The 56,093-nt window shown below is 66.3% G+C and carries 52 protein-coding genes and 1 pseudogene; 26 read left to right on the top strand and 27 right to left on the bottom strand.

Features of this window, described 5'->3' with window-relative positions; all coding sequences use genetic code 11:
* Positions 1-5: 5 nt before the first annotated feature.
* Both dapD and dapC read right to left on the bottom strand, forming a co-directional pair.
* A complete protein-coding gene (gene dapD, locus ACK4S9_RS09235) occupies positions 6-833 on the bottom strand; it encodes a 2,3,4,5-tetrahydropyridine-2,6-dicarboxylate N-succinyltransferase (RefSeq protein ID WP_409724535.1) in 828 nt (275 codons plus the stop codon).
* Between the two features lie 37 nt (positions 834-870).
* Positions 871-2,079: a succinyldiaminopimelate transaminase gene (gene dapC, locus ACK4S9_RS09230; RefSeq protein WP_409724532.1), complete on the bottom strand. Its 1,209-nt coding sequence runs from the start codon at positions 2,077-2,079 to the stop codon at positions 871-873.
* 153 nt (positions 2,080-2,232) lie between these two features.
* Between dapC and ACK4S9_RS09225 the strand changes: the two genes are divergently transcribed.
* The 4 genes and pseudogenes from ACK4S9_RS09225 (at position 2,233) to ACK4S9_RS09210 (ending at position 6,798) form a co-directional block, all read left to right on the top strand.
* Positions 2,233-3,906 (top strand): mechanosensitive ion channel family protein, encoded by a 1,674-nt coding sequence (locus ACK4S9_RS09225; protein ID WP_409724529.1) that lies wholly within the window; start codon positions 2,233-2,235, stop codon positions 3,904-3,906.
* A gap of 92 nt (positions 3,907-3,998) precedes the next feature.
* Positions 3,999-5,849, top strand: a complete 1,851-nt coding sequence (locus tag ACK4S9_RS09220; RefSeq protein ID WP_409724526.1) for an ABC transporter ATP-binding protein/permease — start codon at positions 3,999-4,001, stop codon at positions 5,847-5,849.
* A 24-nt stretch (positions 5,850-5,873) separates the two neighbouring features.
* Positions 5,874-6,473: pseudogene (locus ACK4S9_RS09215) on the top strand (ergothioneine biosynthesis protein EgtB); the annotation flags it as partial.
* Between the two features lie 64 nt (positions 6,474-6,537).
* The gene (locus tag ACK4S9_RS09210) at positions 6,538-6,798 is read left to right on the top strand and encodes an SUMF1/EgtB/PvdO family nonheme iron enzyme (protein WP_409724653.1); all 261 of its coding nucleotides are present in this window, start codon (positions 6,538-6,540) and stop codon (positions 6,796-6,798) included.
* 7 nt (positions 6,799-6,805) lie between these two features.
* Here the strand turns inward: ACK4S9_RS09210 and ACK4S9_RS09205 are convergent, their stop codons facing one another.
* The 13 genes from ACK4S9_RS09205 to ACK4S9_RS09145 form a co-directional block, all read right to left on the bottom strand.
* The gene (locus ACK4S9_RS09205; protein ID WP_409724523.1) at positions 6,806-8,170 is read right to left on the bottom strand and encodes a diguanylate cyclase; all 1,365 of its coding nucleotides are present in this window, start codon (positions 8,168-8,170) and stop codon (positions 6,806-6,808) included.
* Between the two features lie 187 nt (positions 8,171-8,357).
* Positions 8,358-9,551: a PLP-dependent aminotransferase family protein gene (locus ACK4S9_RS09200; RefSeq protein ID WP_409724520.1), complete on the bottom strand. Its 1,194-nt coding sequence runs from the start codon at positions 9,549-9,551 to the stop codon at positions 8,358-8,360.
* 180 nt (positions 9,552-9,731) lie between these two features.
* On the bottom strand, positions 9,732-10,193 hold the full coding sequence (locus ACK4S9_RS09195; protein ID WP_409724517.1) for a RidA family protein: 462 nt from the start codon (positions 10,191-10,193) through the stop codon (positions 9,732-9,734).
* A 95-nt stretch (positions 10,194-10,288) separates the two neighbouring features.
* Positions 10,289-10,774, bottom strand: a complete 486-nt coding sequence (locus ACK4S9_RS09190; RefSeq protein ID WP_409724514.1) for a VOC family protein — start codon at positions 10,772-10,774, stop codon at positions 10,289-10,291.
* An 84-nt stretch (positions 10,775-10,858) separates the two neighbouring features.
* Positions 10,859-12,058: a Gfo/Idh/MocA family protein gene (locus ACK4S9_RS09185; protein ID WP_409724511.1), complete on the bottom strand. Its 1,200-nt coding sequence runs from the start codon at positions 12,056-12,058 to the stop codon at positions 10,859-10,861.
* Positions 12,055-13,110: a sugar phosphate isomerase/epimerase family protein gene (locus ACK4S9_RS09180; protein WP_409724508.1), complete on the bottom strand. Its 1,056-nt coding sequence runs from the start codon at positions 13,108-13,110 to the stop codon at positions 12,055-12,057. The genes ACK4S9_RS09185 and ACK4S9_RS09180 overlap by 4 nt, the downstream gene beginning before the upstream one ends.
* A gap of 17 nt (positions 13,111-13,127) precedes the next feature.
* Positions 13,128-14,090: a substrate-binding domain-containing protein gene (locus tag ACK4S9_RS09175; RefSeq protein WP_409724505.1), complete on the bottom strand. Its 963-nt coding sequence runs from the start codon at positions 14,088-14,090 to the stop codon at positions 13,128-13,130.
* Between the two features lie 29 nt (positions 14,091-14,119).
* Entirely contained in the window at positions 14,120-15,127 is a 1,008-nt protein-coding gene (locus tag ACK4S9_RS09170) for an ABC transporter permease (RefSeq protein ID WP_409724503.1), read from the bottom strand.
* The gene (locus ACK4S9_RS09165; RefSeq protein ID WP_409724500.1) at positions 15,096-16,595 is read right to left on the bottom strand and encodes a sugar ABC transporter ATP-binding protein; all 1,500 of its coding nucleotides are present in this window, start codon (positions 16,593-16,595) and stop codon (positions 15,096-15,098) included. The genes ACK4S9_RS09170 and ACK4S9_RS09165 overlap by 32 nt, the downstream gene beginning before the upstream one ends.
* On the bottom strand, positions 16,592-17,446 hold the full coding sequence (locus tag ACK4S9_RS09160) for a sugar phosphate isomerase/epimerase family protein (protein WP_409724497.1): 855 nt from the start codon (positions 17,444-17,446) through the stop codon (positions 16,592-16,594). The genes ACK4S9_RS09165 and ACK4S9_RS09160 overlap by 4 nt, the downstream gene beginning before the upstream one ends.
* A gap of 16 nt (positions 17,447-17,462) precedes the next feature.
* Positions 17,463-19,202: a GMC oxidoreductase gene (locus ACK4S9_RS09155; RefSeq protein ID WP_409724494.1), complete on the bottom strand. Its 1,740-nt coding sequence runs from the start codon at positions 19,200-19,202 to the stop codon at positions 17,463-17,465.
* Positions 19,203-19,220: 18 nt separating this feature from the next.
* The gene (locus tag ACK4S9_RS09150) at positions 19,221-19,823 is read right to left on the bottom strand and encodes a gluconate 2-dehydrogenase subunit 3 family protein (RefSeq protein WP_409724491.1); all 603 of its coding nucleotides are present in this window, start codon (positions 19,821-19,823) and stop codon (positions 19,221-19,223) included.
* 35 nt (positions 19,824-19,858) lie between these two features.
* Complete coding sequence (locus ACK4S9_RS09145) at positions 19,859-20,758, bottom strand: AraC family transcriptional regulator (RefSeq protein ID WP_409724488.1); 900 nt, start codon at positions 20,756-20,758, stop codon at positions 19,859-19,861.
* Between the two features lie 265 nt (positions 20,759-21,023).
* On the opposite strand from ACK4S9_RS09145, the gene ACK4S9_RS09140 reads away from it, so the two are divergent.
* On the top strand, positions 21,024-21,869 hold the full coding sequence (locus ACK4S9_RS09140; protein ID WP_409724485.1) for a DUF1080 domain-containing protein: 846 nt from the start codon (positions 21,024-21,026) through the stop codon (positions 21,867-21,869).
* A gap of 139 nt (positions 21,870-22,008) precedes the next feature.
* Positions 22,009-23,928, top strand: a complete 1,920-nt coding sequence (gene htpG, locus ACK4S9_RS09135; RefSeq protein ID WP_409724482.1) for a molecular chaperone HtpG — start codon at positions 22,009-22,011, stop codon at positions 23,926-23,928.
* 257 nt (positions 23,929-24,185) lie between these two features.
* On the opposite strand, the gene ACK4S9_RS09130 is transcribed toward htpG, so the two are convergent.
* The 6 genes from ACK4S9_RS09130 to kynB all read right to left on the bottom strand — a co-directional run bounded on the left by ACK4S9_RS09130 (position 24,186) and on the right by kynB (position 29,278).
* Positions 24,186-24,713 carry a GNAT family N-acetyltransferase gene (locus ACK4S9_RS09130; RefSeq protein ID WP_409724479.1) on the bottom strand — a complete coding sequence of 176 codons (528 nt, stop codon included), beginning with the start codon at positions 24,711-24,713 and terminating at the stop codon, positions 24,186-24,188.
* Positions 24,710-25,261 carry an RBBP9/YdeN family alpha/beta hydrolase gene (locus tag ACK4S9_RS09125; RefSeq protein ID WP_409724477.1) on the bottom strand — a complete coding sequence of 184 codons (552 nt, stop codon included), beginning with the start codon at positions 25,259-25,261 and terminating at the stop codon, positions 24,710-24,712. Before ACK4S9_RS09125 ends, ACK4S9_RS09130 begins: the two co-directional genes overlap by 4 nt.
* A 74-nt stretch (positions 25,262-25,335) precedes the next feature.
* The gene (locus tag ACK4S9_RS09120) at positions 25,336-26,457 is read right to left on the bottom strand and encodes an acyltransferase family protein (protein WP_409724475.1); all 1,122 of its coding nucleotides are present in this window, start codon (positions 26,455-26,457) and stop codon (positions 25,336-25,338) included.
* A 55-nt stretch (positions 26,458-26,512) separates the two neighbouring features.
* Positions 26,513-27,358 (bottom strand): tryptophan 2,3-dioxygenase, encoded by an 846-nt coding sequence (gene kynA, locus ACK4S9_RS09115; protein WP_409724472.1) that lies wholly within the window; start codon positions 27,356-27,358, stop codon positions 26,513-26,515.
* Between the two features lie 16 nt (positions 27,359-27,374).
* Positions 27,375-28,631: a kynureninase gene (gene kynU / locus ACK4S9_RS09110; protein ID WP_409724469.1), complete on the bottom strand. Its 1,257-nt coding sequence runs from the start codon at positions 28,629-28,631 to the stop codon at positions 27,375-27,377.
* Entirely contained in the window at positions 28,628-29,278 is a 651-nt protein-coding gene (gene kynB / locus ACK4S9_RS09105) for an arylformamidase (RefSeq protein ID WP_409724466.1), read from the bottom strand. The genes kynU and kynB overlap by 4 nt, the downstream gene beginning before the upstream one ends.
* A 581-nt stretch (positions 29,279-29,859) precedes the next feature.
* On the opposite strand from kynB, the gene flhD reads away from it, so the two are divergent.
* The 16 genes from flhD (at position 29,860) to ACK4S9_RS09025 (ending at position 42,617) form a co-directional block, all read left to right on the top strand.
* A complete protein-coding gene (gene flhD, locus ACK4S9_RS09100; protein ID WP_027863769.1) occupies positions 29,860-30,177 on the top strand; it encodes a flagellar transcriptional regulator FlhD in 318 nt (105 codons plus the stop codon).
* A gap of 59 nt (positions 30,178-30,236) precedes the next feature.
* Positions 30,237-30,803: a flagellar transcriptional regulator FlhC gene (gene flhC, locus ACK4S9_RS09095; RefSeq protein WP_292045335.1), complete on the top strand. Its 567-nt coding sequence runs from the start codon at positions 30,237-30,239 to the stop codon at positions 30,801-30,803.
* Positions 30,803-30,931, top strand: a complete 129-nt coding sequence (locus ACK4S9_RS09090; protein WP_409724462.1) for a hypothetical protein — start codon at positions 30,803-30,805, stop codon at positions 30,929-30,931. Before flhC ends, ACK4S9_RS09090 begins: the two co-directional genes overlap by 1 nt.
* Positions 30,928-31,671, top strand: a complete 744-nt coding sequence (locus ACK4S9_RS09085) for a class I SAM-dependent methyltransferase (RefSeq protein ID WP_409724459.1) — start codon at positions 30,928-30,930, stop codon at positions 31,669-31,671. Before ACK4S9_RS09090 ends, ACK4S9_RS09085 begins: the two co-directional genes overlap by 4 nt.
* 137 nt (positions 31,672-31,808) lie before the next feature.
* Entirely contained in the window at positions 31,809-32,663 is an 855-nt protein-coding gene (motA, locus tag ACK4S9_RS09080) for a flagellar motor stator protein MotA (protein WP_409724456.1), read from the top strand.
* Positions 32,664-32,730: 67 nt separating this feature from the next.
* Positions 32,731-33,663: a flagellar motor protein MotB gene (gene motB, locus ACK4S9_RS09075; protein WP_409724453.1), complete on the top strand. Its 933-nt coding sequence runs from the start codon at positions 32,731-32,733 to the stop codon at positions 33,661-33,663.
* Between the two features lie 17 nt (positions 33,664-33,680).
* Positions 33,681-34,229, top strand: coding sequence for a chemotaxis protein (locus ACK4S9_RS09070; protein ID WP_409724450.1), 549 nt, complete (start codon positions 33,681-33,683; stop codon positions 34,227-34,229).
* A gap of 86 nt (positions 34,230-34,315) precedes the next feature.
* Positions 34,316-34,681 (top strand): response regulator, encoded by a 366-nt coding sequence (locus ACK4S9_RS09065; RefSeq protein ID WP_027863763.1) that lies wholly within the window; start codon positions 34,316-34,318, stop codon positions 34,679-34,681.
* A 36-nt stretch (positions 34,682-34,717) separates the two neighbouring features.
* Positions 34,718-36,886, top strand: a complete 2,169-nt coding sequence (gene cheA, locus ACK4S9_RS09060) for a chemotaxis protein CheA (RefSeq protein WP_409724448.1) — start codon at positions 34,718-34,720, stop codon at positions 36,884-36,886.
* 38 nt (positions 36,887-36,924) lie between these two features.
* Entirely contained in the window at positions 36,925-37,425 is a 501-nt protein-coding gene (locus ACK4S9_RS09055; protein ID WP_209586083.1) for a chemotaxis protein CheW, read from the top strand.
* A gap of 164 nt (positions 37,426-37,589) precedes the next feature.
* Positions 37,590-38,447, top strand: coding sequence for a CheR family methyltransferase (locus ACK4S9_RS09050; RefSeq protein ID WP_409724445.1), 858 nt, complete (start codon positions 37,590-37,592; stop codon positions 38,445-38,447).
* A 7-nt stretch (positions 38,448-38,454) separates the two neighbouring features.
* Complete coding sequence (cheD, locus tag ACK4S9_RS09045; RefSeq protein ID WP_409724442.1) at positions 38,455-39,048, top strand: chemoreceptor glutamine deamidase CheD; 594 nt, start codon at positions 38,455-38,457, stop codon at positions 39,046-39,048.
* Positions 39,049-39,089: 41 nt separating this feature from the next.
* Positions 39,090-40,151: a chemotaxis response regulator protein-glutamate methylesterase gene (locus ACK4S9_RS09040; protein WP_409724440.1), complete on the top strand. Its 1,062-nt coding sequence runs from the start codon at positions 39,090-39,092 to the stop codon at positions 40,149-40,151.
* Positions 40,152-40,317: 166 nt separating this feature from the next.
* Positions 40,318-40,713 (top strand): chemotaxis response regulator CheY, encoded by a 396-nt coding sequence (cheY, locus tag ACK4S9_RS09035; RefSeq protein ID WP_036207318.1) that lies wholly within the window; start codon positions 40,318-40,320, stop codon positions 40,711-40,713.
* A 1-nt stretch (position 40,714) separates the two neighbouring features.
* On the top strand, positions 40,715-41,353 hold the full coding sequence (gene cheZ / locus ACK4S9_RS09030) for a protein phosphatase CheZ (RefSeq protein WP_409724437.1): 639 nt from the start codon (positions 40,715-40,717) through the stop codon (positions 41,351-41,353).
* Between the two features lie 58 nt (positions 41,354-41,411).
* On the top strand, positions 41,412-42,617 hold the full coding sequence (locus ACK4S9_RS09025) for an EAL and HDOD domain-containing protein (RefSeq protein WP_409724434.1): 1,206 nt from the start codon (positions 41,412-41,414) through the stop codon (positions 42,615-42,617).
* A 149-nt stretch (positions 42,618-42,766) separates the two neighbouring features.
* On the opposite strand, the gene ACK4S9_RS09020 is transcribed toward ACK4S9_RS09025, so the two are convergent.
* The 6 genes from ACK4S9_RS09020 to metG all read right to left on the bottom strand — a co-directional run bounded on the left by ACK4S9_RS09020 (position 42,767) and on the right by metG (position 49,450).
* The gene (locus ACK4S9_RS09020; RefSeq protein ID WP_409724432.1) at positions 42,767-43,540 is read right to left on the bottom strand and encodes a flagellar brake protein; all 774 of its coding nucleotides are present in this window, start codon (positions 43,538-43,540) and stop codon (positions 42,767-42,769) included.
* A 127-nt stretch (positions 43,541-43,667) separates the two neighbouring features.
* Positions 43,668-44,507, bottom strand: a complete 840-nt coding sequence (gene panC, locus ACK4S9_RS09015; protein ID WP_409724429.1) for a pantoate--beta-alanine ligase — start codon at positions 44,505-44,507, stop codon at positions 43,668-43,670.
* A gap of 35 nt (positions 44,508-44,542) precedes the next feature.
* Complete coding sequence (locus tag ACK4S9_RS09010; RefSeq protein ID WP_409724427.1) at positions 44,543-45,427, bottom strand: segregation and condensation protein A; 885 nt, start codon at positions 45,425-45,427, stop codon at positions 44,543-44,545.
* 18 nt (positions 45,428-45,445) lie between these two features.
* Positions 45,446-45,655, bottom strand: a complete 210-nt coding sequence (locus tag ACK4S9_RS09005) for a DUF3460 family protein (protein ID WP_409724425.1) — start codon at positions 45,653-45,655, stop codon at positions 45,446-45,448.
* Positions 45,656-45,721: 66 nt separating this feature from the next.
* Positions 45,722-47,038: an enoyl-acyl carrier protein reductase FabMG gene (locus tag ACK4S9_RS09000; RefSeq protein ID WP_409724422.1), complete on the bottom strand. Its 1,317-nt coding sequence runs from the start codon at positions 47,036-47,038 to the stop codon at positions 45,722-45,724.
* Between the two features lie 264 nt (positions 47,039-47,302).
* Positions 47,303-49,450, bottom strand: a complete 2,148-nt coding sequence (metG, locus tag ACK4S9_RS08995) for a methionine--tRNA ligase (RefSeq protein ID WP_409724420.1) — start codon at positions 49,448-49,450, stop codon at positions 47,303-47,305.
* Positions 49,451-49,595: 145 nt separating this feature from the next.
* On the opposite strand from metG, the gene apbC reads away from it, so the two are divergent.
* The 4 genes from apbC to ACK4S9_RS08975 all read left to right on the top strand — a co-directional run bounded on the left by apbC (position 49,596) and on the right by ACK4S9_RS08975 (position 56,061).
* Positions 49,596-50,684: an iron-sulfur cluster carrier protein ApbC gene (apbC, locus tag ACK4S9_RS08990; protein ID WP_409724417.1), complete on the top strand. Its 1,089-nt coding sequence runs from the start codon at positions 49,596-49,598 to the stop codon at positions 50,682-50,684.
* A 24-nt stretch (positions 50,685-50,708) separates the two neighbouring features.
* The gene (locus tag ACK4S9_RS08985; RefSeq protein WP_409724415.1) at positions 50,709-51,728 is read left to right on the top strand and encodes an RNA methyltransferase; all 1,020 of its coding nucleotides are present in this window, start codon (positions 50,709-50,711) and stop codon (positions 51,726-51,728) included.
* A 339-nt stretch (positions 51,729-52,067) separates the two neighbouring features.
* Positions 52,068-54,656 (top strand): putative bifunctional diguanylate cyclase/phosphodiesterase, encoded by a 2,589-nt coding sequence (locus tag ACK4S9_RS08980; protein WP_409724412.1) that lies wholly within the window; start codon positions 52,068-52,070, stop codon positions 54,654-54,656.
* A gap of 49 nt (positions 54,657-54,705) precedes the next feature.
* On the top strand, positions 54,706-56,061 hold the full coding sequence (locus ACK4S9_RS08975) for an aminotransferase class I/II-fold pyridoxal phosphate-dependent enzyme (RefSeq protein WP_409724410.1): 1,356 nt from the start codon (positions 54,706-54,708) through the stop codon (positions 56,059-56,061).
* The last annotated feature ends 32 nt before the right edge of the window (positions 56,062-56,093 follow it).

The raw sequence follows: 56,093 nt of genomic DNA, 5'->3' as shown, positions 1-56,093 counted from the left end.
GCGCATCAGTCGCCGCGCAGCAGCTCGTTGATGCCGGTCTTGGCGCGGGTCTTGGCGTCCACGCGCTTGACGATCACGGCGCAGTACAGGCTGTACTTGCCGTCGCTCGAGGGCAGGCTGCCAGACACCACCACCGAGCCGCTAGGTACGCGGCCGTAAGTGACTTCGCCGGTCTCGCGGTTGTAGATCTTGGTCGACTGGCCGATGTACACGCCCATCGAGATCACCGAGTTCTCTTCGACGATCACGCCTTCGACGATCTCCGAGCGGGCGCCGATGAAGCAGTTGTCTTCGATGATGGTCGGGTTGGCCTGCATCGGTTCGAGCACGCCGCCGATGCCGACGCCGCCCGACAGGTGCACGTTCTTGCCGATCTGGGCGCAGGAGCCGACGGTGGCCCAGGTGTCGACCATCGCGCCTTCGTCGACGTAGGCGCCGATGTTGACGTAGGACGGCATCAAGACCACGTTCTTGCCGATGAAGCTGCCGCGGCGGGCGACCGCCGGCGGCACCACGCGGAAGCCGCCCTTGGCGAAATCGTCAAGGGTGTAGTCGGCGAACTTGGTCGGCACCTTGTCGTAGAACTGCATGCCGCCGCCACCGGCCACCGGAACGTTGTTCTCGAGGCGGAAGGACAGCAGGACGGCCTTCTTGATCCACTGGTTCACGACCCAGTCGCCGCTGCTTTTCTCCGCCACGCGCAGGCTGCCGTTGTCGAGGCCGGCGAGCACGTGGGCGACCGCGTCGCGTACTTCCGCGCTGGCGCTCGAGGGGCTGATCTCCGCGCGCTGTTCCCACGCGGTGTCGATGATGTTCTGGAGTTGTTGGGTCATGGTGATTCTCTTTTAAGGTATGGGTTGGTGCCGGCGCTCACAGGCCCTTGCAGAACTCGTTGATGCGGTTGGCGGCTTCGAGTCCTTCGTCGACGCTGGCTACCAGCGCCATGCGGATGCGGTTGCGGCCCGGGTTGAGGCCGTGCGCTTCGCGTGCAAGATAACTGCCTGGCAAAACCGTCACATTATATTCGGCGTACAGGCGGCGTGCGAAGTCGGTGTCCGAAAGCCCGGTGCGGCGCACGTCGGCCCACAGGTAGAAACCGGCGTCGGGCAGTTCGACGTCCATCACCTCCCGCAGGAGCGGGGTGATCAGCCTGAACTTCTCGCGGTACAGCGCGCGGTTTTCCTGCACGTGGTGCTCGTCGTTCCAGGCGGCGATCGAGGCCGCCTGGATCGGCGGCGACATGGCGCCGCCGCTGTAGGTGCGATAGAGCAGGAATTTCTTCAGGAGCTGCGGGTCGCCGGCGACGAATCCCGAGCGCATGCCCGGCACGTTCGAGCGCTTCGACAGGCTGGAGAACACGACCAGGTTGGCGTAGGGACGCGCGCCGCCGCTGCGGCCCAGCTGGTGGGCCGCTTCGAGGGCGCCCAGCGGCGGCGTCGCGCCGAAGTAGATCTCGGAATAGCATTCGTCCGCCGCGATCACGAAACCATGGCGCTCGGACAGTTCGAACAGCTGGCGCCAGTCCTCGAGGGTGAGCACGGCGCCGGTCGGGTTGCCCGGCGAGCAGACGTAGAGCAGCTGCACGCGCGCCCAGACGTCGATCGGCACGCTGGCGTAGTCGGGCGCGAAGTTGCGGCCGGGTTCCGAGTTGACATAGTAGGGCGTGGCGCCGCTCAGGTAGGCCGCGCCTTCGTAGATCTGGTAGAAGGGGTTCGGGCTCATCACCAGCGCGCCCGGGGCGCCGTCCACGACGGCCTGGGCAAAGGCGAACAGCGCCTCGCGCGAACCGTTCACCGGCAGCACCATCGTGGCCGGGTCGACCGCCGGGATGCCGTAGCGGCGCTCCAGCCAGAACGCGATCGCCGCGCGCAGCGGCTCGGTGCCGTGGGTCGAGGGGTAGACGGCCAGGCCGGCCATGGCATGCGTCAAGGCCTTCTCGATGAAGGCCGGCGTCGGGTGTTTCGGCTCGCCGATGCCGAGGCTGATCGGGCTGTGAGCGGGGTTCGGGGTCACGCCGGCGAAGAGCTGGCGCAGCTGTTCGAAGGGGTAGGGATGGAGCTGGTCGAGATGTGGATTCACGTCGGTTACCGTCAATGCGCGGTCTGGGTACGTTGGCTATTCGGACAATTATAGCCCTTGCCCGAGGATGCGATGGCGAGGACGGCAGTTCGTGCCGGGCGGGACGGATGCTAGACTGCGCCTTGCCCTTGAGCGAAGGAGTTGTTTTTGAGAATGCATCTTTCCGTCCTGATTTCTATCCTGAAATTTTTGCTTCCCCTGGCCTTCGGCTGGTTCTTGCTCGCGTCCATACAGCCGGCCACGGCGGCCGGTCCCTTGTTCGCCTCCGAGCCCGAGTCCGCGGCCGCGCCCACCCAGGCCGACCTGCTCGGCCGCGAAACGCCGCGCTCGGCGGTCTCCGGGCTGATCCGTGCCCTGGCCGAGCAGGACCATGACCGCGCCGCCCAGTATTTCGACCTGCCCGCGAATACCAGCCGGCAGCGCGCGGCGGCCGCCGCCAGGGCGCGCGAATTCCAGGCCTTGCTCGACAGCGGCGGCTCGCTGCAACCGTATGCGGCCTTGTCGAACGACGGCCCCGGCAGGATCGGCGACGAGCTGCCCGTGGACCAGGAGCGCGTCGGTGAAATCCGGGCCAAGGGCAGGACCATCCCGGTCCTGCTCAGCCGCGGCGAAGAAGAGGGCCTGCAGATCTGGCGCATCTCGCGCGAGACCGCGACGGCCATCGCCGCCGTGGCCGAGAAATCGCCCGCCGCCTCCGGGTCGCAGCGCCCGCAGTTCACCGTGGCCGGCGCGCCGCTGGAGGACTGGGGAATGCTGGTGGGCCTGGGCGCGCTGGTCTTCGGCGGGTTGTGGATCGTCGCCACGATCCTGGTCGCCATCATGCGCCGCCTGGTGGCGGACCCCGCCGCCAACGGGGCCTACCGCTTCTTCGAGGCGGCGCTGCCGCCGCTCAGCCTCTTGATCGCCGTGTTCGTGTTCTTCGAGTGGGCCGAGCGGCTGCCGGTCGCCATCGTGGCGCGCCAGACCCTGCTGCGCTACACCGGCATCCTGCTCTTGATCGCCTTCGTCTGGTTCGGCCTGCGCATGCTCGACGCCGTCGCCCAGCTCGCCATCACGCGGATGCAGCGGCGCGGACGGCGCCAGGTGGTCTCGGTCATCGTTCTGGCGCGGCGCACGGCCAAGGTCGTGCTGCTGCTGTTCTTCGCGATCGGCCTGCTCGACACCTTCGGCATCGACGTCACCACCGGCATCGCGGCGCTCGGCATCGGCGGCATCGCGCTGGCCCTGGGCGCACAGAAGACCGTGGAAAACCTGGTCGGCAGCGTCACCGTGATCGCCGACCGTCCGGCCCAGGTGGGCGACTTCGTCAAGGTCGGCGACGTGATCGGCACGGTGGAAGACATCGGGATCCGCTCCACCCGCATCCGCACCCTCGACCGCACCCTGGTGACCATCCCCAACGGCGACTTTTCGGCGCGCCAGATCGAGAACTACGCCGCGCGCGACCGCTTCCTGTTCAATCCGGTGATCGCGCTCGATTACCGCACCCCGGCCGCCAGGCTGGCGGAAGCCGCCGCCATCGTCCGCCAGGTCCTGCTCGAGCACGAACAGGTCGGCGAAGGATCGCGCGCGCACCTGGGCCGGATCGGCGATCGCTCCTTCGACATCGAAGTGTTCGCCTACATGGAGGTGCCCGATTTCGAGGCCAGCGTGCGCATGCGCGAAGCGCTGCTGCTGGCGATCGTCGAGCGGCTCGAGGCGGCCGGGATCGCGCTCGGCTTCCAGGCCCAGACGGTGGTGTTCGCGCCCGAGCAGCTGGCCCTCATGCAGTCCGGCGCCGTGGGCGAACGATGTCCTGACCCTGTCCCGGGCTCGTCGAAGATGTAACAGCCCGGCACGGACTATGTCCGTTTTCGCACGGAACCGGGCTGTGGGCGGCAGTATGCTGGTACCAGGACATCAACCGCAGGCTACCGAGCATGAACACGCCGACCACCGCAGCCCGGGTTCCCGCAGCGCAGGATGCGCCGGCGGGAGCCGACGACGGGCGCCGCGCCGCGCCCCTGTCGCTGGCGGCATGGAAGCAATTCGTCGGCGTGGCCAAGCCCTACTGGCTGGGCGAGAAGCGCAGGCAGGCCTGGACCCTGCTGTCGCTGCTGGTCCTCCTGATGCTGGTCGAGACCAAGCTGGCCGTGATGCTCAACGAGCAGGCAGGCGAGATGACCTCGGCCCTGGCGGGCAAGGATGGCGCACGCTTCTGGGCCGCCGTGCGGGCCTGCCTGATGACGCTGGCGGTGGCGGTGCCGGTGTATGCCTTCTATTACTACATGCGCGACCGCTTCGCCAACCAGTGGCGGCGCTGGCTCACCGGGCGCTTCCTCGACGGCTACCTGAAGGATCGCAAGTACTACCGCCTGGATGCCGGCAGCGGGATCGACAACCCCGACCAGCGCATCAGCGAGGACATCAACAGCTTCACGGGCAGGTCGATCCATTTCCTGCTCATCTTCCTGGGCTCGATCATGCAGCTGGTGGCCTTCAGCACGGTGCTGTGGTCGATCTCGCAGTTGCTGGTCGTGGTGCTGGCCGTGTACGCGCTGGCCGGCACCGTGCTCGCCCTGTACGTGTTCGGGGCTCCGCTGATCCACCTGAATTTCTGGCAGCTGCGGCGCGAAGCGGATTTCCGCTTCAGCCTGATGCGCCTGCGCGAGAACGCCGAGTCGATCGCCTTCTACCGCGGCGAAGCCCAGGAGCGGGCCCACATCGAGGCCAGGTTCCAGGGAGTGATCGAGAATTTCGCGCGCCTGATCCGCAAGCAGTGCTCGCTCAACCTGTTCCAGCGCACCTTCAGCCAGCTCACCCTGGTGCTGCCCTTCATGATCCTGGCCCAGGGCGTGTTGTCCGGCGAGCTCGAAGTGGGGCGGGCGGTGCAGGCGGCGGGCGCCTTCACCGCGGTGCTCGCGGCGGTCGGCGTCATCGTCGACAACTTCGAGAGCCTGAGCCGCTTCGTGGCCGGTATCGGCCGCCTGCAGGCGCTCTCCGGCCTGGTGCTGCCGGAAGCGCGCGCTCAAGCCCCCGTGGCCGGGCAAGGTTCGCGCATCCAGACCCGCCCGGACCGGCAGCTGGTGCTGGAATCGCTGACACTGCATCCGCCGCGCTCGGAGCGGGTGCTCATCAAGGAATTGTCGCTGGCCCTGGCGCCCGGCGACGCCCTGCTCATCACCGGCGAGAGCGGCTGCGGCAAGAGTTCCCTGCTGCGCGCCATCGCGGGCCTGTGGCACGAGGGCTGCGGCGTGATCCGGCGCCCGGCCCTGGACCAGTTCTTCTTCCTGCCGCAGCAGCCCTACCTGCAGGCGGGCAGCCTGCGCAGCCAGTTGATCTACCCGAGCTCGCACACCGAACTGAGCGACGCGCAGCTGCTCGACGTCCTGCGCGAGGTCCAGCTGCCGCGCCTGGCCGAACGGGTGGGCGGCCTGGACGCGGCGCAGGACTGGGAAAAGCTGCTGTCGGTGGGCGAGCAGCAGCGCCTGGCCTTTGCCCGGGTGCTGGTGCACCGGCCGCAGATCGTCATCCTTGACGAGGCCACCAGCGCCCTCGACGCCGGCAACGAAGCTGTCCTGTACGCGCGCCTGCGCAGCAGCGGCGCGACCCTGATCAGCATCGCCCACCGCGCCGCGGTGCTGCGTCACCACACCCATGTGCTGTGCCTGAAAGGAGAAGGCGCGTGGGAACTGCAGCAGGCCGCGGGCTACCGGCTCGACGGGCAAGGCCAGTCGCAAGGCGGCGCTGCGCGCGCCGAGCCGGCGCCGCAGCTGGCCGGCGCCGGGTAGGTGCAAACGCCGTGGAATGCCGGCATGACGGAACCGCATGCACTGTTTCGCACCATGGGGCCGTGCAGCCTGGACGGCGCCTGGCAGGATGCGCGCCAACGCACGCTTGCCCTGTTCGACGCGCTGGCCGGCGCCGGCCATGACGACAGCGCGCGGGTGCCGCGCCTTGCCATCGTCAATCCCCCGCTGTGGGAGCTGGGCCACCTTGCCTGGTTCGCCGAATGGTTCGTGCTGCGCCAGGCGTGCGGCAGCCGGCCCGGCGAGGCCCAGGGCGAATCGCTGCTGGCGCGCGCCGATGCCTGGCTCGATTCGAACACCATGCTGCACGCGGCGCGCTGGCCGCTCGACCTGCCGGCCCCGGCCCGGCTCGAGCATTATTGCCTGGCCATGGAGTCCGGGCCGGCATGCGCGCCCGGCGAGATCGCCTTCGCCGGCGGCGAGTTGCTGCTGGGCGGGCCGCAGTCGCGCGGCTTCGTGTTCGACAACGAAAAGCAGGCCTTTCCGTGCCCGGTCGCGCCGTTCGAGATCGACGCCGGCCTGGTGTCGAACGCGGACTATCTCGCGTTCGTGTGCGATGGCGGCTACCGGCGCGCCGCCTGCTGGAGCCAGGCCGGATGGGACTGGCTGGCCGCGCAGCGGCGCCATGTGAGCCTGCACGAAGCCGAGGCCTATTGCCGCTGGAGCAGGAATGGGAGTTCGCGGCGGCGTCACGCCACCCGGCCTTCGACTGGGGTGCTTGTGGGAGTGGACGGCCTCGCCCTTCCTGCCGTATCCCGGCTTCGGCGCGGATCGCTACCGGGAGTATTCGGCGCCGTATTTCGGCAGCCGCCAGGTCTTGCGCGGCGCATCGTTCGCGACGCCGCCACGCCTGCGCTCCCCGCATTTCCGCAATTTCTACCAGCCGGAACGCGACGACATCTTCGCCGGCTTCCGTACCTGCGCGGCTTGAAGCCGGTTCAGCGCGCCAGCGCCTTCTGCATGGCTTCCCAGGCATAGCCGCCATCGACCGCGACCACCCGGTTGCGTCCGCCCGCCTTGGCGTCGTACATGGCGCGGTCGGCGGCCAGGAACAGCGCGCGCATGTCGTCGAACTTGGTCGGCACGAAGGTGGCGGCGCCGACGCTGACGGTGACGAAGTCGGCGGTGCCGGAGCGCGGGTTGGGCACGCGCAGGCGCTCGACGTCGGCGCGGATCGATTCGGCCAGCCTGGCCGCGCCGCCGTGGGGCGTGTCGGGCAGCAGCAGCACGAATTCCTCGCCGCCGTAGCGCGCCGCCAGGTCGGTGGCGCGCAGCGCATGGGCCTGCACGGTGCTGGCCACCGCCTGCAGGCACTGGTCGCCGGCGGCGTGGCCGAGCAGGTCGTTGTAGAGCTTGAAATGGTCGACGTCGAGCACCAGCAGCGACAGCGGGCGGGCAGCGCGGATGGCGCGCTGCCATTCGCGCTCGAGGCAGGCGTCGAACTGGCGCCGGTTGGCGATGCCGGTGAGCGGGTCGGCCATGGCGGCGCGCTGCAGCGCCGTTGCGGACTGCTTGTGGTGGGTGATGTCGTGCAGCAGGGCGATGTAGAGCTGCTCGCCGGATGCCATCGGCGACAGGCTCAGGTCCATCGCGCGCAGGCTGCCGTCGGGCTGCTGCAGCAGCACTTCGCGGGTGCCGCGGCAGCGCGCGAGGATGCCCGCGTCATCGCGCTCGCGGCGCGCGAAATAGGCCGCGTAGTCGTTCGCCGCCGGTTCGGCCAGCAGCGCAGCCAGCGGGCGGCCGGCCAGTTCGGTCTCGCTGTAGCCCAGGCAGCGCTCGCTGGCCGGATTGGCGTACTGGATGCGGCCGTCCTGGCCGAGCAGCATCAGGCCTTCGTCCATGCCCTCGACGATCAGGCGCAGGCGCCTGGCCTGCCGGGTGCTGGACTGGCTGGCGGAACGGGCGTTGAGTTGGGCGCGCACGCGCGCGACGACTTCCGGCAGGCGCAGCGGCTTGGCGATGTAGTCGGCGGCGCCCTGGTCGAAACCGGCCACGATGTCCTCGGTGTTCGAGCAGGCGCTCACGAAAATCACGGGGATGTCGCAGGTGGCCGGGTTGGCCTTCAGGCGGCGGCAGGTTTCCAGGCCATCCAGGCCTGGCAGCATGACGTCGAGCAGGATCAGGTCGGGCTGGACTCGCTGGGCGAGATCGAGCGCACGCTCGCCGGAAATGGCGACGAAGGTGCGGTAACCCTGGCTACGCAGCATGTCCTGCAGCAGGCTCAGGCTGGCGGGCGCGTCGTCGACGATCAGGATCGCGGCCTGGCGCGCGGGCACTGCAGGCTCGAAAGCAGCTTGGTTCATACGGTTACCGGGTGATGCGGAATAGTGTCCGCAGAAATCATACCCCGATTGCCATCGCTTGCGGCAACATTCGTTGCCATAAAAACACAAACGCTGCGGGAATTTGTCCCGGTGTTGTACCGCTACGACCAGTTGTGCAACCGCCAAGTCATACTGGCGGTTGCGCTTGACGCATACCTGATGGTGTTTACAGCATGTCCTTGATCAGCTTGCCAAGGATGGCGATGCCTTCGCGGATGCGTTCCGGCGGCACGGTTACGAACGACAGGCGCAGGGTGTTGGTGGCCGGTTCATTGGCGTAGAACGGCGCGCCCGGCACGAAGGCCACGCGGGCGGCCAGCGACTGGTCGAGCAGTTTCATCGCGTCGATGCTCTGCGGCAGGGTCACCCAGATGAACATGCCGCCCTCGGGCTTGGTCCAGGTCACGCTTGCCGGGAAGTGCTCGGCCATCGCGTCCAGCATCACCTGGCACTGGTCGCCGTACAGCTTGCGGATGGTCGGGATGTGCTGGTCCAGGAAGCCGTCCTTGACCACTTCGTGCACCACCATCTGGGTCAGCTGGGCGGTGTGCAGGTCGGCGGCCTGCTTGGCCAGCTCGAGGCGGCGCACCAGCGGCAGCGGGGCGCACACGTAGCCCAGGCGGATGCCCGGGGTCAGCACCTTCGAGAAGGAACCCATGTAGATGACGCCGTCCGGGTTCATCGCGACCATCTTCGGCGACGGCTCGCCGCGGTAGGAAAGGGTGCCGTACGGGTCGTCCTCGATCAGCGGCAGGCCGAGGCGGGCGCAGGTTTCCACCAGCTCCTGGCGGCGTTCGACCGACAGACTGCGACCGGTCGGGTTCTGGAAGTTCGGCAGGGCGTACAGCAGGCGCGCGCCTTGCGCGATCGCGTCGATCGACGAGGGCACCAGGCCGTGTTCGTCGGTCTCGACGGATTTGAATTCGGGACGGTAGACCGAGAAGGCCTGCAGGGCGCCCAGGTAGCTCGGGGTCTCTACCAGCACGCGGCTGCCTTCGTCGATCAGGACCTTGCCCAGCAGGTCGAGCGCCTGCTGCGAGCCCGAGGTCATCAGGATCTGTTCAGGCAGGATGCGGCTGCCTTCCGTGGAGAGCGAATTGGCGATCCATTCCCGCAGCGGGCCATAGCCATCGGTCGGACCGTACTGCAGCGCGACCTTGCCGGCGTCAAGCAGGACCTTGTCGTACGCTTCTTTCATGCGCTCGACCGGGAAGGTGGCTGGCGACGGCAGGCCACCGGCGAAGGAGATGATCTCCGGACGCTGGGTGATCTTCAGGATTTCGCGGATGAACGAGCTTTGCAGCTGCTGCGCGCGTTCCGAAAACTGCCACTGGATGGGGTTTGGATTCTCGATTTTCATGCTGTTCTCACAGGACTCTCAGGAAGGGACCGCACGGGTAGTGCCGGACCATTATAAGGCACGCGGATAGGCGGCCTCGGGATGGACCGGGCCGGGTAGGCCCAGCCCGCGATCGGTACTTTTAAACAAATGCAATATCGCTTAAACAAATGTTTAAGCGGCAAGGTTTAGGCAACCGGATTATGCAACTTCGGCGATCATCTCGATCTCGACGCAGGTGCCGCGCGGCAGCGAGGCGACGCCGAAGGCCGAACGGGCGTGCTTGCCGGCTTCGCCGAAGATCTCGCCGATCAGTTCCGAACAGCCGTTGGTGACCAGGTGCTGCTCATTGTATTCCGGGGTCGAGGCAACCAGGCTCATCACCTTGACGATGCGCTTGACGCGGTTCAGGTCGCCGCCGACGGCTTCCTGCAGGGTGCCGATCAGGTCGATGGCGACCGAGCGCGCGGCGGCCTGGCCGTCCGCAGTGGTCTTGTCGCGGCCGAGGATGCCCGCGTTCGGCGAGCCGTCGGCGTTCTTGGCGATGTGGCCCGAGATGAACACGAGGTTGCCGGTCTGCACGTACATGACATAGGCGGCGGCCGGGGTGGCCGGCGCGGCCAGGGTGATGTTCAGTTCTTTGAGTTTATCGTAGACGGACATGGTTTTTGTGACGTTGCAGTGAAAGAAGCCGGTATTGTACGTCCAACCGGCCTCACGGCAGCATTCTTGCTGCGCGATTCACTGCTGGCCTGGCGTCATCCGGCGCTCGCGCTCGCGGCCGGGATCTGCCTGGCCATCTCGGCCTCGATTTCCTGCGGCGTCATGTCGCGCAGGTGGGTGGCGATGGCCCAGCGGTGGCCGAAGGGATCGACCAGTTGGCCGTAGCGGTCGCCCCAGAACGCATCGCCCAGCGGCATGATGGGCTTGGCGCCGGCGGCCAGCGCCCGTTCCCAGACGGCGTCGGCATCCGGCACGTACAAGTGGATGGAGACCGCCGAACCCGGCGCGGGCATCTGCCCGGCCGTGCAAAACTCGGGAAATTCGTCGCACAGCATGAGGATCGAATCGCCGATCCGGACGCTGGCGTGCAGCAGCCTGCCGCCCGGGCCAGGCATGCGGTCGAGTTCGACCGCGCCGAAGGCTTGCCGGTAGAACGCGATCGCGTCGATCGCGCCCTTGCAGACCAGGTGCGGGGTGAGGCTATGAAAACCTTCGGGAATGGGACGTGCTGCCTGATGCATGATGGACCTCCTGTACTGGTTGTGGGGTGTTGCTGCCACGACGACGAACGGGAAGGCCGGGAATCGACACGCACGCCCAATACATTACATCTTTCCCAATTGCACCCAGCGCGAGCCCGCATCATGGCTGGCCAGCACGGCCTCGATGAAGCGCAGGCCGTCCACGCCATCCTCGACCGTGGGCAGGCTGGCGCTCGCCGCCGGCAAGGGCTGGCCGGCCTCGAGCGCATGGATCTGCGCCGCCGCGTCCCGGTACAGCTGCGCGAACGCTTCCAGGTAGCCTTCCGGGTGGCCGCAGGGAACGCGGGTGGCGTGCCCGGCAGCCAGGCCGCCCACGCGGCCGCGCGTGAGCCGCTGCGCACAGCCGCCCTGCGGCGTGAGAACAAGTTCGTTCGGGCTCTCCTGGTCGAAAGCGAGGCTGGCCTTGCTGCCGAACACGCGCAGCTTGAGTGCATTCTCGCAGCCGGTCGCCATCTGGCTCGACCACAGCATGCCGCGCGCGCCGTTCGGGTAGCGCAGCATCACCTGCACGTGGTCGTCCAGGATGCGCTCCGGCGTGAACGAATGCAGCTCGGCCAGCAGCTCGCTCGGCTGGATGCCGGTAACGAAAGCGGCGAGGTGGAAGGCATGGGTGCCGATGTCGCCGGTGCAGCCGGTGGGGCCGGCGCGGCGCGGATCGTTGTGCCAATTGGTGGCCTGGAATTCGGGAGACTGGTTGGCGGCTTCGGCCATCCAGTCCTGGGCGTATTCGACGTGCACCAGGCGCACGTCGCCGATCGCGCCCGAGGCCACCAGTTCGCGCGCGTGGCGCACCATCGGATAGCCGCTATAGGTGTGGGTGAGGGCGAACACGCGGCCTTTGGCGCGCGCCAGCGCGGCAAGTTCTTCTCCTTCGTCCAGGGAAATGCCGAGCGGCTTGTCGCAGATGACGTGGATGCCCGCTTCCAGGAAGCTCCTTGCCACCGGGGCGTGCAGGTGGTTGGGCGTGACGATCGCCACCACGTCGATGCCGTCCGGGCGTGCGGCTTCCTGGCACGCCATCTCGCGGTAGTCGCTGTAGCTGCGCGCCGGGTCGAGCCGGATCGCCGCGCCGCTTCGCACTGCCCGCTCGGCGTCGCTCGACAGGGCGCCGGCCACGATCTCGTAGCAGTCGTCCAGGCGCGCCGCGATGCGGTGCACGGCGCCGATGAAGGCGCCGTCGCCGCCGCCCACCATGCCCAGGCGCAGCCGGCGCGGGGGCAGGCCGTCCTGCTTGTCCGATTCGTTGCGTCCGATCGCACTCATGCTTCGATCCCCATCAGTTGGCGTAGGGCGGCCCGGTCCGCGCCGCCGCCGGCGAAATCGTCGAAGGCGCGCTCGGCCACCCGGATGATGTGGCGGCGGATGAAATCGGCGCCTTCGCGCGCGCCGTCTTCCGGATGCTTGAGACAGCACTCCCATTCGAGCACCGCCCAGCCGGCGTAGTCGTACTGCGCCAGCTTCGAGAAGATGGCGGAAAAGTCGATCTGGCCGTCGCCCAGCGAGCGGAAACGCCCGGCGCGCTCGGCCCAAGAGCTGTAGCCGCCGTAGACGCCCTGGCGGCCGTTCGGGCGGAATTCGGCGTCCTTGACGTGGAAGGCCTTGATGCGCTCGTGGTAGATGTCGATGAAGGACAGGTAATCGAGCTGCTGCAGCACGAAGTGGCTCGGGTCGTACAGGATGTTGGCGCGGCGGTGGCCTTTCACTCCGTCCAGGAAGCGCTCGAACGTCACGCCGTCGTGCAGGTCCTCGCCGGGGTGCAGCTCGTAGCACACGTCCACGCCGGCGTCTTCAAACGCGTCCAGGATCGGCAGCCAGCGCCGCGCCAGTTCGCCGAAGGCTTCCTCGACCAGGCCGGCGGGCCGCTGCGGCCACGGATACAGGTAGGGCCAGGCAAGCGCGCCCGAGAAGCTCGCGTGCGTGTTCAAGCCGAGGCGGCGCGAGGCGCGCGCCGCGTTCTTCATCTGGCCGACCGCCCATTCCTGGCGCGCCCGCGGGTTGCCGCGCACCTGCGGCGCGGCGAAGCCGTCGAACAGGGCGTCGTAGGCCGGGTGCACGGCCACCAGTTGGCCCTGCAGGTGGGTCGACAGCTCGGTGATCGCCAGGCCGTGCGCGCTGAGCACGCCCTGGATCTCGTCGCAGTAGTCCTGGCTCTCGGCGGCGATGTCGAGGTCGAACAGGCGCTTGTCGGTCGGCAGCTGGATGCCTTCGTAACCCAGGCCGCTGGCCCAGGCGGCCAGGTTGGCCAGGGTGTCGAAGGGCGCCTGGTCGCCCATGAATTGGGCGAGGAAGATCGCCGGTCCCTTGATGGTTTTCATGCTGGTGGCCTGTCGTATCAGTAAGGCGAATCGGGGAAGTAGAACTGCTTGGCGTTCTCGCGCGTGATCAGGACCGACGGAATGATCGTCCTGCTCGGCAGTGCCTGGCCTTTCAGGCGCGCGTTGGCGGTCATCTTGATGGCGTCGTAGATGAACTTGGGCGAGTAGGAGACGTCCGCCTGCACCAGCTTGTCGCCGTCCATGACCTTCTTGACCGCGAACTTGGCGCCGGCGCCGCCGAACACTTCCTTGATGTCGCTGCGCCTGGCCTGCTCGATGGCCTTGATGACGCCAATCGCCATGTCGTCGTCGGAGGCCCACACGGCGTCGATCTGCTTGAAGCGGGTCAGGTAGTCCTGCATGACCTTGAAGGCGTCGTCGCGGTTCCAGTTGCCGTACTTGGCATCGAGTACCTTGATGCCCGGGTGCTTCCCGATCTCGGCCTGGAAGGCCTTGACGCGCTCGTTGTCGATGGTGCTCGGCATGCCGCGCAGGACCACGATATTGCCCTTGCCGTTCATGCGCTTGGCCAGGTACTCGGCCGGCAGCCTGCCGAAGGCCGTGTTGTCTCCGGCGACATAGGCATGCTGGGCCGCCGGGTTGGTCAGGCCGCGGTCGACCACGGTCACGTAGACGCCCTTGTTCTTGACCTGGGCCACCGGCTGGGTCAGCGAGGCCGATTCCAGCGGCAGGATCACCAGCGCGTTCATCTTGTTCACCACCAGCAGGTCCTGCACCTGGTTGGCCTGCTCGGGCGTGCTGCCGGCGGTCTTGACGATGATCTTCAAGCCGGGATTGGCCGCTTCCAGCTCGCGCTTGGCCCGGTTGGCCCACCAGACGATGCCGCCGGTGAAGCCATGGGTGGCGGTGGGAATCGCCACGCCGATGGTCAGTTTTTCAAGGGCGAAAGCCTGGCCGGTACCGAGCACCAGCAGGCAAGCCGCGGCCAGTTTGCCGAATTGTCGTTTGGATGGACGCATGAAGATTCCTTTGTTAATGGATAAACGGTTCAGCGGCGGCCGCGCTGCAAATAAGCCACGGCGATGATCACCACGCCCTGCACGGCCGGGTTCAGGTGCACGCTGATGATGCTGGTGAGGTTCAGGATGTTGCCGATCACGGACAGCAGGATCGCGCCGATTACGGTGCCCATGACGCGCCCCGAGCCGCCGCGCAGCGAGGTGCCGCCCACGACCACCGCGGCGATCGCCTCGAGTTCCCACAGGATGCCGGTGGTCGGCGTGGCCGAGCCGAGGCGCGGCACGTACAGGATGGTGGCGATCGCCACGCACACGCCCAGCAGCAGGTAGGTCAGCACCTTGACGCGGTCGACGCGGATCGCGGCATAGCGCGCCACCTGTTCGCTGGAACCGATCGCCTGCACGTGCTGGCCGTAGGCGGTGCGGTTCAGGATCAGGGCGCCCAGCAGGGCCACCAGGGCGAACACCCACACCGGAATCGGCACGCCCAATACGCTCTGGTAGTACACCGGGCTGTAGACCTCCGACAGGGTGAAATCGAGCGTCAATGCGCCGCCGTCCGACAGCCAGGTCAGCACGGCGCGGAACACGCCGAGGGTGCCGAGCGTGACGATGAAGGCTTCGATGCGGCCGCGTGCGACCAGGTACCCGTGCAGGATGCCGAACACCGCGCCGAAGGCGAGGGCCAGCCCGATGCCGAGCAGGACGATGGTGACGGCGCCGGGCGGATTCGCGCCGCTTGCCAGCGCATTCATCGCCACGATCATGACGCCCGCGATCAGCGCCGCCATCGAGCCGACCGACAGGTCGATGCCGCCGGAGACGACCACGAAGGTCATGCCGACCGCGATGATGCCGATGAAGGCGGTGCGGGTCAGCACGTTCATCAGGTTGTCGAAGGTGGCGAAATCGGGATTGAGCAGGCCGCCTGCGATGCACAGCAGGATCAGGGCGAGCGCCGGTCCCATGCCCTTCAGGCGCGGCAGGGCTGGCAGAAATGAGGGCCTAGTGGCGGGTGTGTTGGGTGTCGGTTGCATGGGAAATGATGTTCTCTTCACTGAGTTGGTCGGGGCCGAGCACGGCCTGCAGGCGTCCGCCGTGCAGCACCGCGACCCGGTGCGACAGGCCGATCAGCTCGATCAGTTCGGACGAGATGACGATCACGGCGCGCCCTTCGGCGGCAAGGCGGTGCACCAGCGCATAGATGTCGCGCTTGGCGCCCACGTCCACGCCGCGGGTCGGCTCGTCGAGCACGATCACGCGCGGGTTCGAATGCAGGTACTTGGCCAGCGCCAGCTTCTGCTGGTTGCCGCCCGAGAGCGAGCGGGCGACGCAATCGGGATCGCGCAGGCGGATGCCGAAGTCCGTGATGGCCCGCTCGAGCGCGGCGCGGCCGGCCTTCAGGTCGACCCAGGGCCTGGCGTCACGTTCCAAGGTCATCATGGTGAGGTTTTCGCGCAGGCCCAGGTCGAGGTGCAGGCCCTTGCCCTTGCGGTCTTCGCTCAGGTAGGTCAGGCCATGCCGCATGGCCTCGCGCGGGCTGCGGATGTCGACCGCCTGGCCCTCGATCTCGATGCTGCCGCTATGGCGTTCACGCAGGCCGAGGATGGCTTCGAAGGCTTCGGTGCGGCCAGCGCCCACCAGGCCGGCAAAGCCCAGGATCTCGCCGGCGCGCACCTCGAAGTCCAAGTTCTGTACCCAGCCCGGGACCGCCAGGTTCGATACCCGCAGCAGTACCGGTGCCTCCGGCGGGGCGGGCTGCTTGGGCGGGAACATGTCCGAGACGTCGCGTCCGACCATCAGGTTGGCCATCTGCCGGCGGTTCACGTCGCTTGTGGTGGCGCGCGTGACGAACTTCCCGTCGCGCATGACGACCACTTCGTCGGTGTGCGCTTCCATCTCGTCGAGCTTGTGGGAGATGTAGACGATGGTGACGCCTTCCTCCTTCAGTCGCGCCATCAGGGCGAAGAGTTTTTTCGTCTCGCCGGCCGACAGGCTGGCGGTGGGCTCGTCCATGATCAGGAGGCGCGCCTTGCGCGACAGGGCTTTGGCGATCTCGACCAGCTGCTTTTCGGCGACGATCAGCTCGGACACGCGGGTGCCCGGGTCGCGTTCCAGCCCGACCTGTTCCAGGTAGGCTGCCGCTTCGCTCGTCATGGCGCGGCGATCGAGCAGGCCGCTGCGCGTTTTCTCGTGGCCGAGAAAGATGTTCTGGGCGATCGTCAGGTGCTCGGCCAGGTTGAATTCCTGGTGGATCAGGGTGATGCCCAGCGCCTCGGCCTCGCGCGCATTGGCGAACTGGCGCTCGGCGCCGTCGATCAGGAGCTGGCCGCTGGTCGCGCGCTCGTAGCCGGCCAGGATCTTCATCAGGGTCGATTTACCGGCGCCGTTTTCCCCCAGCAGGCCCACTACGCGCCCCGGCTCCAGCGCGAAGTCGACCCCGTGCAGCACGCGCACAGGCCCGAATTCCTTGACGATGTGGCTGAATCGGACGGACAGGCTCATTTGGCCGGCATCTTCGCGAGCACGGCCTTCAATCCTTTCAGGGAGGCGGCCACCGTCTCGAGCTGGCCCATGCCGTTCGGGTATTCCTCCTGCTCGACGATGATCCATTGGGTCGCCCCGGCCTGGCGCAGGGCGCGCGTCAGGCCCGCCCAGTCGGTCCTGTCCTGGCCGATGATCGGCGTGCCGGTCGTTCCTGGCGCGAACTTGGCCTTGTAGTGGGTGCTCACGGTGCGGCCCGGGTACTTGTAGACGTAGGCCACCGGGTCCTTGCCGGCATGCGTGGTCCAGCCCACGTCCTGCTGCAGGATCGACGCTTGCGGCGTGTTGCGGGCGATGACGTCCCAGGGCGTGCTGCCGACCTCACCCGCCATTTCCTGGGCGTGGTTGTGGTAGCCGATGCGCATGCCCTTGGGCGCCAGCTTGCTGGACAGGGCACTGAGTTCGCGGCTCATCGCGGCGCTGCCCTCGACACTGGCGCCGCGCGCATCCATCGGGATCACCAGGTTGGCGCAGCCGAGCGTCTTGTAGAAGGCGGTGGTGGCGTCGAAGCGCGCGTCGGCCAGTTGCTCGAAGCCCACGTGGGCGCCGGCGCACTGCAGCTTGTTCTTGTCCAGGAAGGCTTTCAGGCCGGCCGGGTTCGACTTGTAGGGACCGAATTCGCCGGCGAACTCCACGCCCTGGAAGCCGAGCTTGGCGATTTTCGTGAGCGTGCCCTCGAAGTCCTGCTTGATCTCGTCCTTGACGGACCACAGCTGCACGCCGATGCGCGGCGAGGCTTCGGCGGCCACGGTGTGGGAAGCGGCGCCGAGGGCAGTGGCCAACACGGCGTACAACACGGTTTGCTTGTTCATTCTGTCTCCGTTCTTGTCAGATTTTCCCGGCTTTCAGCTGGTCCACCGCATAGGCGCAGGCGCGCGCGGTGAGCGCCATGAAGGTCAGCGAGGGGTTTTGCCAGGCGCTGGATGCCAGCGAGGAACCGTCGGTGACGAACAGGTTCGGCACGTCGTGCGACTGGTTGAAGCCGTTGAGCACCGAGGTCTTCGGGTCGCGGCCCATGCGCGCCGTGCCCACCTCGTGGATCGCCAGGCCCGGCGGGTACTCGCTTTCGGTCAGCATGCGCTTCTTCACGTCCTTCAGGCCCAGGTCCTCGAGGATGTTGGCGGCGGTATCGGCCATGTCCTCGCGCATCTTGCGGTCGTTTTCGCCATGGGTGATGTCGATGTGCAGCAGCGGGATGCCCCATTTGTCCTTCTTGGTCGGGTGCAGGCTCACCATGTTCTCGAAGCGCGGCAGCATTTCACCTTGCCCCCCCAGGCTGAAGTGCCAGGGGCCGGGTTTTCTCAGCATGGCCTTGAAGTCCTTGCCGAAGCCGGGCTTCCACGCGGCCGATTGCCAGCCCTCGCGCGCGGCGCCGCCCGCCAGCGCATAGCCGCGGACAAAGGACGGGTGCTGGTCGACCACGTTGCGGAAACGCGGGATGTAGGGGGCCGTAGGGCGGCGGCCGCGGTAGTAGTCGTTCTCGAAACCTTCGACCCGGCCGCTGGCGCCGGCGGCCCACAGGTGGTCCATCAGGTAGTGGCCGAGCACGCCCGAGGAGTTGGCCAGGCCGGTGGGGAAGGCGTTTGACGTCGAGTTCAGCAGGATCGCGGTGGAGGCCAGGGTCGAGGCGCACAGGATGACCACCTTGGCGTGGAATTCGCGCGTCTCCATGGTGTCGGCGTCGATCACCCGCACCCCGGTGGCGCGGTTGGTCCTGGCGTCGTAGATCACGCTGTGCACGATGACGTTGGTGGCGATGCGCAGGCGGCCGGTCTTGAGCGCCGCCGGCAGGGTCGAGCTCTGGGTCGAGAAGTAGGCCCCGAAGGAACAGCCGCGGTGGCACTGGCTGCGCGCCTGGCAGGGGGCGCGGCCCTGGGCCAGGTGCTCGTCGCTGGCTTGGTTCAAGTTCGCGGTGCGGCCGATGATCATGCGCGCCGGCGCGTACATCGCGTCGAACTTCTTTTTCAGCGCCGCTTCGACCGTGTTGAACTCGAAGGGCGGCAGGAATTCGCCGTCCGGCAGCACCGCCAAGCCTTCCTTGCTGCCGCTGATGCCCACGAAACGCTCGACGTGGCTGTACCAGGGGGCCAGGTCGGCGTAGCGGATCGGCCAGTCGGTGCCGTGGCCGTCCTTCAGGTTGGCGCCGAAGTCCAGGTCGCTCCAGCGGTAGGACTGGCGCGCCCACATCAGCGACTTGCCGCCCAGCTGGTTGCCGCGGATCCAGCTGAACGGGCGGCCGTTCGGCGTCGAATACGGCATGTCGCGGTCGTTGTTGAAGAACTGCTTGGTGTGCTCGTCGAAGGCGTAGCACTGGCGCTGGACCGGATACTGCTCGTCCGCGACTAGGGCGTCGACCTTGCCGCGGTTGGGCATGGTCCACGGATCCTTGTTCTCGCCGATGTAGTCGATGCCATGCTCGACCGGCCGGCCGCGTTCGACCATCAGGGTGGTGAGTCCGCGTTCGGTCAGTTCCTTGGCGGCCCAGCCGCCGGTGATGCCCGAGCCGACGACGATCGCGTCGAATTGTTCCGGGCTGCTTTTGATATAGAAGGAGGAGACGGGTTCCATGGTGCCTGTGTCGGGTGTTTACTGGATCGCCCAGCCGCGGCTGGAGCGGGTGAGCTTGTAGTTGCCCTGGAAGCCGCCGGGAATCGGCAGGTAGGCGAGTTCGCGCGTGGCGCCCGCTTCCGAGGTGTAGTAGGCAAACGCCACATAGCCCTTCAACTGGCGGAAGAAGCCCTGGTCCTCGGCCGCGAAGGGCGCGCGGCCGGCGTCGAGCGCCTGCAGCAGCGCCACCTGGCGCGCCGCCGCCAGGGCCTTGAAACGCTTGCCGCCCTCTGCCAGCGCCACCGCCTCGATGCGCGCCAGGCCGGCCTTGAAGCGCGCCTGCTCGGGTGCCAGCGCGCATGCCTTGAGCAGGTGGTCGATGGTGCGATGCGCGCCGACGGCCAGCGCTCCCGGGGTGTCGGTCTTGGGGATGATCAGTTCGGCCAGCACAGCGGTCAGCTGCAGTTCGTCGCGCGTGAGCAGCACCGGTTCGTAGGCGCCGCCGCTGTTGGCCGCCGCCACGGCGCCCAGCAGTTGGGCGCTCGAAGCCAGGCCAGGCGCTCCGGCCAGTCCGCACAGGGCGCCCAGGCGCAGCAGGGCCGAGCGCCTGGCCTGGACGGCGCTTTCCAGGGGTTGGGGCATGGTTTCCTCTCGATGGGTAAAGAACATGGATGGGCTCAGGCGCCGGGCGTGGCCGCCTGGCGTGCGGTCCCGGCCCGTCCGGCCGCCAGCGCCAGTTGGTACTGCTTGGGCGTGATCCCGACGATGCTGCGGAACTGTTTGGTGAAGTAGCTCTGGCCGCCGAAGCCGGTCGCCAGCGCCACCCGGGCGATGCTGCTGGCGCCGGGGAGCAGGCGGCAGGCTTCATGGACCTTCATGTGCAGCACGTACTGCTTGGGCGTGAGCGAGAAGTGTTCCTTGAACTTGCGCTCGAAGGTCGACAAGGACATGCAGGACAGCTTGGCCAGGTGGTCGATGCTGATGTTATCGGTCAGGTGTTCCTGCACGTACTCGATGCAGGCCTTGAATTCGTGGAAGGGGGCGATCGTGTCCTGGGAACGGCGGGCGTCGCGCGAAAATCCCTCGATGCCGACGATCGCCCCATCGCGGTTGCGGATCGGCGCCTTGGTGGTGAACAGCCAGGTCAGTTCGCCGTTGCCACCGTCGATCACTTCCAGCTTGTTCTTGACCGTGACGCCGGTCTCCATCACCGCCAGGTCGTCGGCGCGGATGCGGTCGGCGATGTCGCGCCGGAAGAAGTCGTGGTCGGTCTTGCCGAGGATGTCGTTCACGCCCGCCAGCGCATGCTGCTCCTGCAGCAGGCGGTTGCCCCAGACGAACTGGCCGGCCCTGTTCTTGGCGAAGTAATAGGTGTCGGAGAGCGTGTCGAACAGGGCGCTCGGGGTCGAGATGCCGTGCGCGGCGAAGAAACCGGCGCATTCTTCCCGCGCCGCACCCGCGCTGGGCGCGGCGGCGCAGGACGCGCGTCCTGCGCGGCGAATCTGCCTGCGCTCCTGGTGCTCGCCGCCCGAGCCCATGGCAATCACCATGCCCATGCCGACCACGATCGTGCTCATCCTGCTGTCTCCGTTTTGTCTGGCCATGTGCGCGCTAACACTGCTAGCGTGCCCGGCTGCTTATGGAACAAATACTAGCATTCTGAATTGTTTAAGAGTGTCAATAAATCGGAAAAATTTATAACGAATTCGGCAAGATGGCTGTTTGTGGTAGCGCTACCACCAAGGGCCGTGCTAGATTCGCTTCGCCCGTACCGACGGGCCGCCCGCGGCGCCGCCGCGGCTTGCCAAGCCAGGCGCATATTTATAAGAGAAGGAGACCCCGATGAGCTGTCATTCCCCGACCCGCAGCGCCCTTGTCCGCTGGAGCGGCCGCCTTGGCCTCGCGGCGGCCGCACTGTCCCTGTGTGCGCCCTTGCAGGCGGCCGAGGCCGGATGGACCTCGCTGTTCAACGGCCGCGACCTGACAGGCTGGACGACCTGGGTCAGCATGCAGCCGACCTCTCCGAACATGAAGGCGCCGACCTCGATCCGCGGCCTGAACACGGATCCGCGCAAGGTGTTCTCGGTGGTCGACGGCATGCTGCGCATCTCGGGCGAGGAGTGGGGCGCGCTCAGCACGGTCGGCGAGTACGAGAATTTCCACCTCAAGCTCGAATTCAAGTGGGGCAGCAAGAAGTGGGCGCCGCGCCTCGACCTGCCGCGCGACAGCGGGCTGCTGTACTACGCGGTCGGTCCGGAAGGGGCCGAGAGCGGGCACTGGATGCGCAGCCACGAAGCCCAGATCCAGGAAGGCGATACCGGCGACTACCACAGCCTGGACGGCGTGACGGTCGATGCGCACGTGGGCGACGCCAACGAGGGCGACTGGAAGTTCTACCGCTACGACCCGTCGCTGCCGCTGCGCACCGGCTTGACGTCGCGCATCCTCAAGAAGGGCAACTTTGAGAAGCCGAGCGGCGAATGGAACACGCTGGAAGTGATCGCCGACGGCAAGACCCTGATCCACGTCGTCAACGGACGCGAGGTGCTGCGCGCCGAGAATCCGCGCCAGCAGGTCGGCGGCCGCATGGTGCCGCATACGCGCGGGAAGTTCTCGCTGCAGTCGGAAGGGGCGGAGGTCTTCTACCGCACTATCCAGGTCAGGCCGCTGGCCGCCGCGACGCCCTGAACCAGCGCGTACGGATGGGTTAAAATAATTACAATGTTGCCAGCATGAATGGACGGGCCTTGAAATCGGCATGGACGTCCTTATATGGCTGCAATCCGTTTATGTTTAACCCTTAACCTGACTCACCACGAGGAACAAGATGGCAGTTGCCGAAAAAGAAACCCTTGGCTTCCAGGCAGAAGTAAAACAGCTGTTGCAGCTCATGATTCACTCCTTGTACTCGAACAAGGAAATCTTCCTGCGCGAACTGATCTCGAACGCATCCGACGCGGCCGACAAGCTGCGCTTCGAGGCCATCAACAACGACGCCCTGTACGGCAACGACCACGAACTGAAAATCAAGGTCAGCTTCGACAAGGACGCGCGCACCATCACGATTTCGGACAACGGCATCGGCATGAACCGTGACGAAGTCATCTCGCACCTGGGCACCATCGCCAAGTCCGGCACCAAGGAATTCTTCAGCAAGCTGTCGGGCGACCAGCAGCAGGACGCGGCCCTGATCGGCCAGTTCGGCGTCGGCTTCTACTCGGCCTTCATCGTGGCCGACCGCGTCATCGTCAACACCCGCCGCGCCGGCGCCTTTGCCTCGGACGGCGTGCGCTGGGAGTCGACCGGCGAGGGCGACTACAGCGTCGAGCAGATCGAGAAGCCGGGCCGCGGCACCGACGTGATCCTGCACCTGCGCGCCGGCGAGGAAGGGCTGCTCTCCGCTTGGCAGCTGAAGTCGATCATCCGCAAGTACTCGGACCACATCTCGCTGCCGATCGTGATGCAGAAGGAAGAGTGGGACGAGGAGAAGAAGCAGACCGTCCTCAAGGACGAATTCGAGACCGTGAACCAGGCCAGCGCGCTATGGGCGCGCTCGAAGAGCGACATCACCGAAGAACAGTACAACGAGTTCTACAAGCACGTCTCGCACGACTTCCAGGATCCGCTGGCCTACACCCACAACCGCGTGGAAGGCCGCAGCGAGTACACCCAGCTGCTGTACGTCCCGAGCCATGCTCCGTTCGACCTGTGGGACCGCAACAAGCGTGCCGGCATCAAGCTGTACGTCAAGCGCGTGTTCATCATGGACGACGCCGAGCAGTTGATGCCGACCTACCTGCGCTTCATCAAGGGTGTGATCGACTCGGCGGACCTGCCGCTGAACGTCTCGCGCGAGATCCTGCAGGAGTCGCGCGACGTGAAGGTGATCCGCGAAGGCTCGACCAAGCGCGTGCTGGGGATGCTGGAAGAAATGGCGAACTCGGAAGAACAGGCCGGCAAGGACAAGTACGCCACCTTCTGGAAGGAGTTCGGCCAGGTCCTCAAGGAAGGCATCGGGGAAGACGCGGCCAACAAGGACCGCATCGCCAAGCTGCTGCGCTTCGCGTCGACCGCGGGCGATTCGGACGCGCAGAACGTGTCGTTCGCCGACTACGTCCAGCGCATGAAGGAAGGCCAGGACAAGATCTACTACGTCACCGCCGACACCTACAACGCCGCGAAGAACAGCCCGCACCTGGAAATCTTCCGCAAGAAGGGCGTCGAGGTGCTGCTCCTGACCGACCGCGTCGACGAGTGGATGCTGTCCTTCCTGAGCGAATTCGACGGCAAGGAGCTGGTGTCGGTCGCCAAGGGCGGCCTCGACCTGGGCGGCCTGGAAGACGAGGCCGAGAAGAAAGAACACCAGGAGGTCGAGGCCGGCTACAAGGAACTGGTCGAGCAGATGAAGGGCGCCCTGGGCGACAAGGCCAAGGACGTGCGCGTGACCTTCCGCCTGACCGATTCGCCGGCCTGCCTGGTGGCGGACGAGAACGAGCTGTCGGGTAACCTGCTGCGCATGCTGAAGGCGGCCGGCCAGAACGCGCCGGAATCGAAGCCCATCCTCGAGATCAACCCGAACCACCCCTTGGTGACGCGCCTGAAGTACGAGGACGCGAGCGGCCCGCGCTTCGCCGACTGGTCGCACATCCTGTTCGACCAGGCCATGCTGGCCGAAGGCGGCAGCCTGAGCGATCCGGCCTCGTTCGTGAAGCGCCTGAACGAGATGCTGCTGGCGACCGCCAAGTAATCATCTGAGTTGTACACCGGACCGGGGCCATGCGCCCCGGTTTTTCGTTAACGCGTCCGGGTTTTGGTAGGGTGGGCGGCTCGACCCGAGTATTGGCCCAGCTTGCGACTGTTGCGCCGCCCACGCGGTCGATACGCCGCGTATCGAAGCGCGTCAGTGGTGCGCAACATCGGGTTGAACGCGTGGGCGGCGCAGGCGCCGAAGGCTGAGCGACAGCCTGGGTGGAGCCGCCCGCCCTACGGGTTTGCTGCTTCAGTTCATGTGCGAAGCGCTGCGAAGGCGTCCGCGCCGATGTCGTACACCGCCACGGTTTGCGCGTGACAGGTTTCTTCACCCCGGTAGCGCATCCCGAGGCGCCGCATCACTTTCGCGGAATCCGCGTTCTCCGGGTGGCAGATCGCCGCCAGCGAGGGCGCATCAAGATCGTCGAAGGCGAAGGCCGCCATGCGGCGCGCCGCTTCCGTGGCGTAGCCGCGGCCCCAGCGGCTGGGCAGCAGGCGCCAGCCGATTTCGTGTTCGTTAGCCGGGTCATGGCCCAGGTGCTGGATGCAGCCGGCGCCGACCAGTTCTCCCGTGTCCTGCTCGATGAAACTCCACCACGAATGGCCGAACTGCTCCCAGCGTCCCTGCACGCGCGCGATCATGGCCGCGGTTTCCTCGGGCGTTTCAGGATAGCCCGCAATGTAGCGCTGCACCGCCGGGTCGGCGTTCAGCACCCGCAGGCCCTCGTAGTGCGCGGGGCAGACGGGTTCCAGGCGCAGGCGCGCGGTAGCGAGGATCGTCACGTCGTATGCCCGATCTGGTCGCAGAACTCCTGCAGCAGGCGCTCGCCCTCGGGCCAGGGGCCGTGCCCGGAATCCGCGTTCACGTGGCCGGCCGCGCCGATGTGCACCAGGCGGCTGCCCCAGGCCTGGGCAAACGCGGTGGCGCGTGTCAAGGTGACGTAGGGATCGTTGCTGCTCGCGAGCACCATGCTCGGAAAGGGCAGGCGGGCGAGCGGGATCGGCGCGAAGCCGTTGCTTGGCGCCGGGTAGCTCGGCGCCTCGACGTCGCTCGGGGCCACCAGGAAGGCGCCGGCCACCTTCAGGGGCGAACGGCTGGCGGCCCAGTGCGCCGCCAGCATGCAGCCGAGGCTGTGCGCGACCAGGATCGGGGCGCCGCGGCAGGCGCCGATGGCGGCGTCCAGTTCGGCCACCCATTCGTCGCGCTCCGGGCAGTTCCAGTCGCGGTGCTGGGCCTTGGTCCAGGCGGGATAGCGCTCCTGCCACTGGCTCTGCCAATGCTCGGGGCCGGAGTTCCACAGGCCTGCCAGGATCAGTACGTCGCACTTCATCGCGCCTCCGCCGTTGGGAAAAGATGAACGGCGATTGTACGTCGAAAGCGCCGGGCCGGTGGCGAGCTCCGGATTCAGGCCCCGGATTTCCCGGCCGGGGCCATGAACCCGCGCGGCGCCAGCAGCCACGCGAACAGGCCCCGGAATACGTGGCGGCGGTGTTCGGTGAGCGTGCCCAGGGCATAGGTGCTCGCCACGATCGCGGCGCCGAGCCCCAGCAGGTCGGCGCCGGAGTCAGGCGCGTGCGGATAGAGCGCCAGCCACAGTCCGATGACGATCGCGTGCGCCAGGTAGAGGGTGAAGGTGTACGAGGCCAGCAGCCGCACCGCCGGCGCGACGCGCTCGAGGGCCGTGAAGCCGGCATCGCGGGCGCAGGCGAAATTGAGCAGCACGATGGCGCACACCACGTAGTCGCCGAGGAAGCGGTCGGCGCTGCCCAGGGGCAGTTCGGGGAAGGGCCACCAGGCGATGGCGGCCATGCGCAGCGGATCTTCCAGGCGCAGGACCACCCAGGCGCCCAGCAGCGCCAGGCTGGCCAGCCATCCGGCCCGTGCCGCCCGCACGCCGAGCCAGGGGCCCCGGCTGCGCCGGCACAGCCAGACGCCGGCCAGCCATACCGGCAGCAGCAGCCACAGCTTGTAGCCCATCAGGGCCAGCGCCAGCGCCACCAGAAGGATGCGGCGCCGGCCGTCCAGGTAACAGGCCAGGCCGAACAGCAGGTAGTACCAGGCTTCGTAATTCAGCGACCAGTAGGGTTCGATATAGGGCGGAACTTCGGCCAGGTTCCAGTGCTGGCCAAGGAAGAGCAGGTGAAACGGCAGGTACACGTACAACTTGTCGAGCACGTAGCCGTGCGGCGGAAGCACATCGGTGAAGGCGCGCACGGCCAGGGCGCACGCCAGCCCCAGCAGCAGGACGGGCAGCGCCACCGAATACAGGCGCGACAGGCGCGCCACCGCGTATTCGCGCGCGGACGGGCGCTGCTGCGCTACCGTCGAGGCGATCACGAGGCCGGACAGCACGAAGAACACGATCACCGCCTCGCGTCCCACGGTCGGCACCAGGCCCCAGGCCCCTTTCGGGATGGCGCCGAAGTACTCGACGTGGGCGAGCACCACCATGAGCGTTGCGAGCAGGCGGGTCAGGTCGAGGTAGACGGAAAAGGGCTGCGCGAGGGCAGGCGGCGCGGACTGCATTGTTTCCTCATGTCATGGGAACAAGGCGATCATACACCGCTTGGCGTCCTGCAACTCAGAGTGCCGTGCGCAGGGCGAACAGTTCCGGGAACAGCACCACGTCCAGCATCTTGCGCAGGTAACTGGCGCCCGAGGTGCCGCCGGTGCCGGTCTTGAAGCCGATGATGCGCTCGACCGTGCTCACGTGGCGGAAGCGCCAGAAGCGAAAGGCGGTCTCCAGGTCGACCAGCTTCTCGGCCAGTTCGTACAGGGCCCAATGGTGCTCGGTATCCTGGTAAACCTGCAGCCAGGCCGCCTTGACGCTCTCGTCGCCCACTGTCGGCCGGGTCCAGTCGGCGGCCAGGCGCTGCGGGGCGATGGGCAGGCCGCGGCGCGCCAGCAGCATCACCGCCTCGTCGTAGACGGACGGCGCGTGCAGCTCGCGTTCCAGGATGGCGTGCGCCTCGGGCGACTTCTCGTGTACGGCCAGGAGGTTCGCATTCTTGTTCCCGAGGATGAATTCGAGCTCGCGGTACTGGAAGGACTGGAAGCCCGAGGAGGCGCCCAGGTAGGGACGGATGGCGGTGTACTCGGGCGGCGTCATGGTCGCCAGCACGTCCCAGGCGTGCACCAGCTGGTCCATGATGCGCGCCACCCGCGCCAGCATCTTGAAGGCCGGCGGCAGGTTGTCCTCCTTGATGTGGCGGCGCACCGCCTGCAGTTCGTGCAGCATCAGCTTGATCCACAGCTCGCTGGTCTGGTGCTGGATGATGAACAGCATCTCGTTGTGGTTCGGCGAGAGGGGGTGCTGGGCGGACAGGATGCTGTCCAGGCCCAGGTAGTCGCCGTAGCTCATCGATTCCTTGAAGTCGAGCTTGGCGCCGTGCCATTCGGCCGGCTTGGGTGTAGCTTTGTCGTCCATGTCGTCCATGTCGGCCTCAGGTCACTGCGCTGCGCTCGGCCCGGGTATCGTAGGCTTCGCGGTCGAGGATGTCCTTCAGGATCGCCACCGCGTCCCAGACGTCGGCGAAGCTGGTGTAGAGCGGGGTGAAACCGAAGCGCATGATCTCCGGCTCGCGGTAGTCGCCGATCACGCCGCGCGCGATCAATGCCTGCATCACCGCATAGCCATGCGGGTGGGTGAAGCTGACCTGGCTGCCGCGCCGGGCGTGCTCGCGCGGCGTGACCAGGCCGAGCGGATGGCCGGCGCAGGTCGATTCGACCAGCGCGATGAACAGGTCGGTCAAGGCCAGCGATTTCTCGCGGATGGCCGCCATCGTGGTCTCCTCGAACACCTGCAGCCCGCACTCGACCAGCGCCAGCGACACGACCGGTTGGGTGCCGCACAGCGCCCGGCCGATGCCTTCGCAAGCCGCGAAGCCGTGCGACATGGCGAAGGGTTGCGCATGGCTCCACCAGCCCGTGAGCGGATGGGCAAACGCCGCCTGGTGGCGCTGCGGCACCCAGATGAAGGCGGGAGCGCCGGGACCACCGTTCAGGTATTTGTAGGTGCAGCCGACCGCGAAGTCGGCCTGGGCCGCATGCAGGTCGAGCGGCACCGCGCCGGCCGAGTGGGCCAGGTCCCAGACCGCCAGCGCCCCGGCGGCGTGCGCATGGCGGCTCAAGGCTGCCATGTCGTGCTGGTAGCCGGTGCGGTAATTGACGTGGGTGAGCATCATAACCGCGCAATCGGCGTCCACCGCGGCCGCGATCTCGTCCACCGAGTCGACCAGGCGAACGCGATAGCCACGATCCAGCCACCGGGTCAGGCCCTCGGCCATGTAGATATCGGTCGGGAAGTTGCTGCGCTCGGTGACGATGGTGCGGCGCCCGGCCCCCGCTCCTTCAGCCTGCAGTTGCAGCGCCGCGGCCAGCGCCTTGAACAGGTTGAGCGAGGTGGTGTCGGTGACCACGACTTCGCCCTCGTTTGCGCCGATCAGCGGCGCCAGGCGGTCGCCGAGCCGCTTGGGCAGGTCGAACCAGCCGGCCGTGTTCCAGCTCTTGATCAGGTCCTGGCCCCATTCGCGGGCCACGACCTCCTGGGCGCGCGCCAGGGCGGCTTTCGGGCGGGCGCCGAGCGAATTGCCGTCGAGGTAGATGGTCCCTTCGGGCAGGTCGAAGCGCGCGCGCAGGGCGCGCAGCGGGTCGCGTTCGTCGCGGGCGACGCAGTCCTCGCGTGTCGTGACAGCACTCATGCAGCTTCCTTGGCGGGTAGTTGGCGCAGGATGGCGCGCACCGGGCTGGCGTCCATGCCGGCGAATTTCAGGGGCAGGGCGACCAGCTCGTAGTCACCCTCGGGCACCTCGTCCAGCACGATGCCTTCCAGGATCGCCATGCCGCTGCTGCGCACCGCGTGGTGGGCGTCCAGGGTTTTCGAGTCCTGCGGGTCGAGCGACGGGGCGTCGGTGCCGACCAGGATCGCGCCGCGGCTCGCCAACAGGGCGATCGCGGCCGGGCTGATGGCGGGGAAGGCCGGGTCCCAGGCCTGCTGCGGCGCGTTGGCGTAGGTACGCAGCAGCACGCGCGGTGGAACGCCGTCGAGCTTGCCCTCGAGGTGGCCCGGCTCGACCTTGCTCACGCCGGTGCAGTGGATCACGCGGCAGGCGCCGATGTAGGGCAGCAGGTCGACCTCATCGATGGACTTGCCGGCCGGGTCATAGTGGCTGGGCGCGTCGGTATGGGCGCCGAGGTGGGTCGTCATGGTCATGCGGCTGACACGAACCGGGCAGCCATCCTTGATTTCCCAGGTCGGGGCGGCCTCGAACGGGGTGTCGCCCGGCCAGACCGGGATGCCGTTCGATATCGCCGGACTGATATCCCAGATGCGTAAAGAAGAGTCCATAAGCGCTTGTGAATTGGTTGAGGCTTGAAGCTTTTGCCAGGCTCGCAGTGTAGCAAGTTCCAGGCGCAGGCGCCCGGCTTTGTTGGCTGGGCGATAACTTTTTGGGCCGAGAAAAATTTTTTTAAAATTTTTCTCAAGAACCCTAAAGTTCCTAAAAGCGTTGCCGTTACCCATACCAGAAGCGCGGCAAAGGGTCTCCAAAAATATTTTCGGCAAACCCTCAAGTTCGCGCCGAGCGCGCCGTTAATGGTGTGGAGAAGGGCAGCAAAAAATCCAAAAATATTTTGTGCAAACCCTAAAGTTCTCCAAAAGCTTGACGTAAACCGTATCAAGCGCACGACAGAAGCAATGTCGAGCGCGCACAATTCGGCGGATTTTCCGCATCTCCAACGGCCCCGTTCTCATAGGGGCGCCAGAGTGATCCAAGAGGGTTTGTCAGACAAACTCCTACGGGTCATGCCGTCATTTCGCGGACGAAAAATACAGAGTTCGTCCAATACCGAAAAAGTTTCCTCACGGTCAGAATCTATCTCAACGGCAACACACAAGTAGCCGATTCAACGGATACGGAGAGATAGAAAATGACGATGAACGACATGATGGCTGAAATCCGCGACGCTAACCTGAGCTACCTGATGCTGGCCCAGCAGATGATTCGCGCCGACAAGGTCACCGCCATTTTCCGTCTCGGCATCTCCGCCGACATCGCCGAGCTGATCGAAGGCATGAGCAATGCCCAGATCCTGAAACTGGCAAGCGGCAACATGATGCTGGCCCGCTTCCGCTTCGACGACACCGCCATCCTGTCGATGCTCACCAGCCACACCAAGGAGCGCAGCCTGGCCCAGTCGCATGCCGCCATCCTGATGGCCGGCCAGCCTGTTGAAGAGATCGTATAAAATCCCGCTGAGGCGGTCCCGTCGGGGCCGCATGGCAAGCAACACGGGCGGGAGCAAGGATGAGCAAGAAGAGTGTCGTATCGGAAGCGCAGGAAATCCAGCTTGCGATCGAACTGATCAACCTGGGGGCGCGCCTCCAGTTGCTCGAAACCGAAGTCTCGCTCTCGCGCGAGCGCCTGCTCAAGCTGTACAAGGAACTGAAGGGCGTCTCTCCGCCCAAGGGCATGTTGCCGTTCTCGACCGACTGGTTCCTGACCTGGCAGCCCAACATCCATTCCTCGCTGTTCATCAACATCCATCACTTCCTGGTCGAACATGCCGGCGCCAGCGGCATCCAGGCGGTGATGAAGGCCTACCAGCTCTACCTCGAGCAGATGCCGCCCGAACCGGGCGAGGAGCCGCTGCTGTCGCTGACGCGCGCCTGGACCCTGGTGCGCTTCTTCCAGAGCGGCATGCTGGTGCTGGCCCCGTGCCAGAAATGCCAGGGCAAGTTCGTCGTCAACGCCCTCGACCTGAACGCCGGCTACCTGTGCGGCCTGTGCCACATGCCTTCGCGCGCCGGCAAGACGCGCAAGGCCAAGGATGCAAAGGACGCGGCCGCTGCTGCGGCCAGCCAAAACAAGTGATGATTGGGTTTCGTAGGGTGGGCGGCTTCGCCGCCCACGCGGTGATCGATATCGGCGAGATCATCGTGCCGCATGATCTCGCTGCCAGCTATCACCGCGTGGGCGGGAAACCCGCCCACCCTACATGAAGCCCGCGGTGGCGGCGCTGCTGCAACAGCTTGCCGCTTTTCCCCTCACGCTCGCCGTCACCTGGCTGCTGGCTACTGCCGGCATCGCCATGTCCTACCTCTCCGTGGCCGTGATCCAGGGGCTGGCCGCCGCCGGTCTGACATGGTGGCGCGGCCTGGCAAGCTGGTGGCGCGCGATCCAGTTGCTGTTCCCGGTCGCACTGTTCGGCGCCTTGCAACTGGCGATCCCGCCACTGGCCTTTCTTGCCGTCTTCCTGTTCCTGCTCCTGCTGTACTGGTCCACCTACCGCACCCAGGTGCCGTACTATCCGTCCGGCCGCCCCGTCTGGGAAACGGTGGCCGGCCTGCTGCCAAGCAAACGCCCGGTGCGCGTCATCGACATCGGCAGCGGCCTGGGCGGCCTGGTGCTGGACCTGGCGCGCAGGGGGGCGGGCGTCGAGGCCGTCGGCATCGAGCTGGCGCCGCTGCCCTGGCTGGTGAGCCGCTTGCGCGCGCGCCTGTCGCGCAGCCGCGCCCGCTTCATCCGCGGCGACTACGGCGTCCTCGATTTCGGCGAATTCGACCTGGTGTTCGCCTACCTGTCGCCGGCCGCCATGGACGCCCTGTGGCGCAAGGCGGCGCGCGAAATGCGCCCCGGTTCGCTGCTTCTCAGTTACGAATTCGTCATCGACGCGCGTTCGCCCGACCGTATCGTCTATCCCACAGAGGGCGGTCCAGCCCTGCATATCTGGCACTTTTAGGCGACAAAACCGGCCTTTTTGCTTGCCGATGAACCGTTCTCCGGCTAGAGTGGTTCCCTGCGTCAACTTTGCCTGAAATCACTATTATTTGACTCTGCCGGACGGTCCATTCCCGGCATCTCTGGAGCGGAATTCCCTTGTTAGTCATTCTTGGTTACATCGTCGTCTGCCTCTGCGTGTTCGGTGGCTTCGCCCTCGCCGGCGGCCACCTGGCTTCGCTATGGCAGCCGATCGAACTCTTGATGATCGGCGGCGCGGCGCTGGGCGCATTCTTCGTCGGTAATACCATGAAGTCGGTCAAGGCCACCATGAAGGCCCTGCCGTCCGTGCTCAAGGGCTCCCAGTACACCAAGGACATGTACATGGAGTTGATGGCGCTGCAGTTCGACGTGCTCTCCAAGGTGCGCAAGGAAGGCCTGATGTCGATCGAAGGCGACATCGAGGCGCCGGAGGCTTCGCCCTTGTTCTCGAAATACCCGGCGGTGCTGGCGGACCACCACATCGTCGAATTCATGACCGACTACCTGCGCCTGATGGTGTCGGGCAACATGGATGCGATGCAGATCGAAAACCTGATGGACAACGAGATCGAGACCCACCACCACGAAGGCGCGATTCCGGCGCACGTGATCGCCAAGGTCGGCGACGGCCTGCCGGCTTTCGGCATCGTGGCGGCGGTGATGGGGGTGGTCCACACCATGGAGTCGGTGGGCCTGCCGCCGGCCGAGCTGGGCATCCTGATCGCCAAGGCGCTGGTCGGCACCTTCCTCGGCATCCTGCTGGCCTATGCCTTCGTGTCGCCCCTGGCCAGCGTGCTGGAACAGAAGCTGGAAGAATCGACCAAGATGTTCCAGTGCGTGAAGGTCACGCTGCTGGCGAGCCTGAACGGCTATGCGCCGGCGCTCGCCGTCGAATTCGGCCGCAAGGTGCTGTACTCGACCGAGCGCCCGAACTTCGCCGAGCTCGAAGAGCACATCAAGAAGAAGAAGTAAGGCGCGATGTTGCTGAATTCCGTGCTGTTTTCCGATCAACCGAAGGATGTGACGCGAGGAGGGGGCCATGGCTGACGACAACATGCGTCCCATCGTCGTCAAGCGCATCAAGAAGGTCCAGGGCGGCCACCATGGCGGCGCCTGGAAGATCGCGTACGCCGACTTCGTGACCGCGATGATGGCCTTCTTCCTGCTCATGTGGCTGCTCGGCTCGACCGCCAAGGGCGACCTGGAAGGCATCTCGGAGTACTTCAAGACCCCGCTCAAGGTGGCGATGGCGGGCGGTTCGGGCGCCGGCGACTCCTCGTCCGTGATCAAGGGCGGCGGCACCGACCTGAGCCGCCGCAACGGCCAGGTCAAGAAGGGCGACATCGATCCCACTTCGAAGACCTACAACCTGGAAGCGGCCAAGGCCCAGATCGCGCGCGCCGAGGCCGAGCGCCTGCAGTCGCTGAAACTGAAGATCGAGTCGATCATCGAGGTCAACCCGCTGCTCAAGAAATACAAGAACCAGCTGCTGCTCGACATCACCAGCGAAGGCTTGCGCATCCAGATCGTGGACGAGCAGAACCGTCCGATGTTCGAACTGGCCCGGGCCGAGCTGCAGCCGTATACCAAAGAGATCCTGAACGTGATCGGCATGGTGCTCAACGAAGTCCCGAACAAGATCGGCCTGTCGGGCCATACCGACGCCACCCCGTATTTCAGCGACGCCGGCTACAGCAACTGGGAGCTGTCGGCCGACCGCGCCAATGCCTCGCGCCGCGAGCTGGTGCGCGGCGGCCTGGGCGACGACAAGGTGCTGCGCGTGGTGGGCCTGGCTTCGGCCGTGAACCTCGACCGTACGGACCCGTTCAACCCGATCAACCGGCGCATCAGCATCATCGTCATGAACAAGAAGACCGAGGAAGCCGTGCAGCGCGACGCCGCCTCGCTCGAGGTGCCGACGCAGCAACCCGCGGCGGCGGCCGAGGCTGTTGCAACGGCCGGCGGCAAGTAGTCCAGCTGGAGACTAGAATGAAAAGAAAAAAAATTCTCGGATCGCACGTCAAGCGCCTGCTGTCGGGTGTGGCCATCCACGGACGCCGCCACCTGACCGAGGTCGAGACCGACCTGCTGCAGACCGAGCTGCTGCTGGAAGAAGCCATCGACAAGCTGACCAGCAGCTTCATGGCCATCCATACGGCGGTCGGGGCGCGCCAGGAGGCGATCAACCGCTTGCTGGCCGGCGAGACGCCGAGCGCCGAAGACAGCGCGAATCTGGCGGACATGTCGGGCGAGATCGGCCAGCACGTCAACTCGGCCATCACCAGCATGCAGTTCCAGGACATGACCAGCCAGCTGATCGACCGCACGCTGCGGCGCGTGGCCGGCCTGCGCGACTTCCTCGGCACGCTCAGCGAGCATGGCGCCGAGATCGCGCCGGAAACCGACAGCGACGAGATCGTCGAGCGCCTGGGCAAGGTCAGCATGGCGCTGGCGATCCAGTCGCTCGAGCTGCGCAGCATGCTGCGCAAGTCGGTGGACCAGCATCACCTGGAGAGTGGGGACATCGAACTCTTCTGAGTGCGCCGCCCACCATCGAACAACACACTACTTCGCCACTTAACATTCAACCGGAACATGCCGGGATAAAACAGCAGGAGCAAAACATGGCAAAAACGATTCTCGCGGTCGACGATTCCAGTTCGCTGCGCCAGATGGTGGCCTTCAGCCTGAAGGCGGCTGGCTACAACGTGGTGGAAGCCGTAGACGGCCAGGATGGCCTCGACAAGGCGAAGCTGCAGAGCGTGGACCTGGTCCTGACCGACCAGAACATGCCGCGCATGGACGGTCTGGCCCTGATCAAGACCCTGCGCACGCTGCCGACCTACGCCAAGACCCCGATCCTGATGCTGACCACCGAATCGTCCGACGAGATGAAGGCCAAGGGCCGCGCCGCCGGCGCCAACGGCTGGCTGGTCAAGCCTTTCGATCCGCAGCGCCTCATCGAGGTGGTCAAGAAGGTCATCGGCTGAGCCGGTGATGCATCGGAGTATCCAGGGAATAGCACCATGACGATCGACATCAGCCAGTTCTACCAGGTCTTTTTCGACGAAGCAGAGGAACTGCTCGCCGAAATGGAGCGGCTGCTGCTGGCGGTCGACGTGGCCGCGCCCGACCCCGAAGACCTGAACGCCATCTTCCGCACCGCCCACTCGGTCAAGGGCGGCGCGTCGACCTTCGGCCTGTCCGACATGAGCGAAGTCACGCACGTGCTCGAGTCGCTGCTGGACCGCATCCGCAAGGGCGAGATGGCGCTGACCTCGAACCACGTGGATGCCTTCCTGGCGGCCAAGGACAGCCTCAAGATGCAGCTCGACGGCCACCGCCATGGCGCAGCCGTCGACCAGGAAGCGGTCGCCAACGTGCGCATGGTGCTGCACGACCTGGCCGAAGGCCTGGTGCCGCAGGCGCCCGTGGTGGCGCCGTCCTACCTGACCGCCGAGGCCAAGGTCCATCATCCGACCGAAGGAGCGCACCGCTACAAGATCGAGCTGCCGCCGCTCGGGCAGCGCGACATCAGCGCCCTGGTCGACGAACTGGGCCTGATGGGGCGCACCAAGGTGACCCCGCTCGAGGCGGGCCGCAACGCCATCATCATCACCACGCACGAGAGCCTGGACGACATCATCGCGATCTGCTCCTTCGTGCTGAACCCGGAAGACCTGAAGATCTTCGAGGCCCCGGCCTTGACGCCGGAGCAGCGCGCCATCGAGGCCGCCGAGCGCAAGCGCATCGAGGAGCAGCAGGGCTACGGCTTCTTCGACTTCGACGACGAGGGCGGGTCCGCCGCCAGCGAGGACGACGATCTGTCCGACGACGAACGCGGCTACGGCTTCTTCCAGCCGATCGAACAGATCCGCGCCGCGGCCGGCATCACCAATGAGCCGAAGCCGGCGGCAGCGCCGAAGGGCCCGGAGCCGCTCGAGCTGTCGGAAGCGGCTGGCGAGGCCGCCGAGAAGAAGGCCGCCGCCAAGAAAGACCCGCACGCGGAATCGTCCTCGATCCGGGTGTCGGTCGAGAAGGTCGACCAGCTGATCAACCTGATCGGCGAACTGGTGATCACCAACGCCATGCTCGAGCAGAGAAGCGGCAACCTCGACCCGATGACGCACGAGCGCCTGCTCAATTCCATCAGCCAGCTGGGCCGCAACACCCGCGAGCTGCAGGAGGCGGTGATGTCGATCCGCATGATGCCGATGGACTTCGTGTTCTCGCGCTTCCCGCGCATGGTGCGGGACCTGGCCTCGAAACTCGGCAAGAAGGTCGACTTCATCACCAACGGCGCCGCCACCGAGCTGGACAAGGGCCTGATCGAGCGCATCGTCGATCCGCTGACCCACCTGGTGCGCAACTCGATCGACCATGGCATCGAGATGCCGGCCGCGCGCGTTGCCAGCGGCAAGTCGGAAGCGGGGCGCCTGTTCCTGTCGGCCGGCCACCAGGGCGGCAACATCGTCATCGAAGTCTCCGACGACGGCGCCGGCCTGAACCGCGAGCGCATCCTGGCCAAAGCCAGCCAGAACGGGCTCTCGGTCAGCGAGAACATGAGCGACGAGGACGTCTGGCAGCTGATCTTCGCGCCGGGCTTCTCGACCGCCGAGCAGGTGACCGACGTGTCCGGCCGCGGCGTCGGCATGGACGTCGTCAAGCGCAACATCGCCTCGATGGGCGGCAGCGTCGAGATCCGCTCGGCGCGCGGCTTCGGCACCACGATCTCGATCTCGCTGCCCCTGACGCTGGCCATCCTGGACGGCATGTCGATCAGGAGCGGCGAAGAGGTCTACATCCTGCCGCTCTCCTTCGTGGTCGAGTCGCTGCAGCCGGCGCCGGAGGACGTCCGCGAGATCGCCGGACGCGGGCGCGTGCTGAAGGTGCGCGGCGAATACCTGCCCCTGATTCCGCTGTACCAGATGTTCGAGATTACCCCGCGCATCACCGACCCGTCCGAAGGCATCGTGGTGATCCTCGAGACCGAGGGCAAGAAGGCCGCGCTGTTCGTGGACGAACTGGTGGGCCAGCAGCAGGTGGTGGTGAAGAACCTGGAAGCGAATTACCGCAAGGTGGCCGGCATCTCGGGCGCCACCATCCTGGGCGACGGCGGCGTCGCCCTGATCCTCGACGTGGCCGCGCTGGTGCGTTCGTCGCGCCAGCTACTCGGCGATACCGTCGTTTCGTGAAGCTTTTTACAATACATTAACTCCAAGAGGACGTGAACATGTCTACTGTACAGAACAACAAGCCGGCCGACGGCACCATCGAAGGCGCCGGCAGCGAGTTCCTGGCCTTCACCCTGGGCTCCGAGGAATACGGCATCGATATCCTCAAGGTGCAGGAGATCCGCGGCTACGAAGCGGTGACCCGCATCGCCAATGCACCGGAATTCATCAAGGGCGTCATCAACCTGCGTGGCATCATCATCCCGGTGGTCGACATGCGCATCAAGTTCAAGCTGGGCACTCCGGTGTACGACCAGTTCACCGTCGTGATCATCCTGAACATCGGCGGGCGCATCATGGGCATGGTGGTGGACAGCGTGTCGGACGTGACCACGCTCACCCCGGACCAGATCAAGCCGGCCCCGGAGATGGGCACCGCCTTCAACTCGGACTACATGATCGGCCTGGGCACGGTGGACGAGCGCATGCTGATCCTGGTCGACATCGACAAGCTGATGTCGTCCAGCGAGATGGGCCTGATGGACAAATTAGCCGCATGATTTTGTAGGGTGGGCGGCTTCGCCGCCCACGCGGTGATCGTTATCGGCTCCGTTTTCGAGCACGATGATCTCGCCGCCGGGTATCACCGCGTGGGCGGGAGACCCGCCCACCCTACGAACAGCCGGCACAAGCAACATTGAGATAGTAACGAAGAGGCAACGACGTGCCGCAGCAACGAACCGATACGGCGAAGGAATTCGATTTCACGCGCAGTGACTTCGAACGGGTCCGCGCGCTGATCTACCAGCGCGCCGGCATCTCCCTGGCCGACAGCAAGCAGGAGATGGTCTACAGCCGCCTGGCGCGGCGCCTGCGCGCCACCGGCATCCAGTCCTTCACGCGCTACCTCGACGACCTGGAAGCGGGCCGCATGACGGCCGAATGGGAAGCCTTCACCAACGCGCTGACCACCAACCTGACCTCGTTCTTCCGCGAAGCCCACCATTTCCCGCTGCTCGAAGAACACCTGGCCGGCCTGGTGCGCCGCGACGGCAAGCCGCTCACCATCTGGTGCTCGGCCGCCTCCACCGGCGAGGAGCCGTACTCGATCGCGATGACCGCCTGCGAGGCCTTCAACAGCTTGTCCCCGCCGGTGCAGATCGTCGCGACCGACATCGACACCAACGTGCTGGCGGTCGGCGCCAACGGGGTCTACCCGATGGAGCGGGTCGAGAAGATCGGCGCGGAGCGCCTCAAGCGCTTCTTCCTGAAAGGGAAGGGCGCCAACGAGGGCATGGCGCGGGTGCGGCCCGAACTGCGCCAGCTGGTGAGCTTTCGCCAGCTGAACCTGCTGGCGAACGAGTGGCCGGTGGACGGGCAGTTCGACGCCATCTTCTGCCGCAACGTGATGATCTACTTCGACAAGGACACCCAGCGCAAGATCCTGGCGCGCTTCGTGCCCCTGATGAAGCCGCATGCCCTGCTGTTTGCCGGGCATTCCGAAAATTTCCTGTACGTGTCGGATTCGCTGCGCCTGCGCGGCAAGACGGTGTACGAGCTCGACGAGGCTGCGCGCCGCTGATCCCGACATGAACAACCAGTTCGCCACCAACGTCTACTACGACCGCACCTTCGATTGCGACGCCGCCAAGATCCTGCCTGGCGAGTACTACTACACCGGCAAGAACATGCTGATCGTGACCGTGCTCGGCTCCTGCGTATCGGCCTGCATCCGCGACCGCATCACCGGCCTGGGGGGGATGAACCACTTCATGCTGCCGGACGGCGGCGACGGCGGCAGCCCGGTGTCGGCCTCGATGCGCTACGGGAGCTTCGCGATGGAGATCCTGATCAACGACCTGCTCAAGGCCGGCGCCCGCCGCGAGAACCTCGAAGCCAAGGTGTTCGGCGGCGGCGCCGTGCTGCGCGGCTTCACCGCCATGAACGTGGGCGAACGCAATGCGGCCTTCGTGGTGAACTTCCTGAAGACCGAGCGCATCCCGGTGCTGGCCTCGGACCTGAACGACGTCTACCCGCGCAAGGTGTACTTCTTCCCCAAGACCGGCAAGGTGCTGGTGAAGAAGCTGATGCAGACCCAGAACGACACGCTGGCAAAACGCGAACTCGATTACGCCAAACGACTCAAGGTCGAACCGGTCGGCGGCGACATCGACCTGTTCTAGGCGTGCCGGCGAAAGAAGAACAAGACCTGAAAGGACGACGCATGACAATCAAGGTTCTGATCGTCGACGACTCGGCGCTGATCCGCAGCGTGATGAGCGAAATCGTCAACTCCCAGCCCGACATGGAAGTCGTGGCCACGGCGCCCGACCCGCTGGTCGCGCGCGAGCTGATCAAGCGCCACAACCCGGACGTGCTGACCCTGGACGTCGAGATGCCGAAGATGGACGGCCTGGACTTCCTGGAAAAGCTGATGCGCCTGCGCCCGATGCCGGTGCTGATGGTGTCATCGCTGACCGAGCGCGGCTCGGAGATCACGATGCGCGCGCTGGAACTGGGGGCGGTCGACTTCGTCACCAAGCCGAAGATCTCGATCCAGACCGGGATGCGCGAATACACGGAACTCATCGCCGACAAGATCCGCGCCGCTTCGCGCGCGCGCATCAAGCGCATGACGCCGGGGGCGCCGCCTTCGCCGCAGCTGTCGGCCCTGCGCAGCCCCCTGATCTCGTCGGAAAAGCTGATCATCATCGGCGCATCCACCGGCGGCACCGAAGCGATCCGCGAGTTCCTGATGCAGATGCCCTCGGACTGCCCCGGCATCCTGATCGCCCAGCACATGCCGGAAGGCTTCACCAGTTCCTTCGCCAAGCGCCTCGATTCGCTGTGCAAGATCAGCGTGACCGAGTCGCAGGGCAACGAACGGGTGCTGCCCGGCCACGCCTACATCGCGCCCGGGCATTCGCACCTGCTGCTGACCCGCTCGGGCGCCAACTACATGACCAAGATCGAGCAGAGCCCGCCGGTCAACCGGCACCGTCCCTCGGTGGACGTGCTGTTTCGCAGCGCGGCCCAGGCGGCGGGCAAGAACGCCGTTGGTGTTATCCTGACCGGCATGGGCAAGGACGGCGCCGCCGGCATGCTGGACATGCGCCATGCCGGGGCCCACAATTTCGCCCAGGACGAAGCCAGCTGCGTCGTGTTCGGCATGCCGCGCGAAGCGATCGCACTCGGCGCCGCGCACGACGTGGGCAGCCTGCAGGCCTTGCCGGGCATGGTGCTCGAGCATCTGGCCGCGCAGGGCGGCCGGGCGTTGCGTGTTTGATCCGAATGCAGTCGTATCGATGCCATTTTATCGCCGTACGGCAACAAAAATGCTATTCTTGAGCCTGATCCCAATTGGCCGCTCGGTGTTGGTCGCCGCTGCGCCAAATGCCCGATTCAGCGCTCACCCACTCAACCAAAGTAAAAGATTCAAAACGGAGTAATTCATGGCTGATCCAAAGTTGCGTTTTCTGGTTGTTGACGATTTCTCGACGATGCGCCGCATCGTCCGGAATCTGTTGAAGGAACTGGGTTATGCCAATGTCGACGAAGCGGAAGACGGCGTGATGGCGCTGGCCAAGCTGCGCAGCGAACCCTTCGATTTCGTGGTGTCCGACTGGAACATGCCGAACATGGACGGCCTGACCATGCTGCAGAACATCCGTGCCGATCCCGCGCTGGCCAAGCTGCCGGTGCTGATGGTGACCGCCGAAGCCAAGAAGGAAAACATTATCGCGGCCGCCCAGGCGGGCGCCAGCGGCTACGTGGTCAAGCCGTTCACGGCCGCCACCCTGGACGAGAAGCTCAACAAGATCTTCGAGAAGATGGACAAGGCAGGCTGACATGACGGAGCAGACCGCTGTCCAGGCCGAGGCATCCCACGAGGAGGTCCTGAGCCGGATCGGGCACATGACGCGCGCGCTGCACGAGAGCCTGCGCGGCCTCGGCCTCGACAAACTGATCGAGAAGGCGGCAAGCGACATTCCCGATGCGCGCGACCGCCTCGACTACGTGGCGCGCCTGTCCGAACAGGCCGCCAAGCGCGTGCTGGACGCCACCGACGCCGCCGGCCCGGTGCAGGATGCGATCGAGACCCGCTCGGGCGAGCTGGCCGGCGCCTGGCAGGCGCTGCTGGACAAGGGCGCCTCGGAAGAAGACTGGCGCGCGCTGGCGCAGCGCACCATCGCCGGCCTGGACGAGTCGCGTCTGGGGGCCGTCGCCACCCGCGGCCAGTTGATGGACATCATGATGGCCCAGGACTTCCAGGACCTGACCGGACAGGTGATCGGCCGCATCACGGGCATCGCCCAGAACCTCGAGCAGCAACTGGTGCAGGTGCTGATCGACTTCGCACCGAGCGAGATCCGGCGCGAGCTGGACAATGGCCTGCTCAACGGGCCGCAGATCAATCCGGAGGGCAAGAGCGAAGTCGTGGCCGACCAGGGCCAGGTCGACGACCTGCTCGACAGCCTGGGTTTCTGATCCGCCCGGGGCGCGCGTAGCTTCGTGCGTCTTGCATCACGTTTTTCTCCGCGCCCACATGCATCAAACTAACTTCATCGTTCGTGAACCGCTGCTCGATCCCAAGCAGCGCGTGATCGGCTACGAGCTGTCGTGGCAGCATCACGACGGCAAGCTGCCCAGCGACCAGGAACTGGAAGACCTGGTCGGCTTCGTCGCCGGGCACGTCAACCACGCCGAGCATGGCTGGCTGCTGCGCGACAAGGTCCTGTTCCTCGACGCCGTACCGGAGATGCTCTCGCTCGACGCGCTGCACGCGCTGCCGCCGGAACGCACCGTCCTCACCCTCGATATCCGCAAGCTGACCGACCCGGACGTGCGCGCGGCGGTGCAGGCGGTGCGGGTGGGCGGGGTGGGGGTGTCGATCCGCGGCGCCGACCTCAAGCTGCTGGGCCGCAACTTGTCGCCCTATGCCTCGTATGTCGAGGTGCGCTTCGCCGGCAGCGACGTCGCCACCCAGGCGCGCACCTATGCCGCAGCCCGGAACGCCGCGGTGCGCATGGTGGGCCGCCCGGTCGCCACCTGGGCCGACTACGACGCCTGCGCTGCGCTCGGACTGGATTCTTTCGTCGGCAAGCTGCACCTGACCCCGCGCCCGGGCAACCCGGTCAAGGGCATGAATCCGACCCAGAGCACGATCCTGCAGCTGATGCAGCTGGTGCAGAACAACGAAGACGTGCCGAAGCTCGAGAACATCCTGAAACGGGATCCGGCGCTCACCTACAAGCTGCTCAGCTACATCAACTCGGCCGGCTTCGGGGCCGCGCGCAGGGTGGAGTCGCTGCGCCAGGCGATCGCCCTGATGGGCTATGCGCCGCTGTACCGCTGGCTGGTGCTGCTGCTGGCCACGGCCAGCTCGAGCGGCTATTCGCCGGTGCTGATGGAAACCGCGGTGGTGCGCGGCCGCCTGGCCGAGCTGCTCGGCGCCACGCGCCTGCGCGGAGACGGCGAGCACCTGTTCGTGGCGGGCATGTTCTCGCTGCTCGACCGCTTGCTGGGCCTGCCGATGCAGGAGGTGCTGGAGACGGTGCCGCTGCCGGAAGAGGTGGTCAGGGCGCTGGTGTCGCGCGAGGGCAGGTACGGACCTTACCTGGCGCTGGCCGAGGCCTGCGAGCTCAATTCGAACCTGGTGGCCTCGCTGGCCGAGTCGCTGGACATTCCTCCGCTGGAGGTCAACAAGGCGCACCTGTCGGCGCTGGCCTGGGCGCAGTCGGTGGCGGGGTAACCGTCAAGGCCGACTTGGATTCCCGCCTGCGCGGGAACGACGCTGTTTTAGCTATCGTCTAATCTGCGTTGACGGTTTCTACACTGTTGGCTGGAGAACCGTCGTTCCGGCGAAGGCCGGAACCCAAGTTCGTAGCGTACCGGGAACCTCTACCGCGCAAGCGCCCGCCGCTCCGGCGTCCCCGTGGTCACGAAGCGCTCCAGGGTCTGCTGCATCTGCATCGAGATGCCCGCGAAGCTGCACCCCACCTGCACCTGTTCGCCCAGCAGGAAGGTGCGGAAGGGCCGCAGCAGGCGCACTTCGAGGTCGGCGGTGAGGACCAGGTTCGGTCCCAGCTGCAGGCGCACGCCTTCCAGCTTCTTCCCCACGTGCAGTCCGAAGCATTGTTCGGGCGTCGCGCGCAGCCCCACGCCCCCTTGCGAGAAGTCGTACAGGGGCAGTTCCATCTCGGCTCCCTTGATGCGGAAGCTGGCCAGGTAATGGACGCCCACCGGGGTCTCGACGCGGCGCGCGGCGCGCCGGTTCAGCACGAGGCAAGCGGGCGGGAATTCGGCCGCGACGTGCAGCTTGTTGTCGGGCAGCGGCTTCCAGGACTGGTCGAGGTCGAACTGCAGCTTGGCGTTGCCGCCGAGCGAAGCCACCAGGGTGGCCTTGCCGGCGGGCGGGCGCTCGCTGCCGCTGAAGTCGATGACGAAATGCGGCAGCTCCGGGTCGACCGACTCGATGCGCGCCATCAGCGGCTCGATCCAGCCGGCCGGGAACACCGTGACCGGTTCGCCCGACAGGGACAGCGCGCTCAAGGCCTCGCCGATATCGAAAGGATCGCGCATTTCGTGCGGCGCGGCGGTGCTGCCGATGCGGCTGAGCGCGTCGGTCGGCCTCGGCGGGCCCTTGCGATCGATGGGAGCGGCGGTTTCGTTCACGGCAGCGGTTCCTTGCGAGATTGCTTCAAGATGCGCGACAAGCCGGTTGGTTGTCGCGCCCGTCAAGTATAAGCCCAGATCTACCGCTATTGCAATTTAGCAAGCAAAGATAGCGTTTTTACACCGCTCAGATTTCCAGGTTGTCGATCAGGCGCGTGTTGCCCAGCTTGGCTGCCGCCAGCACGACCAGTTCGGCGCCGGCCTCCAGGTCGGCGATGCCGGGAGCCTGCAGGTCGATGCGCTTGCGGATCGAGACATAGTCCGGCTTCCAGCCGCGCGCGGCCAGGAAGTCCATGGCCTGGCGTTCGACCCCGGCGACGTCGCGGCTGCCCGCGCGCATCGCCTCGGCCACCGCGTTCAGTTGCTGGTACAGCGCCGGGGCCTCGGCCCGCTCCTCGCTCGAGAGGTAGCCGTTGCGCGAGGACAGGGCCAGGCCGTCCTCGGCGCGGAAGGTCTCGGCGCCGATGATCTCGGTGGGCAGGGCGAACTGGCGCGCCATGTTACGCACGATCATCAGTTGCTGGTAATCCTTCTTGCCGAACACGGCCACGCGCGGCTGGACGCAGGAGAACAGCTTGGTCACCACGGTGCAGACGCCATCGAAGAAACCGGGACGGAACTCGCCTTCCAGGGTATTGCCCAGGCCTTCGGGCGGACGCACGCGGTATTCCTGCGGTTCCGGGTACATGTCCTTCTCGGTCGGCGCGAACAGCACGTAGACGCCTTCCTTTTCCAGCTTGGCCACGTCGTCCTGGAAGGTGCGCGGGTACTTGTCGAAATCCTCGTTCGGGCCGAACTGCAAACGATTGACGAAGATGGACGCCACCACCGGGTCGCCGTGCCGGCGCGCCAGGCGCATCAGCGACAGGTGGCCTTCATGCAGGTTGCCCATCGTCGGCACGAAGGCGGTGCGCAGCTGGCCGCGCAGCTGGTCGCGCAGTTCGTCGATGGAGGAAATGATTTTCATGGGGGTAACGGAATAGGAATAAAGTAACCGGCTCTTCAAGCCGGGGAATAGGCCAGGCGCACATAAATCGGCGCAAAGGGTTCGGCCTGCGTGATCTCGATCAAGGTTTCCTTCGCCAGTTCAAGCATGGCGACAAAGTGTACAACCACGATCGGAATCGTGTGCCGGCCTGCGAACAATTCGGAGAATTCGACGAAGCGCTGCGACTGCAGGGTGCGCAGGATGGCCGACATGTGCTCGCGCACGGAGAGTTCCTGGCGGCCGATCCGGTGGTGCTGGGTCAGCTTGGCGCGGCGCATCACGTCCAGCCAGGCGCGCTGCAGGTCCCAGGGGTCGACGTCGGGCAGCACCGGGGCCAGGCCCTGTTCGACGAACAACTGGGGGCGCAGGAAATCGCGGCCTTCCTGGGGCAGGGCGCCGAGCGCCAGCGCGGCGGCCTTGATCTGCTCGTAGTCCAGCAGCCGGCGCACCAGTTCCGCGCGCGGGTCGCCGACGTCCTCGACCAGGTCTTCGTGTCGTTTGGGGAGCAACATCCTCGACTTGATCTCGATCAGCATCGCGGCCATGAGCAGGTACTCGGCCGCCAGTTCCAGGTTGCGCTGGCGGATCTGCTCGACGTACTCCAGGTACTGCAGGGTCACCTGCGCCATCGGGATGTCGAGGATGTTGAAGTTCTGCTTGCGGATCAGGTACAGCAGCAGGTCGAGGGGGCCCTCGAAGGCGTCGAGGAAGACCTCGAGCGCATCCGGCGGAATGTACAGGTCGTTGGGCAGGCGCATCAAGGGCTCGCCGTACAGGCGAGCGATGGCCGCCTCGGCTGCGTCAGCCGCTGCGTTCAGGTGCGCGTCGTCGGGTGGCTGGGGCGCCCCGTCCTGCGACGGATCGGCCGGCGCATCCTGCGCGGCCTGCTCTGGCAGCATGGGGGCGCTTCCTCAGCCTCAGACCTTGGTCTGGTACGGGTAGGCGTTCTGGCGCAGGCGCGACTGCTTGATGCGCTCCTGCTCGTCCAACGACAGCGGGGACTTGTCCCACAGCAGGGCGCGGCCTTCCACCTGGCGCTCTTCCATGCCCGGGGTCTTGGCCTTCAGTTCCTTGATGAACTTGGTGTGCTCGGATTCGTACAGCGAGTGTTGTTTCTTGAAAAACATGATTTCCAGAGAGAAGTGAGAAACGTGCGGGACAGATTCTTCTGCCCCGGCGCGTGCGCGTCAAGTTTACTTGTGCAGTTCGTTCAACTGGCGGGCAATGATGTCGTGGTTGAGCCACAGCACCGGTGCGATCTTTTCCGACGCGCCATGGAACATCAGCGGGCCGGCGCCTTCCAGTACCAGACTGGAGAGGTGGTCGGTGATCAGCGCCTTCTTGTCCTTGTGCAGGTTGGTGATGGCTTCCGAGGTGCCGATCATGACTTCGGCCAGTTCCGGGGTATTGTCCATCGGCCAGGCGGCGAAGTTGCGGAAGTGGGCGCTGGTGGCGTCGTTGTTGTAGCCCTCGATGGTGTCGAGCAGCGACTGCAGCGAGGTGCCTTCGCCCAGCAGGTCCTGGCAGATCTGCCATTGCTGGTCGGCCCATGCGCCGCCGCCTTCCTTCTTCAGGGCGAGCAGCAGCGGGAACAGCGACAGTTCGACGCCGACGAAAATGTCCGAGGAGTTGGTGCGGATTTCCGGGCAGTTGAACACGGTGGCGTAGACGCCCTGGTTCCATGCTGCCTGGGCGATCGACTCCAGGCGCATCTTGGCGTAGCCCTGGGTGTAGTTGGTGTAGGTCTGCCAGGTGTATTCGCCGCCGATCAGGATCTCGGTGCCGTGGTAGCCGTAGGCGGTGTAGCGCACTTCGCCGCCGGCGCGGGTCACGCGCTCGCGGATCGGGCTCGACGCGTCGATCAGGTACTTGAGGGTGTTGGCGGTGACTTCGTCGAAGTTCATCAGGATCAGCTTGCCCAGGTCGCTGTCCAGCAGGGCGCGCGAGGATTCGAAGCGCTCGCCGCGGCCTTTGTAGATGCGGTTGGCGATGGCCAGGAAGGCCTTGATCTTCGGGATGCCGCCGGCCATGGTGTGGGCGAAGAAGACGTTGGCGCCTTCCGGGATCAGCTTGTCGATCTCCGCCATCGCCTGGGCGGCGCTGCTGGTGAAGCGGCGCACGCCGGCTTCGCGGCAGCGCTCGATCTTTTCCCAGTCCAGCTTGTCGTCCTGCCAGGTCTTGAGCTTCACGTCCGCCAGCATCTCGGTCGGGTTCTGCTCGCCTTCCGGAGCGTCCATGTCGAAACCGGCCATCAGCGGCACGTTGATGATCTTGCCGCCGAGCTTCTCTTCCGCCTCAAGATGCTCTTCCGCGGTCAGGGCGCGCAGGGCGCCGGACTCGTCGCGGCGGCCGACGGTGATGCCGACGATGCTCATGCCGGCATTGCGCGCCTCGTCGATCAGGCCGTTCACATAGCCGCGGCCGAACAGTTCGCCGAACAGGACGAAGACGTCGCCCTTGCGGAACACGTTGGCTTGTGGGATGTGGCGGAGAGGAGTGAATTCGGTCATCTTATTATCTACCTATCTTGTATGGTCTGAAGAAGGCCTGCCGGCAAGGCCTGTGCAAGCGCGAGTTTCAGAAGAACACGCCATTATAACGCTGGGAATCCGCGTGGGTTTGATTTTGGCGGTTTGGGGCAGGGGTGGAGAGCTGGGGTTCCCGCCTGCGCGGGAGCGACGGTTTTCAAGCCGAGGGCGCAAACAAGTGCCCGTAGCCTGCTTGCTTGGCACGTCGCTCCCGCGAAGGCGGGAGCCCAATGTAGATGCGTAAGCTTAGCGAATCCGCATGCCCGGCTGGGCGCCCGGCATCGGATCGAGCAGGTACAGCCCCGGATTCGCCTTCTCGTCCGCGGCGGACGCACACAGCACCATGCCTTCCGACACGCCGAACTTCATCTTGCGCGGCGCCAGGTTGGCGACCATCACGGTCAGCTTGCCGATCAGGTCTTCCGGCTTGTAGGCCGACTTGATGCCCGAGAACACGTTGCGGTAGCGGCCTTCGCCGACGTCCAGGGTCAGGCGCAGCAGCTTGCCGGCGCCTTCGACGTGTTCGCAGTTGACGATTTTCGCCACGCGCAGGTCGACCTTCAGGAAATCGTCGATCGAGATTTCCGGCGCCAGTTCTTCGATGTCGCCGCCCGCCGGGGCGTCGGCGGCAGGCGCTGCGGCTTCCACTGCTGCCGGGGCGGAGGCCGGAGCGGGTGCCGCCGGCGCCGCGGGCTTGTCGAACAGGTTCTCGACCATCTTCGCATCCACGCGCTGCATCAGGTGGCTGTAGGCGCCGATGCTGCGGCCCAGCATGGTTTCATACACGGCGGCGCCATGGGTATCAAGCCAGCTCAGCTCGCTGTCGCCCAGGAACTCGGTAACGCGCGCGGCCACCTGCGGCAGCACCGGCGAGAGCATGATGGTCAGCTGGCGGAACAGGATCAGCGCGGTGGTGCAGACGTCGTGCAGTTCGGCGGTCTTGCTCTCGTCCTTGGCCAGCAGCCAGGGCTTGTTCTCGTCCACGTACTGGTTGACGATGTCGGTGATTTCCATGATCTCGCGCATCGCGCGGCCGTACTCGCGCGCCTCGAAAGCGGCGGCGATGCTGGCCTGGCGCTCGGCGCCCTCGTTCATCAGGGCCTTGCAGATCCAGTCCTTGGCCTTATCCGACAGGGAATCGGCCAGCTTGCCCTCGAAACGCTTGGCGATGAAGCCGGCGCAGCGGCTGGCGATGTTGATGTACTTGCCGATCAGGTCGCTGTTCACGCGGGCGACGAAGTCTTCGCCGTTGAAGTCCAGGTCTTCGACCTTGCTGTTGAGCTTGAAGGCCAGGTAGTAGCGCAGCCATTCCGGGTTCATGCCCAGTTCGAGGTAGCGCAGCGGCGAAATGCCGGTGCCGCGCGACTTCGACATCTTCTCGTTGTTGACGGTGAGGTGGCCGTGCACCGCGACCTTCAGCTTGTCGATGATCGGGTGCTGCGAGAAGTTCAGCATCGCCGGCCAGAACAGCAGGTGGAAGGACACGATGTCCTTGCCGATGAAGTGGACCTGCTCGGCTTGCGGGTCGTTCAGGAAGGCCTCGTAGTCGATGCCCTTCTTGCCGAAGTAATTCTTCAGCGAGGCCAGGTAGCCGACCGGCGCGTCCAGCCACACATAGAAGAACTTGCCCAGCGCATCGGGAATCGGGATGCCGAAGTAGGGCGCGTCACGCGAGATGTCCCAGTCGGCCAGCTTCTCGCCGGATTCGCCCAGCCATTCCGAGACCTTGTTGACCATTTCCGGCTGCAGGCGGCCCGGGGTGTTCAGCCATTCCTTGAGGAAGGCGAAGCAGCGCGGGTCGGACAGCTTGAAGAAGTACTGTTCCGAGGGCTTGAGGATCGGGGTCGAACCGGTGAAGACCGAGAACGGGTTGATCAGTTCGGTCGGCTGGTAGGCGGCGCCGCAGACTTCGCAGTTGTCGCCGTACTGGTCCTTGGCGTGGCAGGTCGGGCACTCGCCCTTGATGTTGCGGTCGGCCAGGAACATGCCCTTGACCGGGTCGTAGAAGCGGTCGACGGTCTTGGTGACGATCAGGCCTTCGTCGCGCAGCTTGCGGTAGATGTCCTGCGACAGTTCGACGTTTTCCGGCGAATCGGTGGAATACCAGTTGTCGAACGCGATATGGAAGCCGTCCAGGTATTGCGGCCGGCCGGCGGCGATCTTGGCCACGAATTCCTGCGGGGTGATGCCTTCCTTTTCCGCCGCGATCATGATCGGGGTGCCGTGGGTGTCGTCGGCGCAGACGAAGTGCACCTGGCGCTGCTGTCCGTTCTCGCGCTGCATTCGCTGGAACCGGACCCAGATGTCGGCCTGGATGTATTCCATCATGTGGCCGATGTGGAAGGCAGCGTTGGCGTAGGGCAGGGCAGTGGTGACGAACAGCTTGCGGGTCATGGTCGAAGCGCTTCAGGTTTGTGAAAAGAAGCATTTTAACAGCGGAAGGCAGGCCATGCGCAGCGGCCGGCGCCGGGTTTGCCAAAGCAACAAGAAGCGCGCGGCATTTTGCGCTACACTTCGCCCCTATAACCTGGAGAAACACATGAGCATCACTGAGAACGATGTCAAGACAGCACTGTCGGCGGTCATCGATCCTAACACCGGGAAGGATTTCGTCGCTTCCAAGTCGATCAAGAACATCAAGCTCGACGGCGCGAACGTCTCCTTCGACGTCGAGCTGGGCTATCCGGCGGCCAGCCAGGTCGCCGGCATCCGCGACAGCGTGGTCGCGGGCGTGAAGGCGCTGCCGGGCGTGGGCGACGTGACGGCCAGGGTCCATAGCAAGATCCTGTCGCACGCGGTCCAGCGCGGCCTGAAGGTCATGCCGAACGTGAAGAACATCATCGCGGTCGCCTCGGGCAAGGGCGGGGTGGGCAAATCGACCACCGCCGTCAACCTGGCCCTGGCCCTGGCGGCCGAGGGCGCCAGCGTCGGCATCCTGGATGCGGATATTTACGGCCCTTCGCAGCCGATGATGCTGGGGATTAACGCCCGTCCCGAGAGCCGCGACGGCAAGACCATGGAGCCGCTCGAGAACCACGGCGTGCAGGTGTCCTCGATCGGCTTCATGATCGATCCGGACGAGCCGATGGTCTGGCGCGGCCCGATGGTCACCGGCGCGCTCCAGCAGCTGCTCGAGCAGACCAACTGGCGCGAGCTCGACTACCTGATCGTCGACATGCCGCCGGGCACCGGCGACATCCAGCTGACCCTGTCGCAGAAGGTGCCGGTCACCGGCGCCGTGATCGTCACCACCCCGCAGGACATCGCCCTGCTGGACGCGCGCAAGGGCCTCAAGATGTTCGAGAAGGTCGGCATCCCGATCATCGGCGTGGTCGAGAACATGAGCACCCACATCTGCTCCAATTGCGGCCACCACGAGGAGATCTTCGGGGCCGGCGGCGGCGAGAAGATGTGCCGCGACTTCGGCGTCGACTTCCTCGGCAAGCTGCCGCTGAACCTGTCGATCCGCGAGCAGACCGATTCCGGCCGCCCGACCGTGGTGGCCGATCCGGACGGTCCGGTCGCCGCCGTGTACAAGGAGATCGCGCGCAAGGTCGCCGTCAAGGTCGCCGAGAAGGCCAAGGACATGGCCAGCAAGTTCCCGAGCATCGTCGTCAAGAACGACTGATTTTTTACCATCTGGTAAAAAACGATGCGATTGTCGAGCATCCGCGAGCGCCTGGCCCTGCTGGGCGCCCTGCCTCTGCACCAGCAGCGCGTGCTGCGCGACTGGGTGCAGGGCGCCGCGCACGAGCACGGACGCCGTCCGGCCTCCGATTTCCTGCCCAAGGCGGTGCGCGCGGCCCTGCCCGAGCTGGATGCCGAGCTGGCCGGCCTGGCGCGGCTGGTGTCCAGCCATCCGGGCGAGGATGGTTCCGAACGCCTGCTGGTCGGGCTGCAGGACGGCCAGATGGTCGAATCGGTGCTGCTGCCGCGCGACGGCGTGTGCGTCTCGAGCCAGGTCGGCTGCGCGGTCGGCTGCGCTTTTTGCATGACCGGCCGAGATGGCCTGCTGCGCCAGGTGACGAGCGGCGAGATCGTGGCCCAGGTGGTGCTGGCGCGTTCGCGCCGGCCGGTGAAGAAGGTGGTCTTCATGGGCATGGGCGAACCGGCCCATAACCTCGACAACGTGCTGGAAGCGATCGAACTGCTCGGCACCGAGGCCGGCATCGCGCACAAGAACCTGGTGTTTTCCACCGTGGGCGACCCGCGCGCCTTCGAGCGCCTGGAAGGGGGGCGCGTGAAGCCGGCGCTGGCATTGTCGCTGCACACCACCAAGCCCCTGCTGCGCGCCGAACTGCTGCCGCGCGCCCCGCGCCTGGCGCCCTCGGCGCTGGTCGAGCACGGCGAGCGCTATGCGCGCCTCACCGGCTACCCGATCCAGTACCAGTGGACCCTGCTCGAGGGCGTGAACGACGGGCCTGATGAGATGGATGGCATCGTGGCGCTCCTGCGCGGCAAATACGCCATCCTCAACATGATCCCGTATAACACGGTGCCCGAACTGGCCTACCGCAGGCCGAGTTGGGAACGCGCGCGCCAGATCGCCGCGCACCTGCACGCGCGCGGCGTGCTGACCAAGCTGCGCGATTCGGCCGGACAGGACGTCGACGCCGGCTGCGGCCAGTTGCGCGCGCGGGCAGGGCGCACGATCGCCTTGCGCCGCGCATGACTGCCGCGCAGCGCTGTCTCAGAGGTCTTTGCCGGGCTTTGCCGCATTCCTGCTCTTGACGGCGCCGGCGACCGAGGTCGACAGGGCGGCCAGCACGAGTGCGCATGGTCCGGTTTTCATGTGTTCTCCGATGAGCTGTTGACTGCAGCGCTATTTCGACAAGCTCATCAGCGGTGGTTCCGCTTCAAGTATTGCTAATTATCAAAAGCAATGACGGGCAGGCACCCGGCCGACGGCGCCAGCTACGCGCATTTCCACCGACTTTCTGTTTGAAAATAAAGTTCACAGGAATCTTCCTGCCTACACTCGGGATTTGGGTGTGGCGCATTGGGATGCTTGATGAGCGAGGACAGAGACCAGCGGTGGCGCGGGCGTTACCTGGACGCGGCGCACCTGTTCGTACCGAGCAGGCTGCGCCAGGATGCGACCCTGCTCGCGCGTGCCGAGAACGTGGTCAATGCGGCCTTGATGGCGGCCACGGCCGGCCCGCTGTACGCGCTGGCCTACTGGCTGCTCGGCCTGAAGCTGGCGGCCGCCGAGATCCTGGCCTGCTGCCTGGTGATGCTGATGCTGATGGCCCCGCCCGTGCTGCGCCTGACCGGCAGTATTGCCGCGGCGCGCGAACTGTTCCTGTGCGCGCTGTTCTTCAATTTCACCTGGCTGACCTGGCACCTGGGCGGCATCCATGCGCCCACCGCCAGCTGGCTGATCACGGCGCCGGTGGTGGCGATGTTCCTGGGCGGCGTGGCCAGCGGCGTGTTCTGGCTGGCGGTGAGCTGCGCCGCGGCAGCGACGATCTGGGCCCTGCCGGCCTTCGGCCGCGCGCCGCCGCTCGCGCCCAGCATCGACATGCCGCTGCTGCACCTGATCTGCAACCTGGGCCTGTATGTGGTGGTGCTGGTGTTCGTGCTGCTGTTCGAGCTGACCAAGACCGAAGGCTTCGTCAAGCTGCAGCGCGCCCTGGCCACCATCAACGAACTGGCGATCCGCGACGAACTCACCGGCAGCCACAACCGCCGCTTCCTGCTCGGCCTGATCGACCGCGAAAAGGAACGCGCCGACCGCAATGGCCGACCGTTCTGCCTGTGCCTGTTCGATATCGATTTCTTCAAGCGCATCAACGACACCTATGGGCACGCGGCCGGTGACCTGGTGCTGCGCCGCTTCGCCGAGGCGGTGCAGGAGCAGGTGCGCGGCACCGACGCTTTCGGGCGCTACGGCGGCGAAGAGTTCCTCCTGATGCTGCCCGAGACCCCGGCGCCGGATGCGTTGGTGCTGGCCGAGCGGGTGCGGCGCGTGATCGCCGGCCTGCGCTTGCGCGGCGAGGAAACGGGCGGCAGCGAGATCGGCCTGACGGTATCGGCCGGCGTGGCCGAATACCGCCTCGGCGAGGCCGTGGCCCATGCCATCGCGCGCGCCGACGAGGCCCTGTACGTGGCCAAGTCCCTCGGGCGCAACCGGGTGCAGTGCCACGACGAGGATGAGCGCCTGCCGGTGGCGCCCAAGCCGGCAATGGAGCAGGGCGGGGCGCAAGCCGCGGGCGGCAGCTCGACGCCCAGTGCCGGACGTCTGCTCGACGGTGCGCAGTGCGACCAGCTCACCGGCCTGCTCAACCGGAACCTGCTGCGCGACCGGCTGCGCCACGCCATGGACCGCGCCAACCGCAACCGCCGCCTGGTGGCGCTGCTGCTCCTGAACATCAACGGTTTCAAGGAGATCAACGACGAATTCGGCTACGAGGCCGGCGACGAGTTGCTGGCGCAGGCGGGAAGCGCGATCCGGCGCTGCCTGCGCGACTCCGACACGGTGGCGCGCTGGGGCGGCGACGAATTCGTCGCGCTGCTGGAAGACCTGGGCTTCGAATCCGACGCCCAGGTGGTGGCCGAGAAGATCCTCGACCGCTTCGGCCTGCCCGTGCGCGTGGCGGGGCGCGATTGCTTCGTCACGCTGGCGGTGGGCGTGGCCCTGTACCCGGCGACCGACTGCGACCTCGATGCCCTGCTCAAGCGCGCCGACATCGCCATGCGCGGCGCCAAGCGCCTGGGCGAGAACAGCGTCCAGGTCTATTCCGGCGACACGGTGCAGCCGCAGAGCGAGCGCCTGGCCCTCAAGAACGGCCTGCGCGAGGCCCTCGCGCAGGGCCAGCTGTTCCTGGAATACCAGCCGCAGATCGACCTGGCCACCAGGCGCGTGGTCGGGGTCGAGGCGCTGCTGCGCTGGCAGCATCCGGTGTACGGGCGGGTGGCGCCCAGCCGCTTCATCCCGCTGGCCGAGGAGACCGGCATGATCGTCCCGATCGGCGACTGGGCGCTGCGCACCGCCTGCCTGCAGAACCGCGCCTGGCGCGCCAGCGGGCTCCCCGAGATCAAGACCGCGGTCAACCTGTCGGCGCGCCAGCTCAAGGAGCCTGGACTGCCGGCGCGGGTGCTGGCGATCCTGCACGAGACCGGGATGCCGGCGCGCTGCCTCGACCTCGAGATCACCGAGGGCATGCTGATCGAAGACCTGGCCGGGAACTGCGCCCTGATGAGCGGCCTGCGCCAGGCCGGCGTGCTGGTCTCGATCGACGACTTCGGCACCGGCTATTCGAGCCTGAATTACCTGTCCGAACTGCCGGTCGACATCCTGAAGATGGATGGCCTGTTCGTGCGCCGGCTGGGCGCGGCCGGCGCCGCTGCCTCGGGCGCCGGCGCGGGCAAGCCCGGCGCGCGCTCGTTCGCGATCGCCGAGGCCATCGTGTCGATGGCGCACCGGCTCGGCCTGAACGTGATCGCCGAGGCGGTCGAGACGCCCGAGCAGTTGGCCGACCTGTGCGCGATGGGATGCGACTGCGCCCAGGGTTATTACTTCGCGCGCCCGCTGCCGCCCGCCGAGGTGGCGGCGCTGCTGGCGCGCCAGGTCGAGGCCGCGCCCCTGGTGCCGGCCTGAAGTCCCTTCTTGATCGCTTGTCCGCTCATCTCTTGTACCGGAGGATGCCGTGCTGAATGAACCGATTCCCTTTGACCCCGCCCATGACCTCGACGCGCTGGCCGCCTCGGGCGCGCTGGGCGGCAACGTCGCCCTGTTCCGCCAGCCGCGCGGACGCGACCTGCTGCGCCGCGCGGCCCCGCTCGAGGAGTGGTGCGCGCTGCGCGCCCGCCACGGCGTCTGGCCCTATGGCCGCACCCTCGACGGCCCGCCGGCGCCGATGGCCACCGTGGAAGGCGACGGCCTGGCGGCCCGGCAGGGCATCAACTTCGCCTCGCAGGACTACCTGTCGCTGGCGGCCCACCCGGCCGTGCTCGACGCGGCCATGCGCGTGCTGGCCGAATGCGGGCCGCACAGCGCCGGCTCGGCCATCCTGCTGGGGAACAGCCGCTATTCCGGCCTGCTCGAGGAGGCCATCGGCGCGCTGCTGGCCTGCCAGCACGTGACCCTGTTCCCGACCGGCTGGGGCGCGGCCTTCGGCGCCGTGACGGCCCTGGTGCACGGCAGCGACCACGTCCTGATCGACGCGCTGGCGCATGCCTCGCTGCGCCAGGGAGCGCAGGCGGCCACCCGCAACGTCTCGGCGTTCCGCCACAACGACTGCGACCACCTGCGCGAACTGCTGGCCGGGATCCGCGCCGTGGATGCCGGCGGCGCGATCCTGGTGGTGACCGAGGGCCTGTTCAGCATGGATGCCGACAGTCCCGACCTGCCCCTGATGCAGTACCTGTGCCGCGAGTACGGCGCCACCCTGCTGGTGGACGTCGCCCACGACCTCGGGGCGATGGGGCCGGGCGGCACCGGCGCGATCGGCGCCCAGGGCATGCTGGGTAGGATCGACATCGTGATGGGCGCGTTTTCCAAGACCTTCGCCTCGAACGGCGGTTTCGTCGCCTGCCTTGAGCCCAGCGTGCGGCGCCAATTGCAGCTGTTCGCGGGACCGCACATGTTTTCCAACGCGCTCTCGCCGGTGCAGGCGGCCACGGTGCTGGAATGCCTGCGCATTGCCACCAGCACTGAGGGCGAACGGCTGCGCGCGGATCTGATGCGCAACGCCGTCGAGCTGCGTGCCCTGCTGCACGAAGAAGGCATGCGCTGCATCGGCAGCGCCTCGCCGATCGTTCCGCTGCTGCTGGGTTCGGAGTCGGCCACGCGGGTGGCCGGCATGCTGCTGGCGCGCGAGCAGGTGTTCGTCAATCCGATGGAGTTCCCCGGCGTGCCCCTCGGCGCGGCGCGCCTGCGCCTGCAGTTGATGGCGCGCCATACGCCGGCCCAGATCCGGACCGCCGCGCGCAAGCTGGGCGCGGCGGTGCGGCGCGCGCTCGAGGCGCCGCGTCCGGCGCTGCGGCCGTCCGACCAGGGCTGAGGCGGCGCGCGGCAGGGCGGCCAGGCGCGCGT

Source organism: Massilia sp., assembly GCF_046293535.1.
Lineage (GTDB): Bacteria > Pseudomonadota > Gammaproteobacteria > Burkholderiales > Burkholderiaceae_D > Telluria.
This window is presented reverse-complemented; position numbering and strand designations above follow the sequence as displayed.

Bases quoted from the DNA above. Each gene is read 5' to 3' on its own strand.
- dapD (WP_409724535.1), bottom strand. From the start codon at position 833: ATGACCCAACAACTCCAGAACATCATCGACACCGCGTGGGAACAGCGC.
- ACK4S9_RS09225 (WP_409724529.1), top strand. From the start codon at position 2,233: ATGCATCTTTCCGTCCTGATTTCTATCCTGAAATTTTTGCTTCCCCTG.
- ACK4S9_RS09220 (WP_409724526.1), top strand. From the start codon at position 3,999: ATGAACACGCCGACCACCGCAGCCCGGGTTCCCGCAGCGCAGGATGCG.
- ACK4S9_RS09210 (WP_409724653.1), top strand. From the start codon at position 6,538: ATGGGAGTTCGCGGCGGCGTCACGCCACCCGGCCTTCGACTGGGGTGC.
- ACK4S9_RS09205 (WP_409724523.1), bottom strand. From the start codon at position 8,170: ATGAACCAAGCTGCTTTCGAGCCTGCAGTGCCCGCGCGCCAGGCCGCG.
- ACK4S9_RS09200 (WP_409724520.1), bottom strand. From the start codon at position 9,551: ATGAAAATCGAGAATCCAAACCCCATCCAGTGGCAGTTTTCGGAACGC.
- ACK4S9_RS09195 (WP_409724517.1), bottom strand. From the start codon at position 10,193: ATGTCCGTCTACGATAAACTCAAAGAACTGAACATCACCCTGGCCGCG.
- ACK4S9_RS09190 (WP_409724514.1), bottom strand. From the start codon at position 10,774: ATGCATCAGGCAGCACGTCCCATTCCCGAAGGTTTTCATAGCCTCACC.
- ACK4S9_RS09185 (WP_409724511.1), bottom strand. From the start codon at position 12,058: ATGAGTGCGATCGGACGCAACGAATCGGACAAGCAGGACGGCCTGCCC.
- ACK4S9_RS09180 (WP_409724508.1), bottom strand. From the start codon at position 13,110: ATGAAAACCATCAAGGGACCGGCGATCTTCCTCGCCCAATTCATGGGC.
- ACK4S9_RS09175 (WP_409724505.1), bottom strand. From the start codon at position 14,090: ATGCGTCCATCCAAACGACAATTCGGCAAACTGGCCGCGGCTTGCCTG.
- ACK4S9_RS09170 (WP_409724503.1), bottom strand. From the start codon at position 15,127: ATGCAACCGACACCCAACACACCCGCCACTAGGCCCTCATTTCTGCCA.
- ACK4S9_RS09165 (WP_409724500.1), bottom strand. From the start codon at position 16,595: ATGAGCCTGTCCGTCCGATTCAGCCACATCGTCAAGGAATTCGGGCCT.
- ACK4S9_RS09160 (WP_409724497.1), bottom strand. From the start codon at position 17,446: ATGAACAAGCAAACCGTGTTGTACGCCGTGTTGGCCACTGCCCTCGGC.
- ACK4S9_RS09155 (WP_409724494.1), bottom strand. From the start codon at position 19,202: ATGGAACCCGTCTCCTCCTTCTATATCAAAAGCAGCCCGGAACAATTC.
- ACK4S9_RS09150 (WP_409724491.1), bottom strand. From the start codon at position 19,823: ATGCCCCAACCCCTGGAAAGCGCCGTCCAGGCCAGGCGCTCGGCCCTG.
- ACK4S9_RS09145 (WP_409724488.1), bottom strand. From the start codon at position 20,758: ATGAGCACGATCGTGGTCGGCATGGGCATGGTGATTGCCATGGGCTCG.
- ACK4S9_RS09140 (WP_409724485.1), top strand. From the start codon at position 21,024: ATGAGCTGTCATTCCCCGACCCGCAGCGCCCTTGTCCGCTGGAGCGGC.
- htpG (WP_409724482.1), top strand. From the start codon at position 22,009: ATGGCAGTTGCCGAAAAAGAAACCCTTGGCTTCCAGGCAGAAGTAAAA.
- ACK4S9_RS09125 (WP_409724477.1), bottom strand. From the start codon at position 25,261: ATGAAGTGCGACGTACTGATCCTGGCAGGCCTGTGGAACTCCGGCCCC.
- ACK4S9_RS09120 (WP_409724475.1), bottom strand. From the start codon at position 26,457: ATGCAGTCCGCGCCGCCTGCCCTCGCGCAGCCCTTTTCCGTCTACCTC.
- kynA (WP_409724472.1), bottom strand. From the start codon at position 27,358: ATGGACGACAAAGCTACACCCAAGCCGGCCGAATGGCACGGCGCCAAG.
- kynU (WP_409724469.1), bottom strand. From the start codon at position 28,631: ATGAGTGCTGTCACGACACGCGAGGACTGCGTCGCCCGCGACGAACGC.
- kynB (WP_409724466.1), bottom strand. From the start codon at position 29,278: ATGGACTCTTCTTTACGCATCTGGGATATCAGTCCGGCGATATCGAAC.
- flhD (WP_027863769.1), top strand. From the start codon at position 29,860: ATGACGATGAACGACATGATGGCTGAAATCCGCGACGCTAACCTGAGC.
- flhC (WP_292045335.1), top strand. From the start codon at position 30,237: ATGAGCAAGAAGAGTGTCGTATCGGAAGCGCAGGAAATCCAGCTTGCG.
- ACK4S9_RS09090 (WP_409724462.1), top strand. From the start codon at position 30,803: ATGATTGGGTTTCGTAGGGTGGGCGGCTTCGCCGCCCACGCGGTGATC.
- ACK4S9_RS09085 (WP_409724459.1), top strand. From the start codon at position 30,928: ATGAAGCCCGCGGTGGCGGCGCTGCTGCAACAGCTTGCCGCTTTTCCC.
- motB (WP_409724453.1), top strand. From the start codon at position 32,731: ATGGCTGACGACAACATGCGTCCCATCGTCGTCAAGCGCATCAAGAAG.
- ACK4S9_RS09070 (WP_409724450.1), top strand. From the start codon at position 33,681: ATGAAAAGAAAAAAAATTCTCGGATCGCACGTCAAGCGCCTGCTGTCG.
- ACK4S9_RS09065 (WP_027863763.1), top strand. From the start codon at position 34,316: ATGGCAAAAACGATTCTCGCGGTCGACGATTCCAGTTCGCTGCGCCAG.
- cheA (WP_409724448.1), top strand. From the start codon at position 34,718: ATGACGATCGACATCAGCCAGTTCTACCAGGTCTTTTTCGACGAAGCA.
- ACK4S9_RS09055 (WP_209586083.1), top strand. From the start codon at position 36,925: ATGTCTACTGTACAGAACAACAAGCCGGCCGACGGCACCATCGAAGGC.
- cheD (WP_409724442.1), top strand. From the start codon at position 38,455: ATGAACAACCAGTTCGCCACCAACGTCTACTACGACCGCACCTTCGAT.
- ACK4S9_RS09040 (WP_409724440.1), top strand. From the start codon at position 39,090: ATGACAATCAAGGTTCTGATCGTCGACGACTCGGCGCTGATCCGCAGC.
- cheY (WP_036207318.1), top strand. From the start codon at position 40,318: ATGGCTGATCCAAAGTTGCGTTTTCTGGTTGTTGACGATTTCTCGACG.
- cheZ (WP_409724437.1), top strand. From the start codon at position 40,715: ATGACGGAGCAGACCGCTGTCCAGGCCGAGGCATCCCACGAGGAGGTC.
- ACK4S9_RS09025 (WP_409724434.1), top strand. From the start codon at position 41,412: ATGCATCAAACTAACTTCATCGTTCGTGAACCGCTGCTCGATCCCAAG.
- panC (WP_409724429.1), bottom strand. From the start codon at position 44,507: ATGAAAATCATTTCCTCCATCGACGAACTGCGCGACCAGCTGCGCGGC.
- ACK4S9_RS09010 (WP_409724427.1), bottom strand. From the start codon at position 45,427: ATGCTGCCAGAGCAGGCCGCGCAGGATGCGCCGGCCGATCCGTCGCAG.
- ACK4S9_RS09005 (WP_409724425.1), bottom strand. From the start codon at position 45,655: ATGTTTTTCAAGAAACAACACTCGCTGTACGAATCCGAGCACACCAAG.
- ACK4S9_RS09000 (WP_409724422.1), bottom strand. From the start codon at position 47,038: ATGACCGAATTCACTCCTCTCCGCCACATCCCACAAGCCAACGTGTTC.
- metG (WP_409724420.1), bottom strand. From the start codon at position 49,450: ATGACCCGCAAGCTGTTCGTCACCACTGCCCTGCCCTACGCCAACGCT.
- apbC (WP_409724417.1), top strand. From the start codon at position 49,596: ATGAGCATCACTGAGAACGATGTCAAGACAGCACTGTCGGCGGTCATC.
- ACK4S9_RS08985 (WP_409724415.1), top strand. From the start codon at position 50,709: ATGCGATTGTCGAGCATCCGCGAGCGCCTGGCCCTGCTGGGCGCCCTG.
- ACK4S9_RS08980 (WP_409724412.1), top strand. From the start codon at position 52,068: ATGAGCGAGGACAGAGACCAGCGGTGGCGCGGGCGTTACCTGGACGCG.